The organism is Mycobacterium ulcerans subsp. shinshuense, from assembly GCF_002355775.1.
In the GTDB taxonomy this organism is placed as follows: domain Bacteria; phylum Actinomycetota; class Actinomycetes; order Mycobacteriales; family Mycobacteriaceae; genus Mycobacterium; species Mycobacterium marinum.
The window spans coordinates 5,073,198-5,130,868 of record NZ_AP017624.1; the positions used below are offsets into that span (position 1 = coordinate 5,073,198).

General features: G+C 64.7%; 40 protein-coding genes and 9 pseudogenes (1 of these 49 only partly in view). 22 read left to right on the forward strand and 27 right to left on the reverse strand.

Translation table 11 applies throughout. The features are described 5' to 3' along the window. Positions 1–133: 133 nt before the first annotated feature. Positions 134–465 (forward strand): annotated as a pseudogene (locus SHTP_RS22655) (PaaI family thioesterase); the annotation flags it as partial. On the opposite strand, the gene SHTP_RS22660 reads toward SHTP_RS22655, so the two are convergent. Then, positions 462–1,451 (reverse strand): alpha/beta hydrolase fold domain-containing protein, encoded by a 990-nt coding sequence (locus tag SHTP_RS22660; protein WP_276527057.1) that lies wholly within the window; start codon positions 1,449–1,451, stop codon positions 462–464. The pseudogene SHTP_RS22655 and the gene SHTP_RS22660 sit on opposite strands and share 4 nt — an antisense overlap. A gap of 713 nt (positions 1,452–2,164) precedes the next feature. Here SHTP_RS22660 and SHTP_RS22665 point away from each other — a divergent pair. Together SHTP_RS22665 and SHTP_RS22670 are read left to right on the forward strand one after the other, a co-directional pair. Beyond that, positions 2,165–3,367, forward strand: a complete 1,203-nt coding sequence (locus SHTP_RS22665; RefSeq protein ID WP_420873039.1) for an ISAs1-like element IS2404/ISMul1 family transposase — start codon at positions 2,165–2,167, stop codon at positions 3,365–3,367. 17 nt (positions 3,368–3,384) lie between these two features. After that, positions 3,385–4,902: pseudogene (locus SHTP_RS22670) on the forward strand (MMPL family transporter); the annotation flags it as partial. Between the two features lie 86 nt (positions 4,903–4,988). Here the strand turns inward: SHTP_RS22670 and SHTP_RS22675 are convergent. The 4 genes and pseudogenes from SHTP_RS22675 to SHTP_RS22690 form a co-directional block, all read right to left on the reverse strand. Continuing rightward, positions 4,989–5,642 carry a DUF2306 domain-containing protein gene (locus tag SHTP_RS22675; RefSeq protein WP_157759941.1) on the reverse strand — a complete coding sequence of 218 codons (654 nt, stop codon included), beginning with the start codon at positions 5,640–5,642 and terminating at the stop codon, positions 4,989–4,991. A 221-nt stretch (positions 5,643–5,863) separates the two neighbouring features. Further along, a complete protein-coding gene (locus tag SHTP_RS22680; protein WP_420873040.1) occupies positions 5,864–7,066 on the reverse strand; it encodes an ISAs1-like element IS2404/ISMul1 family transposase in 1,203 nt (400 codons plus the stop codon). 137 nt (positions 7,067–7,203) lie between these two features. Beyond that, positions 7,204–7,545 (reverse strand): annotated as a pseudogene (locus SHTP_RS22685) (PaaI family thioesterase); the annotation flags it as partial. Further along, on the reverse strand, positions 7,542–8,840 hold the full coding sequence (locus SHTP_RS22690; RefSeq protein WP_096371847.1) for an adenylosuccinate synthase: 1,299 nt from the start codon (positions 8,838–8,840) through the stop codon (positions 7,542–7,544). The pseudogene SHTP_RS22685 and the gene SHTP_RS22690, both read right to left, overlap by 4 nt. Before the next feature lie 90 nt (positions 8,841–8,930). On the opposite strand from SHTP_RS22690, the gene SHTP_RS22695 reads away from it, so the two are divergent. From SHTP_RS22695 to SHTP_RS22705, 3 genes and pseudogenes are all read left to right on the forward strand, one after another. Then, positions 8,931–9,608, forward strand: a complete 678-nt coding sequence (locus SHTP_RS22695; protein WP_096371848.1) for a peptidase M50 — start codon at positions 8,931–8,933, stop codon at positions 9,606–9,608. A 10-nt stretch (positions 9,609–9,618) separates the two neighbouring features. Beyond that, positions 9,619–10,398 (forward strand): annotated as a pseudogene (locus SHTP_RS22700) (site-2 protease family protein). Positions 10,399–10,442: 44 nt separating this feature from the next. Beyond that, a complete protein-coding gene (locus SHTP_RS22705) occupies positions 10,443–11,366 on the forward strand; it encodes a cation diffusion facilitator family transporter (protein WP_096371849.1) in 924 nt (307 codons plus the stop codon). A 29-nt stretch (positions 11,367–11,395) separates the two neighbouring features. On the opposite strand, the gene SHTP_RS22710 is transcribed toward SHTP_RS22705, so the two are convergent. The 3 genes from SHTP_RS22710 to SHTP_RS22720 form a co-directional block, all read right to left on the reverse strand. Beyond that, the gene (locus SHTP_RS22710) at positions 11,396–12,370 is read right to left on the reverse strand and encodes a sulfotransferase domain-containing protein (protein ID WP_096371850.1); all 975 of its coding nucleotides are present in this window, start codon (positions 12,368–12,370) and stop codon (positions 11,396–11,398) included. A 416-nt stretch (positions 12,371–12,786) separates the two neighbouring features. Next, positions 12,787–13,545, reverse strand: coding sequence for a methyltransferase domain-containing protein (locus SHTP_RS22715; RefSeq protein ID WP_012392630.1), 759 nt, complete (start codon positions 13,543–13,545; stop codon positions 12,787–12,789). 223 nt (positions 13,546–13,768) lie between these two features. Beyond that, on the reverse strand, positions 13,769–14,182 hold the full coding sequence (locus SHTP_RS22720; RefSeq protein ID WP_036427538.1) for a DUF3151 domain-containing protein: 414 nt from the start codon (positions 14,180–14,182) through the stop codon (positions 13,769–13,771). 150 nt (positions 14,183–14,332) lie between these two features. On the opposite strand from SHTP_RS22720, the gene SHTP_RS22725 reads away from it, so the two are divergent. The 3 genes from SHTP_RS22725 (at position 14,333) to mgtE (ending at position 18,668) form a co-directional block, all read left to right on the forward strand. Further along, positions 14,333–15,148 (forward strand): Rv0361 family membrane protein, encoded by an 816-nt coding sequence (locus SHTP_RS22725; protein WP_011740742.1) that lies wholly within the window; start codon positions 14,333–14,335, stop codon positions 15,146–15,148. Positions 15,149–16,062: 914 nt separating this feature from the next. Continuing rightward, on the forward strand, positions 16,063–17,265 hold the full coding sequence (locus SHTP_RS22730; RefSeq protein WP_420873005.1) for an ISAs1-like element IS2404/ISMul1 family transposase: 1,203 nt from the start codon (positions 16,063–16,065) through the stop codon (positions 17,263–17,265). A gap of 20 nt (positions 17,266–17,285) precedes the next feature. Then, positions 17,286–18,668, forward strand: coding sequence for a magnesium transporter (gene mgtE, locus SHTP_RS22735; RefSeq protein ID WP_096371852.1), 1,383 nt, complete (start codon positions 17,286–17,288; stop codon positions 18,666–18,668). A 69-nt stretch (positions 18,669–18,737) separates the two neighbouring features. On the opposite strand, the gene fbaA is transcribed toward mgtE, so the two are convergent. After that, complete coding sequence (gene fbaA / locus SHTP_RS22740) at positions 18,738–19,772, reverse strand: class II fructose-bisphosphate aldolase (RefSeq protein ID WP_096372621.1); 1,035 nt, start codon at positions 19,770–19,772, stop codon at positions 18,738–18,740. Between the two features lie 100 nt (positions 19,773–19,872). Between fbaA and SHTP_RS22745 the strand changes: the two genes are divergently transcribed. Beyond that, positions 19,873–20,565, forward strand: coding sequence for a DedA family protein (locus SHTP_RS22745; RefSeq protein ID WP_096371853.1), 693 nt, complete (start codon positions 19,873–19,875; stop codon positions 20,563–20,565). Here the strand turns inward: SHTP_RS22745 and SHTP_RS22750 are convergent. Both SHTP_RS22750 and SHTP_RS22755 read right to left on the reverse strand, forming a co-directional pair. After that, entirely contained in the window at positions 20,554–21,669 is a 1,116-nt protein-coding gene (locus SHTP_RS22750; RefSeq protein ID WP_096371854.1) for a glycoside hydrolase family 76 protein, read from the reverse strand. The genes SHTP_RS22745 and SHTP_RS22750 overlap by 12 nt on opposite strands. Before the next feature lie 98 nt (positions 21,670–21,767). Next, positions 21,768–23,003 carry an adenylate/guanylate cyclase domain-containing protein gene (locus SHTP_RS22755; protein ID WP_338101614.1) on the reverse strand — a complete coding sequence of 412 codons (1,236 nt, stop codon included), beginning with the start codon at positions 23,001–23,003 and terminating at the stop codon, positions 21,768–21,770. Positions 23,004–23,569: 566 nt separating this feature from the next. On the opposite strand from SHTP_RS22755, the gene eat reads away from it, so the two are divergent. Genes eat through eutC form a run of 3 tightly spaced genes read left to right on the forward strand, consistent with a single transcriptional unit; the run spans position 23,570 to position 27,197 of the window. Next, positions 23,570–25,021, forward strand: a complete 1,452-nt coding sequence (eat, locus tag SHTP_RS22760) for an ethanolamine permease (protein ID WP_096371855.1) — start codon at positions 23,570–23,572, stop codon at positions 25,019–25,021. Further along, positions 25,018–26,427 carry an ethanolamine ammonia-lyase subunit EutB gene (locus tag SHTP_RS22765; protein WP_096371856.1) on the forward strand — a complete coding sequence of 470 codons (1,410 nt, stop codon included), beginning with the start codon at positions 25,018–25,020 and terminating at the stop codon, positions 26,425–26,427. Before eat ends, SHTP_RS22765 begins: the two co-directional genes overlap by 4 nt. Next, a complete protein-coding gene (eutC, locus tag SHTP_RS22770; RefSeq protein WP_096371857.1) occupies positions 26,424–27,197 on the forward strand; it encodes an ethanolamine ammonia-lyase subunit EutC in 774 nt (257 codons plus the stop codon). Before SHTP_RS22765 ends, eutC begins: the two co-directional genes overlap by 4 nt. A gap of 2 nt (positions 27,198–27,199) precedes the next feature. Here eutC and SHTP_RS22775 read toward each other — a convergent pair whose 3' ends face one another. The 9 genes and pseudogenes from SHTP_RS22775 to SHTP_RS22815 all read right to left on the reverse strand — a co-directional run bounded on the left by SHTP_RS22775 (position 27,200) and on the right by SHTP_RS22815 (position 36,443). Continuing rightward, on the reverse strand, positions 27,200–28,405 hold the full coding sequence (locus tag SHTP_RS22775; protein WP_096371858.1) for a vWA domain-containing protein: 1,206 nt from the start codon (positions 28,403–28,405) through the stop codon (positions 27,200–27,202). A 6-nt stretch (positions 28,406–28,411) separates the two neighbouring features. Then, positions 28,412–29,086, reverse strand: a complete 675-nt coding sequence (locus tag SHTP_RS22780; RefSeq protein WP_096371859.1) for an SRPBCC family protein — start codon at positions 29,084–29,086, stop codon at positions 28,412–28,414. A 13-nt stretch (positions 29,087–29,099) separates the two neighbouring features. Next, positions 29,100–29,978 carry an AAA family ATPase gene (locus SHTP_RS22785; RefSeq protein ID WP_096371860.1) on the reverse strand — a complete coding sequence of 293 codons (879 nt, stop codon included), beginning with the start codon at positions 29,976–29,978 and terminating at the stop codon, positions 29,100–29,102. Next, entirely contained in the window at positions 29,979–30,569 is a 591-nt protein-coding gene (locus tag SHTP_RS22790; protein WP_096371861.1) for a nucleotidyltransferase family protein, read from the reverse strand. It abuts the gene before it with no gap. Then, entirely contained in the window at positions 30,566–31,450 is an 885-nt protein-coding gene (locus SHTP_RS22795; protein WP_096371862.1) for an XdhC family protein, read from the reverse strand. The genes SHTP_RS22790 and SHTP_RS22795 overlap by 4 nt, the downstream gene beginning before the upstream one ends. A gap of 9 nt (positions 31,451–31,459) precedes the next feature. After that, a pseudogene (locus SHTP_RS22800) lies at positions 31,460–33,850 on the reverse strand (aerobic carbon-monoxide dehydrogenase large subunit). Further along, a pseudogene (locus SHTP_RS22805) lies at positions 33,847–34,326 on the reverse strand ((2Fe-2S)-binding protein). The pseudogenes SHTP_RS22800 and SHTP_RS22805 overlap by 4 nt, the downstream one beginning before the upstream one ends. A 2-nt stretch (positions 34,327–34,328) precedes the next feature. Continuing rightward, positions 34,329–35,219: pseudogene (locus SHTP_RS22810) on the reverse strand (FAD binding domain-containing protein). Positions 35,220–35,279: 60 nt separating this feature from the next. Beyond that, entirely contained in the window at positions 35,280–36,443 is a 1,164-nt protein-coding gene (locus SHTP_RS22815) for an XdhC family protein (protein ID WP_172900589.1), read from the reverse strand. 24 nt (positions 36,444–36,467) lie between these two features. On the opposite strand from SHTP_RS22815, the gene SHTP_RS22820 reads away from it, so the two are divergent. Both SHTP_RS22820 and secE2 read left to right on the forward strand, forming a co-directional pair. After that, positions 36,468–37,433, forward strand: a complete 966-nt coding sequence (locus SHTP_RS22820) for a LysR family transcriptional regulator (RefSeq protein ID WP_096371863.1) — start codon at positions 36,468–36,470, stop codon at positions 37,431–37,433. A 17-nt stretch (positions 37,434–37,450) separates the two neighbouring features. Further along, a complete protein-coding gene (secE2, locus tag SHTP_RS22825; RefSeq protein WP_012392611.1) occupies positions 37,451–37,666 on the forward strand; it encodes a calcium dodecin in 216 nt (71 codons plus the stop codon). A 108-nt stretch (positions 37,667–37,774) separates the two neighbouring features. On the opposite strand, the gene SHTP_RS22830 is transcribed toward secE2, so the two are convergent. Genes SHTP_RS22830 through ttfA form a run of 5 tightly spaced genes read right to left on the reverse strand, consistent with a single transcriptional unit; the run spans position 37,775 to position 41,518 of the window. After that, positions 37,775–38,419, reverse strand: a complete 645-nt coding sequence (locus SHTP_RS22830; RefSeq protein WP_096371864.1) for a TrmH family RNA methyltransferase — start codon at positions 38,417–38,419, stop codon at positions 37,775–37,777. After that, entirely contained in the window at positions 38,416–39,309 is an 894-nt protein-coding gene (locus SHTP_RS22835; protein WP_096371865.1) for a hypothetical protein, read from the reverse strand. The genes SHTP_RS22830 and SHTP_RS22835 overlap by 4 nt, the downstream gene beginning before the upstream one ends. A gap of 10 nt (positions 39,310–39,319) precedes the next feature. Then, on the reverse strand, positions 39,320–39,859 hold the full coding sequence (gene pyrE / locus SHTP_RS22840; protein WP_015354348.1) for an orotate phosphoribosyltransferase: 540 nt from the start codon (positions 39,857–39,859) through the stop codon (positions 39,320–39,322). Beyond that, positions 39,846–40,619: an SDR family NAD(P)-dependent oxidoreductase gene (locus SHTP_RS22845; protein ID WP_096371866.1), complete on the reverse strand. Its 774-nt coding sequence runs from the start codon at positions 40,617–40,619 to the stop codon at positions 39,846–39,848. The genes pyrE and SHTP_RS22845 overlap by 14 nt, the downstream gene beginning before the upstream one ends. Positions 40,620–40,663: 44 nt before the next feature. Beyond that, positions 40,664–41,518, reverse strand: a complete 855-nt coding sequence (gene ttfA / locus SHTP_RS22850) for a trehalose monomycolate transport factor TtfA (RefSeq protein ID WP_096371867.1) — start codon at positions 41,516–41,518, stop codon at positions 40,664–40,666. A gap of 316 nt (positions 41,519–41,834) precedes the next feature. On the opposite strand from ttfA, the gene SHTP_RS22855 reads away from it, so the two are divergent. Continuing rightward, positions 41,835–42,707 carry an enoyl-CoA hydratase/isomerase family protein gene (locus SHTP_RS22855; RefSeq protein ID WP_231991667.1) on the forward strand — a complete coding sequence of 291 codons (873 nt, stop codon included), beginning with the start codon at positions 41,835–41,837 and terminating at the stop codon, positions 42,705–42,707. On the opposite strand, the gene clpB is transcribed toward SHTP_RS22855, so the two are convergent. Beyond that, positions 42,704–45,250, reverse strand: a complete 2,547-nt coding sequence (gene clpB / locus SHTP_RS22860) for an ATP-dependent chaperone ClpB (RefSeq protein WP_096371869.1) — start codon at positions 45,248–45,250, stop codon at positions 42,704–42,706. The two genes, SHTP_RS22855 and clpB, sit on opposite strands and share 4 nt — an antisense overlap. Positions 45,251–45,576: 326 nt before the next feature. On the opposite strand from clpB, the gene SHTP_RS22865 reads away from it, so the two are divergent. Then, complete coding sequence (locus SHTP_RS22865) at positions 45,577–46,758, forward strand: FAD-binding oxidoreductase (RefSeq protein WP_096371870.1); 1,182 nt, start codon at positions 45,577–45,579, stop codon at positions 46,756–46,758. A 74-nt stretch (positions 46,759–46,832) separates the two neighbouring features. Next, positions 46,833–47,721: pseudogene (locus SHTP_RS22870) on the forward strand (aldose 1-epimerase). An 87-nt stretch (positions 47,722–47,808) separates the two neighbouring features. On the opposite strand, the gene SHTP_RS22875 reads toward SHTP_RS22870, so the two are convergent. Next, positions 47,809–48,108: a hypothetical protein gene (locus SHTP_RS22875; protein WP_096371871.1), complete on the reverse strand. Its 300-nt coding sequence runs from the start codon at positions 48,106–48,108 to the stop codon at positions 47,809–47,811. 962 nt (positions 48,109–49,070) lie between these two features. On the opposite strand from SHTP_RS22875, the gene SHTP_RS22885 reads away from it, so the two are divergent. From SHTP_RS22885 to SHTP_RS30770, 4 genes and pseudogenes are all read left to right on the forward strand, one after another. Next, positions 49,071–50,273, forward strand: a complete 1,203-nt coding sequence (locus SHTP_RS22885; RefSeq protein ID WP_420873041.1) for an ISAs1-like element IS2404/ISMul1 family transposase — start codon at positions 49,071–49,073, stop codon at positions 50,271–50,273. A gap of 30 nt (positions 50,274–50,303) precedes the next feature. Continuing rightward, positions 50,304–54,584 carry a PPE domain-containing protein gene (locus tag SHTP_RS30760; protein ID WP_420866628.1) on the forward strand — a complete coding sequence of 1,427 codons (4,281 nt, stop codon included), beginning with the start codon at positions 50,304–50,306 and terminating at the stop codon, positions 54,582–54,584. A 131-nt stretch (positions 54,585–54,715) separates the two neighbouring features. Next, positions 54,716–55,429: pseudogene (locus SHTP_RS30765) on the forward strand (pentapeptide repeat-containing protein); the annotation flags it as partial. A gap of 556 nt (positions 55,430–55,985) precedes the next feature. Next, positions 55,986–57,671 carry the beginning of a beta strand repeat-containing protein gene (locus SHTP_RS30770; protein WP_477505894.1) on the forward strand. It continues 2,787 nt past the right edge of the window, so only the first 1,686 of its 4,473 coding nucleotides appear in the window; the start codon lies at positions 55,986–55,988; the stop codon falls past the right edge of the window.

Here is a 57,671-nt window from a genome sequence, read left to right on the forward strand (position 1 = left end):
GACCAACGACGAACAGTAACCAACTCGATCGTTCTCCAGATAGCCCGTGCCTACACTCCGGCCCCAATAGCGCGGCACCAAAGATCATCAACCCAGCCCACAAGCCTGCTAATCAACAACGCCGGAGCCCTGCTACGCCCCCGACGGTGTGGAAATGCGGGGATCGTTCAGCCGATTCCATGTCGGCGGCAACTCCGCGGTGCACGGTGGCGTGCTGCCGCTGTTGTTTGACCACATGTTCGGCATGATCTCGCACGCGGCGGCACGGCCCATTAGCCGAACCGCCTTCCTGCACGTCGACTACCGCAGGATCACCCCGATCGATACCCCGTTGCTGGTGCGTGGGCGGGTCACCCGCACCGAGGGCCGAAGGCGTTCGTGGCCGCGGAACTGGTCGACGCCGACGAGGTGTTGTTGGCCGAAGCCAACGGTCTGATGGTGCGACTGCTACCGGACCAGCCCTAGCCCGTCGCCTGGCGGATGTACTCGCCGATCTGGCGCAGGCTGTACGTCGCCTCGGGCAGCATCGGCGCGGCCACCTGGAAGTCGTGCAGTTGGCCGGGCCAGACGCGAACCTCGGCCCGAACCCCCGCTGCCGCCAACTTGCCCGCGGCCAGCCGTGCGTCGTGCAAGAGCGCTTCGGCCCCAGAGACATGGATGAGGGTAGGGGGCAGGCCGGGGGCGATGTGTTCGAGCGGCTCGTAGATTTCTTCACGCCGGCCGGCGGTTTCGTTGCGGGCGGCGGCGCCCGCCACGATGGCGACCAGCGCATCGAACGCCCTGGCCGGAAACATCGCGTCTGACTTGATGTTGGGATGGGCCTTCTTGGACCGCATTGCCAGCTGCAGCAGTGGTGAGATTGCCACCAGGGCGGCCGGTTCCTCGCCGCGTGCTCGCAGGCGCTGCGCCAAGGCAAACGCGAGGTAGCCGCCCGCAGAATCGCCGGCCAGCACGATCTGCTCCGGGGCATGTCCGCGCAGCCGCAGCCACAGGTACGCGTCATGACAATCCTCGAGCGCCATCCCGACCGTGTGCTTGGGCACCAGCCGATAGTTGACGACCAGAAGAGGTGAGTCCGCAAATTTTGACAGCGTGCCGGCGAGCCTGGCGTGCGAGTGAATTCCACCCTTCAGGAAGGCGCCGCCGTGCATGTAAAGGACTACCCGACGGCTGCCGTCCGGCGGTGGCACGCCCGACGCGCGGACCAGATGTCCCGAGGCATTTGGCAGCCTCACCCTTTCCCCGATGATGCCCGATGCCCAGGTGATGGGCAGCAGCGCGAAATCGACCAGGCTCCACGGCCACGGTAGGTGCGGGAAGTGGCTAGCGACCGCAATAACCGGGCGGACCGTCAGTCGGGATGCCAGCGAGACCACCCGGGCAGCGATACTGGGGCCGGACTCGACGACCTCGACGTGGGCACCGTGGCCGCTCGCAGCTCTGCGCCCCACACGTCGATTCCGACGCCGGCGAATCGCATTCGTACGGCGGGCCGAATAGCTTGTCAAATGTGGTCACTCGTGACACTTCACGCGTTGTTGTTCTTTCCGCAAGAATCGTTGCCTCAACAATTGATGTCGGCAGTCAATACTCCCTCTAGACCCATCGTTCGGATGTTTCTAGAGCGCTATGGATAACACAAATTCTCGATCGCGTTCTATTCGCATTTCTGGGCGCCGCGCGCGGCGGCGCAACGGCTGGTCAACGCGGTCGCGGTGGCGCGGCGGGGGGTGCCGGCTCGGGCGCCGCTCGCCAGCTAGGGTCGCCGGGATTGCCGCACGTCCCACGGCGGTGGCGTGCCATCCGAGTAGACGTGCTGTGCGGATTATGTAGCCAAAGGCCAACTTTAGGGCGGCTGGGCCCGGCGTCCGGTCCGGGCTCTGGCGATCCGCGGACACCCTCTGGTGGTGGTGTCTCCCGCGAGCTGTCCCGAGCGGATGGTTGAACAATTCGGGCCAAATTCGGCGGGCGGTGCTACGAGCGGGCGGCGAGTATTAGCGACATCAGGTTTGGCTCCGGCTCAGGGCTCCGGCGTTGTTGATTAGCAGGCTTGTGAGCTGGGTTGATGATCTTTGGTGCCGCGCTATTGGGGCCGGAGTGTAGGCACGGGCTATCTGGAGAACGATCGAGTTGGTTACTGTTCGTCGTTGGTCTGGAGTTGCTCGTGCCTACCGTTTCAGTATTGCCTGTGTCGTCGGTTCCAGAGGTGTTCGACCGCTGGAGTCCTGGTGGGCGCAGCGAGCTCATCGGATCGGAGTTTCTCGATGTGTTGGCCTCGGTGCCAGACCCGAGGGACCCACGCGGTCGGAGGTATTCGCTGATGGCTTTGTTGGCGATCGCGGTTCTGGCCACTGCCGCGGGGATGCGCGGCTATGCTGGTTTTGCCACATGGGCGGCCACCGCTCCCGATGATGTGTTGGCCCAATTAGGGGTCCGGTTCCGGCGGCCCAGTGAGAAGACCTTCCGCGCTGTTTTGTCTCGGCTAGACCCCGCCGACCTCAACGCCAGGATGGGCAGTTACTTCACTGCACACGTGGCCAGCAGCGACCCCAGTGGATTGGTGCCGATCGCGTTGGACGGCAAGATGCTGCGTGGTGCTTTACGCGCCAAAGCGACAGCCACGCATCTCGTGTCGGTGTTCGCCCACCGTGCCCGATTGGTGCTCGGTCAACTCGCTGTCGCCGAGAAAAGCAATGAAATTCCCTGCGTACGTGCCCTGCTCACGCTGCTGCCGGGTAGCTTGCGGTGGCTGGTCACCGTGGATGCGATGCATACCCAGGTCGTCACCGCGAAGTTGATCTGCGCCACCTTGAAGTCGCACTACCTGATGATCGTCAAGTCCAACCAAGCCAAAATACTTGCGCGTATCACCGCGCTGCCCTGGGCCGAGGTGCCCGCAGCCGCTACCGACGACTCCCGCGGCCACGGCCGTGTCGAGACCCGCACCCTGCAAATCATCACCGCTGCACGAGGAATCGGCTTCCCCTACGCAAAACAAATCATCCGGATCACTCGTGAACGCTTGATCACCGCCACCGACCAGCGCAGCGTGGAGGTGGTCTATGCCATCTGCAGCCTGCCGTTCGAGCACGCCCGCCCTACCGCGATCATGACCTGGATGCGTCAACACTGGGGAATCGAGAACAGCCTGCACTGGATACGCGACGTCACCTTCGACGAAGACCGTCAAAGGGCACATACCGGAAACGGCGCACAGGTCCTAGCAACGCTACGCAACACCGCGATCAATCTGCACCGCCTCAACGGCGCCGACAACATCGCCGAAGCCTGCCGGATCACCGCTTTGACCACCAACCGCCGCCTAGACCTCCTCAATCCACAATTCCCCAGCTCACAAGCCTGCTAATCAACAACGCCGGAGCCCTGGCGAAAGAGATCTTCCGTGTTCCGGGAATCTCCCGCGTGCAGGCCATCACCAGGCCCGAAGGAACCCCGATGGATCACACGTCGATCCCTTTTCAGATCAGCATGCAAAATGCCGGCCAGCTACAAAACATGAGATACCAGCGCCAGCGGATGGACGACTTGCTCAAGCAAGCCGACGCGATGACCAAGTCGATCACGGTGTTGAAACGCATGTACGACTTGATGATGCAGATGTCCGACACCATGCACCGGACGGTCACCGACACCGAACAGATGAAGGAAGTCACCGACGAGTTACGCGATCGCATCGCGGACTTTGATGATTTTTGGAGGCCGATTCGCAGCTACTTCTATTGGGACAAACACTGTTCGGGAGTTCCGATCTGCTGGTCGTTGCGATCGATATTCGATGCGCTGGACGGGGTTGACAAGATCAGCGAGGAACTGACCGACCTATTGAGTGACATACGAGCCATGGATCGGCTGATGCCTCTGACGGCCGCTCAGATCCCGCCCCAGATCGAGGCCCTCGAGACCGTGCGGACCCTGGTCTTGACCATGCACAGCACCATGATCGGGATCTTCGATCAGATGGACGAGATGGGCAAGAACGCCACCGCGATGGGAAAGGCCTTCGACACCGCCAAGAATGACGACTCGTTTTACCTTCCGCCGGAGGTCTTCGACAACGCCGATTTCAAGCGAGTAATGAACTTGTACCTATCGCCGGATGGGCGTGCGGCGCGGTTCATCATCTTGCATCGGGGTATTCCCGATAGGCCTGAGGGAATTGCCAGTGTCGGCGCCATACGCACGGCCGCCGAGGAGGCGCTCAAGGGAACGCCGTTGGAGGACGCCAAGATCTATCTGACCGGGACGGCGGCCGTGGCCAAGGACCTCGCCGAGGGCAGCAGATGGGATTTGCTGATCACCGGTATTTCTTCGCTCTGCCTCATTTTCATCATCATGCTGATCATCACGCGAGCCTTTGTCGCCGCCACGGTCATCGTCGGCACGGTGGCGGTTTCTCTGGGCGCCTCCTTCGGGCTATCCGTGCTGGTCTGGCAACACATCTTGGGCATCCAACTGCATTGGCTGGTCATCGTGACGTCCGTCATCGTCTTGTTGGCCGTGGGATCTGACTACAACCTGCTCTTGGTCTCGCGATTCAAACAAGAGATCGGTGCCGGGCTGAAGACCGGACTCATCCGAGCGATGGGTAGCACCGGCAAAGTGGTGACGAATGCGGGTCTGGTCTTCGCCTTCACCATGGCGTCGACGATCGTCAGCGACCTGAGGATCATCGGTCAGATTGGCACGACCATTGGGCTGGGGCTGCTTTTCGACACCTTGATTGTGCGCTCGTTCATGACGCCCTCCATTGCCGCGCTGCTGGGACGCTGGTTCTGGTGGCCGCTGCGGATGCCGACCAGACGGGCGGCGGACGCTCCGGGCAGGCCCGTCACACCCATCGAAAGCGATCCGATGGATCGGACCTTGGTCTACAGTCAGTAGTTGCGACCACCGTTGCCCCCGGTCCACGCTCGGTGTCGGCTGCGGTGTCGACTGCGATGCCCGAATGCGGGTACTGGGATCGCCGACTACCCGATCACCACCTTGTCCTTGACGAGGCCGGGCCACTCCGGGAATTTGAGCGGCTCGAGATGACTCAAGGCGATCATTACCGGCAGGAACAAGATGATCGAGAAAGACAGGGCGATCTTCAATCTGGCCGGCCGCCACATGCGGGTCCGCCAGACGTAACTGAGGAAGGCGGCCGGGATCGTAATGCCGGTCAGGGCCGCGCCTACGTCGATGAGGTAGAGGGTGCACAAGTAGGTGTGGCCCAGGAAGAACGCGAAGTGCGTGTGTCCCGTAGCGAGCACGCCGGCGACGTAGAGGCGAACGAGTCCCGCTCCCGACAGCACGATCGAGAAGAAGACGACGTCGTCAAGGTGCCGTGCGATGTCGCGTCGGCGAATGGATCTGTAGGCGCTAATCAAACCGTAACCGGTCAGAACACCGACCAGCGTGAAAGTGGTTGTGCCATAAGCGCTGTGTAGATCTTTGCCGAAGATTCCGGCGAGAAATTCGACGTAGCAGCCATGCAGTGCGAACGCGACGAAGATGACGACGATCGCTAGCCCCAGTCTGCGATGAACTGAGGCTCCCTTGGTATCCCGGTCTCGGTATGCCTTGAAGCCGAGCACCAACTGCGTTATCAGCAGCGCGGATACGCCCAACCCGGCGATCACGTGGCCGCCGAATGCCCCCGCGTGCCCAGGTTTGTGCATGAAGATCCCGGCGAGCCACTCGCCGGTCAGGAGGTACTTGACGTAGGAGAGCAGGAACGGCAGCAGGGCAACGCCGAGTGAGGTGGCGATGTAGTACTTGGCCAGGCACGCCCGCCGGGTGAGTGCGTCAGGCGGCGAGCCGGGGCGAACTCGGTTGTTCTTCAGGGCTCCGGCGTTGTTGATTAGCAGGCTTGTGAGCTGGGGAATTGTGGATTGAGGAGGTCTAGGCGGCGGTTGGCGGTCAAAGCGGTGATCCGGCAGGCTTCGGCGATGTTGTCGGCGCCGTTGAGGCGGTGCAGATTGATCGCAGTGTTGCGTAGCGTTGCTAGGACCTGTGCGCCGTTTCCGGTATGTGCCCTTTGACGGTCTTCGTCGAAGGTGACGTCGCGTATCCAGTGCAGGCTGTTCTCGATTCCCCAGTGTTGACGCATCCAGGTCATGATCGCGGTAGGGTGGGCGTGCTCGAACGGCAGGCTGCAGATGGCATAGACCACCTTCACGCTGCGCTGGTCGGTGGCGGTGATCAAGCGTTCACGAGTGATCCGGATGATTTGTTTTGCGTAGGGGAAGCCGATTCCTCGTGCAGCGGTGATGATTTGCAGGGTGCGGGTCTCGACACGGCCGTGGCCGCGGGAGTCGTCGGTAGCGGCTGCGGGCACCTCGGCCCAGGGCAGCGCGGTGATACGCGCAAGTATTTTGGCTTGGTTGGACTTGACGATCATCAGGTAGTGCGACTTCAAGGTGGCGCAGATCAACTTCGCGGTGACGACCTGGGTATGCATCGCATCCACGGTGACCAGCCACCGCAAGCTACCCGGCAGCAGCGTGAGCAGGGCACGTACGCAGGGAATTCCATTGCTTTTCTCGGCGGCAGCGAGTTGACCGAGCACCAATCGGGCACGGTGGGCGAACACCGACACGAGATGCGTGGCTGTCGCTTTGGCGCGTAAAGCACCACGCAGCATCTTGCCGTCCAACGCGATCGGCACCAATCCACTGGGGTCGCTGCTGGCCACGTGTGCAGTGAAGTAACTGCCCATCCTGGCGTTGAGGTCGGCGGGGTCTAGCCGAGACAAAACAGCGCGGAAGGTCTTCTCACTGGGCCGCCGGAACCGGACCCCTAATTGGGCCAACACATCATCGGGAGCGGTGGCCGCCCATGTGGCAAAACCAGCATAGCCGCGCATCCCCGCGGCAGTGGCCAGAACCGCGATCGCCAACAAAGCCATCAGCGAATACCTCCGACCGCGTGGGTCCCTCGGGTCTGGCACCGAGGCCAACACATCGAGAAACTCCGATCCGATGAGCTCGCTGCGCTCACCAGGACTCCAGCGGTCGAACACCTCTGGAACCGACGACACAGGCAATACTGAAACGATAGGCACGGGCAACTCCAGACCAACGACGAACAGTAACCAACTCGATCGTTCTCCAGATAGCCCGTGCCTACACTCCGGCCCCAATAGCGCGGCACCAAAGATCATCAACCCAGCTCACAAGCCTGCTAATCAACAACGCCGGAGCCCTGGGGGGCGTAGCGGGTCAATGTCCACGGTGGCAGCAGCAGGCTGCCCATGCCGGGCAGATCGGGTGTTCGCCCGGCGGGCCCTTGTCCCTCATCGGCCTGGAACGGACCGAGCAGGCTTGCCAGTGCGTCGGCCTGCTCGGCGCCTTGGTCCCACACGCCGTCACCGGGATCGGCAGACACGGCCAGATCCTGCAATCGGCGCATCGCTGCCACGAATCGGCCAAAGCCAGGACCGGGGCTGGCGGGTCCGTACTCCGGGAACCCGCCGTGATGCTCGTATTCGGGATCGACTTCTTCCCCGGATCCTTCCGATCCGAGCGAAGAATAATGGGTCACGCGCGTTCCTGCAGGATGTCCCGTCGAACGATGGTCTGGTCCCGTCCGGGACCGACACCGATGCACGAAACCGGCGCTCCGGCAATCTCTTCGAGCCGCAGCACATAGTCGCGGGCCTTGGCCGGCAGGTCGTCGAATTCGCGTGCCGCCGAGATGTCCTCCCACCAGCCCGGTAGCTCCTCGTAGACCGGTTTGGCACGGCACAGATCGCTTTGGGTCATCGGCATCTCACTGGTGCGTTTGCCGTCGATCTCATATCCGACGCACACCGGCACCGTTTCCAGGCGGGAGAGCACGTCGAGTTTGGTCAAGAAGTAGTCGGTGATGCCGTTGACCCGGGTGGCGTAGCGCGCGATGACGGCGTCGAACCAGCCACAGCGGCGGCGCCGGCCGGTGGTGACGCCGAATTCGCCACCGGTCTTGGACAGGTATTCGCCGCTCTCGTAGAACAGCTCGGTGGGGAACGGGCCGGAGCCCACCCGGGTGGTGTACGCCTTGAGAATCCCCAACACCGTGCGAATCCGGGTGGGTCCGATGCCGGAACCAACGGCAGCCCCGCCGGCCGTCGGATTGGAGGACGTCACGTACGGGTAGGTGCCGTGGTCGACGTCGAGCAGGGTGCCCTGGGAACCTTCCAGCAACACCGTCTCGCCGGCCTCCAGCGCGTTGTTGAGCAGCAAGCGAGCGTCGGCGATGCGATGGCGGAAACCCTCGGCCTGCTCCAATAGCGACTCGACCACCTGGTCCGGATCCAGCGCCTTGCGGTTGTAGATCTTGACCAGCACCTGGTTCTTGAATTCGAGGGCCGCCTCGACCTTGTGCGCGAGCTGGTCGGTGTCGAGCACATCGGCCACCCGAATGCCCATTCGGGCGACCTTGTCCTGGTAGCACGGGCCGATACCGCGACCGGTGGTCCCGATTTTCTTGCTACCCATGTAGCGCTCGGTCACCTTGTCGATGGCCACGTGGTACGGCATCAGCAGATGCGCGTCCGCGGAGATCAACAGCTTCGAGGTGTCGACCCCGCGATCTTCCAGCCCTTTCAGCTCGCTGAGCAGGACCCCTGGGTCTATCACGACTCCGTTGCCGATCACGTTGGTGACCCCCGGCGTCAGCACGCCGGACGGAATGAGGTGCAACGCGAAGTTCTCGCCGGAGGGCAAGACCACGGTGTGCCCGGCGTTGTTACCGCCCTGGTAGCGCACCACCCACTGCACCCGTCCACCGAGTAGATCGGTGGCTTTACCTTTGCCCTCGTCGCCCCACTGGGCTCCGATGAGGACGATTGCCGGCATGACGCGCTCCCTGGTCTCACGGGTTAAGCCCGCTTATTGTGTTCCAGCCGGTGACCTACCCTACCCAGGAGGTCAGGAGGAGCTTCAAGAATGGGCAGCAATATGGGGGTGAAATCGGCCGCGAACACGCCAAGCATGGCGGTACTGGTGTTCGATGGTCAAGCCGTGCCCGCCGCACTGACCGGCCTGCCGACCCATCAAGTCGGCGATTCCGCCTCCATCGACGCCGCGCTGGCCGCCTACCCACGGCTCGCTGTGATCGGCGATGATGCCGACCTGGCCGCGATGCTGACCCGGCTACTGCGGACCGACCGACTCGACATCGAGGTGGCCTATGTGCCGCGCCGGCGCACCACAGCGACCCGGGTGTACCGGTTGGCCGCGGGACGCCGCGGCGCATGGCGCGCCCGGCGCGGCAGCGCGGGGCGGGTGCCGCTGATTCGCGACGAAACCGCGACGGTGATCGTCGGCCGCGCCCGCTGGCTACCCGCCGATGACGAGCAGACGATCCACGGCGAGGCGGTCGTCGACGACAACACGCTGTTCGACGGCGACATTGCCGGTGTCTACATCCAGCCGACGCTGGAGCTTCCCGGCCTGCGGGCCGCCTTGCACGAGCGCAGACCATGGCGACGTTGGATTGGCGGACGCGCCGCCCAGCTGGGCACCAGCGGCGCCCGAGTGATCCGCGACGGTATCCCGGCACCCCGGGCCGTGCGGCGCTCCACGTTCTACCGCAACGTCGAAGGCTGGCTGCTGGTCCGGTAGCTTTCGACCGGTGAGCGAAATGGGCCTGCACGAGTCGGTGCGACCCAGCCCGATCTTTCTGGGCCTGGTCGGGCTGACGACAGTCGGAGCGGCGCTGGCCTGGCTGGCGGGATCCAGCGTCCGCCCCTTGGCGTATGCCGGGGTGTTCGTCTTCGTCATCGCCGGCTGGCTGGTCTCGCTATGCCTGCACGAGTTCGGGCATGCGTTCACCGCCTGACGATTCGGTGATCATGACGTCGCGGTGCGCGGTTACCTGACCCTGGACCCGCGGCGCTACAGCCACCCCGCGCTGTCGCTGCTGTTGCCGATGGTTTTCATCGCGTTGGGCGGAATCGGACTACCGGGTGCCGCGGTGTACGTGCGGACGTGGTTCATGACGCCGACCCGGCGCACCTTGGTCAGTCTGGCGGGGCCGGCCGCCAACGTGGTGCTGGCGGTGTTGCTGCTTACCGCAACCAGATTGTTCTATGACCAGGACCACTGGGTGTTGTGGGCCGGAGTGGCGTTCCTGGGTTTTCTGCAGATCATGGCGGTGGTGCTGAACCTGCTGCCGATCCCCGGTCTGGACGGCTACGACGCATTGGAGCCCCATCTGAGCCCACAGACTCAGCGCGAGCTGGCACCCGCCAAGCAATTTGGCATCTTCATCCTGCTGTTCTTGCTCTTGGCGCCGGTACTCAACCAATGGCTGTTCGAGTTTGTCGGTTGGGTCTTCGATTTTTCCGGGGTGCCCCATCTACTGGCGATGGTCGGCAACTCGCTGACCCGCTTCTGGAGTCAGTGGATCTGACCGCGGTTGCAATATATGCATAAGTACGCATATATTGCTCTGCCATGGGCGCTGGACACAATCACACCCCCGCTACGGTCTACGCCTCACGGATGATTCCCCGGATGGTCTGTGCGGCGACGATCCTGGCGATGTTTTTCGTGGTGGAACTGACCACCGCATGGCTGATCAATTCGATCGCGCTGCTCGCCGATGCGGGCCACATGCTCACCGACGTGGTCGCGGTGTTCATGGGACTGGCCGCCGTCATCCTGGGCAGGCGGGGCAGCTTGTCACCAAACCGCACCTACGGCTGGCATCGCGCCGAGGTGTTCACCGCGGTCGCCAACGCGGCGCTGCTCATCGGGGTCGCGCTGTTCATCGTCTATGAAGCGATCGATCGCCTGCGCGAGGCGCCCTCGGTGCCCGGCCTGCCGATGATCGTGGTGGCACTCGCCGGCCTGTCCGCCAACATCGTGGTTGCGCTGCTGCTGCGTTCGCACGCCGATAGCAGCCTGGCGGTCAAGGGCGCCTACATGGAAGTGGTCGCCGACACCGTCGGCAGCCTCGGTGTGCTGGCCGCGGGCGTGGTTACGGTCACGACCAGCTGGCCTTACGCGGACGTTGTGGTCGCCGTGCTGGTCGCGCTGTGGGTGGCACCGCGGGCGGTCTCGTTGGCCCGCGCCGCGCTACGAATCCTTTCCGAATCCTCGCCGAGACATATCGACGTCGACGAGCTTCGTTCGGCGCTGCGCGCCGTGGACGGCGTGACCGAGGTGCACGACCTGCATGTGTGGACGCTGGCCCCCGGCAAGGACATGGCTACCGCCCACCTGACCAGCAGCGCGTACTCCGCGCGGGTGCTGCACGACGCGCGGGCCGTGCTCTCGGACCGTGGGCTGCACCATGCCACGGTCCAGATCGAGCACACCGCGGGCATCCAGGAATGTCCCGATAGCTGTTCGGACGCGGTGCCCGCGATCGGCTGAGCCAAGCGGGCCCGCTTCGGCCAGCCTGCCTACCCGACAGCGGGGTCGCGGGCGTGCCGACCGCCGCGCGCCCAGGCGGCCAAATCCGGCGGAGCCAGTGCGGCGACACGCTCCTCGTATCGCTGTTGCTCAGCCCCACAAAGGATCTCCCGCCACTCACCCCGACCCCCCGCCCGAAAGAAGCGCTCGTTACTACGCCACACACCGTCTGTGGCGTTGGGAGCGAAGTCGAAAGCGCGCTCCCGCATGGCATCCAGCGTGGCGTAGGCGGCCAGCTTCCGGGCGCGAGCACACCCCAGCTCAATACCGAGCACCTCGGCCAGCCGGATCAGCTCACCCACCAAATCCGCTTGATAGTCGGCAAAGTGGAACATGGCGACGTTGGGCAGATGGCGCCGCTGCCAGAGCGAGCCGAAGTGATGCAGGATGGCGGCCAGGGATCCGATCTCGGTAGGCGGCCGAAACCGCATCTCCGACGACGGCACGGCCGCCGCGTCCATCCAGCTTCGGAACGCCTCAATCCGGTCAGGGGCGCAATCGAAGGTGAGCCGGAAGTCGGCGCCTGACTGAACAAATCGCTGGTGCGGCATCGCCGTCACTTCGGGGGTCCGCAATGCGCTGGCTTCCACGTTGGCCCACTGGAACAGCTCCGATACCGCGGCGTCACGCGGATCGCGGCCCACACCGATGTAGGTAACCCGATCGTCGAGCACCAGACCATCCAACGGCGTGTGAGTCTTGATGAACCGGCGATGCCGCTGCGCATCCAGGGCCCTCACCACATCCTCGATCGGGCGAATCGTCTGGTCGAGCCACGGTGACACCCTCGACATTGACGCCGGCAGCTGCGGGCCGTTGAAGACGAGCAGTGAGACCAACCGCTGGGTCCAAGTCACGCCGCATTTCCACGGCGCGGAAATGACGATGTCGCCCTCGCGCAGTTCAAGCGCGTACCAACGCAGGTTGTCGCTCATCAACGAGCGGTACAGGACAGGTCCGGCCATCTAGGACAACTTCTCTCGATCGTGGCCCCACTCGCCACCAAGCATTTGCGCTGACTTGTTGCCGATACCGACGGGATGTGAGCCCAACTTGCCCACATCCCGTCGGATCGGCGTCTCACTGTGCCGGTCAGAAGCCAACTCTCACTCGGTGAGTTCGTTGGCGCTGAACACGTAGCACGAGTGGGTGCTCTCTTTCTCGCAGAACAACACTTCGTGGGACATACCCTCACCTCCTGTCGGTGCTCGACGATGCACGTCGGCGCAGCCTATATACAAAACTGTATGGTTGTCCATACGAAATAGTTTGTACCAGGGCATTGGAGGCAGCACCCGACGGGCGACGATGCCGCAGGAGAGGCCGAGATGGGATTGCGCCCTTAGTGATTCAGTTGCCGTCGGCAACCCGCCGACCGGCCTTAGAGCGGCTTGCGAGCCTCAATGAGTGCCCGGGTTGAATGTGTGACAAACGAGCCTTCGGACTGGATATGGTCGTGCAGCGCCCGCAGCTGATCGTGGTAGCACTCGACGGTGAAGTCCGGCAGAAACCAGATCACCTTTCGCAGAAAATAGATGACGGCCCCGACGTCGAAGAACTCCACCCGAAGCCGCTCGATCCGCATATCGACGATCTCGAGGCCGGCGCCGGTGATTTCCGTGCGCACCCGGTCGGCGTACTGATCGGGCCCGCCGTGCTGTCGCGGCCCCAGGAAATGCTCGCGCAGGCTCCACAACGTGGCAGGCCCGACGTGCTGGGCAAAATACGTGCCACCCGCCTGCAGCACCCGGGCGACCTCTCCCCAGCACAGGTTGGACGGGTGACGGCTGGTCACCAAGTCGAACGCGGCGTCCGTGAACGGCAACGGCGGCTTGTCACCGGTGGCGACCACCACCACACCCAACGGATGCAGCAGCTTGGTGGCCAGAGCCGCGTTGGGCGGCCATGATTCGGTGGCGGCCATGGTGGTCGGGAAGTTGCCCGCACCGGCTAACACCTCGCCGGCGCCGGTTTCCAGGTCCAAGGCGGCCGTCGCGTTCGCCAGACGCTGACCTAGCAATCGTTGATAGCCCCATGACGGGCGTTCTTCGGTCGCGCGGCCATCCAACCAAGAGAAGTCCCAGCCCGCCACGGGCACTGACGTAGATTCGGCCACCAGATCGTCGAACGTTCTTGCCACGCCTCACGTTATCAAGGCTTCTCAGGGCTTCCGGGCTCCTTATTGGATGGCGAACCGCACGAAGGGTGCCGCGAAGTGGCTTCGGTGCATGACACACGGATGCCCGCGAAGCGGCTAGCGTAGCCAAGCTCGGAAGTGTCGGGATAACGCCTGGGCCCGGTTCGCAGCCTCGACGGCCGGCGCCAGTTGGCCAGCAAGCCGCCCAGCAAGCAGAGTTGCTCGCCTAGAACCCGAGCACCGAACGGGCCGTCGGGTCGCAATCGTCGAGTAGGTCCAAACACCGCCGGTACTCGTCGGTCTCGCCGATGGAGTCAGCGGCACGCGCCAGAGCGGCCACGCACCGCAGGAAGCCTTGGTTGGATTCGTGCGCGTAGGGCACCGGCCCGAAGCCTTTCCAGCCGTTGCGGCGCAACTTGTCCAGGCCACGGTGATAGCCGGTGCGCGCGTACGCGTAGGCGGTGATGACCTTGTCGTCGTCGAGCGCCTCCTCGGCAAGCGCCGCCCAGGCCACCGACGCCGACGGATGGGCGGCGGCGACGGTGGCGGGACTTTCGTCTGCCAGCAACTTCTGCTCAGCCTCACTGTCGGGGGGCAGCAGAATAGGATCGGGCCCCAGAAGATCACCCATCGACGTCATGGGCGTCATTTTGCCAACCGCTTTGGGCGTGGCCAAACCCGCCTCCCTGGCCGCCACTCAAACGGTTCCTAGCTCGGCAATCATCCCAAGCGGGGGTAGGGTCGCTAAGCTCCAACCTACCCACTCAATAGCGGGAGGAAAGCAGCACTCATGCCCAACGCACCCGAGCCCGACCGCGACGGGACCGAAACCAGGGACGCAGCGGCCGGGGAAGCAGGCACCGAGAGCTTTCCCCTGATCCCCGATGACACTGAAACCGAGACTGTGGTCATCTCCAAGGCTGATCCCGTTACCGATCCCGAACCGTCAGGCGCGGACGCGCAACCTGAGCGGCGCTTCACCGCGCCAGGCTTCGACGCCAAGGAGACCCAGGTCATTGCGACCGCACCCGAGCCGGCCACCGAGGTGTTCCAAACCCACCAAGCGCCGCCCGCTGGCCCACCGCCAATCGGCATGCCACCGAAAACTGCGGTGCCGCAATCGATCCCGCCGCGCGATAGCGGCAGACCGGCTGCCCTGAAACAGCGCAACTGGGGCTGGGTACTGGCAATTGTCGTGATCGTGTTGGCGTTGGCGGCGATCGCCATCCTGGGCACCGTCCTACTGACCCGCAACAAGCACCCGAACGTGTCCCAGGAAGACCGGGTGCGCCAAACCATCCAGCACTTCGACGCCGCGGTGCAGACCGGCGATCTAACCGCTCTGCGCAGCATCACCTGCGGTACCACCCGCGACGGCTATGTGGACTACGACGAACGCTCGTGGGACGAAACCTACCGCCGGGTCTCAGCGGCCAAGCAATATCCGGTCATCGCCAGCATCGACCAGGTCGTGGTCAACGGCCAGCACGCCGAGGCCAACATCACCACCTTCATGGCCTACGACCCGCAGGTTCGTTCGACGCGCAGCCTTGATCTGCAGTTCCGCGATGATCAGTGGAAAATCTGCCAGTCACCGAGCAGCTAGTAGCGCACGCCGCAGCTTCCACCGGGCAACAATTCTCCCGCTCGACCCGCCTGCGCTTCGCGCAAAATCTGTTGCACTGCAATACCTTTCAAATATGACCGCGGTTAGCACTGGCCCCGGGTGCGCCAGCGCGCATTTTCCAGGTCCAACCATTTGTGGCCAATTCCCGGACTCGATCAAGAACAGATTCGCCGCGGGGGCTTTCGGCGGCGACCGGTTGCACTGTTCGTCGAGGAACCACGACTCCCCCGAGGCATTCCCCATCCAGCCCCATCCAGCGGGACCCACGTCGCACCGGCCGCGCCGGGCAAGCTGCGTCCCGCCAGGATTGAGGCAGGCTTCACGACGGTAAAAGGCGCGCAGTGATCCGCTCGCAATGACCTCGACTATTCGTTTACCACCGCCGGGGGTCTACCCTGTGAGTCGCGGCGGCTACTGCATATTCGGATGTCTCCACAAACACCGAAGAATGCCGCGGTCACCGCCCCCCATCAGTGCAGACATGCCAGAACACGCGAACCACAGTTGCGGAACTAGCCGAACAATTGGCCCATTCGTTACCTGTAGTTTCGGGCTAGTTCCGGCCCGCACCACCCGTTCGTCAAATTGACGGAGTAGCTCGGTTTCCAGCGTGGGAGATCGACTGCTGCCGAAATGCGCCGACATGCATTCTGTGGCAGGGTGTAGGCGAATTGCCTGCTCCTGCGGGGATTTCGACCCGATTCGCTGTTCCAGGAGAGGCAGGTGAGTTTCACGTGAGCATCCACTACCCAGGGCTCCGGCGTTGTTGATTAGCAGGCTTGTGAGCTGGGTTGATGATCTTTGGTGCCGGGCTATTGGGGCCGGAGTGTAGGCACGGGCTATCTGGAGAACGATCGAGTTGGTTACTGTTCGTCGTTGGTCTGGAGTTGCCCGTGCCTACCGTTTCAGTATTGCCTGTGTCGTCGGTTCCAGAGGTGTTCGACCGCTGGAGTCCTGGTGGGCGCAGCGAGCTCATCGGATCGGAGTTTCTCGATGTGCTGGCCTCGGTGCCAGACCCGAGGGACCCACGCGGTCGGAGGTATTCGCTGATGGCTTTGTTGGCGATCGCGGTTCTGGCCACTGCCGCGGGGATGCGCGGCTATGCTGGTTTTGCCACATGGGCGGCCACCGCTCCCGATGATGTGTTGGCCCAATTAGGGGTCCGGTTCCGGCGGCCCAGTGAGAAGACCTTCCGCGCTGTTTTGTCTCGGCTAGACCCCGCCGACCTCAACGCCAGGATGGGCAGTTACTTCACTGCACACGTGGCCAGCAGCGACCCCAGTGGATTGGTGCCGATCGCGTTGGACGGCAAGATGCTGCGTGGTGCTTTACGCGCCAAAGCGACAGCCACGCATCTCGTGTCGGTGTTCGCCCACCGTGCCCGATTGGTGCTCGGTCAACTCGCTGTCGCCGAGAAAAGCAATGAAATTCCCTGCGTACGTGCCCTGCTCACGCTGCTGCCGGGTAGCTTGCGGTGGCTGGTCACCGTGGATGCGATGCATACCCAGGTCGTCACCGCGAAGTTGATCTGCGCCACCTTGAAGTCGCACTACCTGATGATCGTCAAGTCCAACCAAGCCAAAATACTTGCGCGTATCACCGCGCTGCCCTGGGCCGAGGTGCCCGCAGCCGCTACCGACGACTCCCGCGGCCACGGCCGTGTCGAGACCCGCACCCTGCAAATCATCACCGCTGCACGAGGAATCGGCTTCCCCTACGCAAAACAAATCATCCGGATCACTCGTGAACGCTTGATCACCGCCACCGACCAGCGCAGCGTGGAGGTGGTCTATGCCATCTGCAGCCTGCCGTTCGAGCACGCCCGCCCTACCGCGATCATGACCTGGATGCGTCAACACTGGGGAATCGAGAACAGCCTGCACTGGATACGCGACGTCACCTTCGACGAAGACCGTCAAAGGGCACATACCGGAAACGGCGCACAGGTCCTAGCAACGCTACGCAACACCGCGATCAATCTGCACCGCCTCAACGGCGCCGACAACATCGCCGAAGCCTGCCGGATCACCGCTTTGACCGCCAACCGCCGCCTAGACCTCCTCAATCCACAATTCCCCAGCTCACAAGCCTGCTAATCAACAACGCCGGAGCCCTGATCCACGACCCGACCGTCGAGCAATCGACTATTGATATCCGACAAGTTGTCGGCATCGGGACGCCCAAAGCCGTCGATTTGTGGCTCGATGTGGTCACCGACGCGCCGGATCGCGTCCGTGAACTTGCCTCCTTGTCCAAAGCCGAATTGGCCAAGCTCGGTGACCTGCTCGACACCACCAGCGGCGTTGAGTTGTTCGAATCGGTTGACGACATGCTGGCTGCCGAGGCGCTGCAAGCGATGGACTCGGCGGTGGCGGCCAGCCTGCTGGATGCGCTGAACTCCGATCACGCCGCCAACATTCTGCGCGAGTTCAAGACCGCCAAGCGCGATGCCCTGCTGGCCTCGCTGCCGCTGAAGCGCGCGGTTGTCCTGCGTGGCCTGCTGAGCTGGCCCGAGGACTCCGCCGCGGCGCACATGGTGCCCGAAACGCTGACCGTGGGCGCCAATATGACTGTGCTGGATGCCATCGCTACCGTGCGCGAGCACGCCGCAGGATTGCGCAGCGACTCCCGGACCACCGCCTACGTCTACGTGATCGACGCCGACTCGCATCTGTTGGGCGTCGTCGCCTTTCGGGCCCTGGTTCTGGCCGACCCCGAGCGCCTGGTATCCGAATTGATGACCGAGGATCTCATCGTCGTCTCACCGCTGACCGACAAGGAATTGGCGGCACAGACGCTGATGACTCACAACCTCATGGCGGTCCCCGTCGTCGATGGGGAAAACCGCCTGCTCGGCATCATCGCCGAGGACGAAGCCCTCGACATCACCCAGGAGGAAGCGACCGAAGACGCCGAGCGTCAGGGCGGGTCGGCCCCGCTGGAGGTGCCGTATCTGCGTGCGTCGCCATGGCTGCTGTGGCGCAAGCGCGTGGTGTGGCTACTCGTGCTCTTTGTCGCCGAGGCCTACACCGGCAGCGTGTTGCGGGCGTTCTCCGACGAGATGGAGGCGGTGATCGCGCTCGCCTTCTTCATCCCGTTGCTGATCGGCACCGGCGGCAACACCGGCACCCAGATCGCAACCACGCTGGTGCGCGCGATGGCCACCGGTCAGGTCAGGTTCCGCGATGTCCCCGCGGTACTGGTCAAGGAACTGTCCACGGGTGCACTGGTCGGCTTCACCATGGCGGTGGCCGCGGTGATCCGCGCTTGGACGCTGAACGTGGGTCCGCAGGTTACGGTGACGGTGGCCGTCACGGTGGCCGCCATCGTCGTGTGGTCATCGCTGGTGGCGGCGATCCTGCCGCCGCTGCTCAAGAAGTTGCGCATCGACCCCGCGATCGTTTCGGGGCCGCTGATCGCCACCATCGTCGACGGCACGGGGCTGATCATCTACTTCATGATCGCGCACCTGACCCTGACGCAGCTGCAGGGCCTCTGACCTGCTCCGCTAGACGGCTCCGCTCAGCCGGCTGGCCCGGCTCCGCTCAGCCGGCTGGCCCGGCTCCGCTCAGCCGGCTAGCGACTTCCCAGCGCAGTGCAAGTCGTTGCAGGCCTCGATCACCCGTTCGGTCATCCCGGCCTCGGCCTTCTTGAGGTAGCTGCGCGGGTCGTAGACCTTCTTGTTGCCGACCGCGCCGTCTACCTTGAGAACGCCGTCGTAGTTGGTGAACATGTGCCCGACAATCGGTCGGCTGAACGCGTACTGGGTGTCGGTGTCGACATTCATCTTCACCACGCCGTACCGAAGTGCCTCCTCGATCTCGGACTTCAGGGAGCCCGAGCCGCCGTGGAAGACGAAGTCGAACGGCTTGGCGCTGTCGGGCAGCCCGAGCTTGGCCGCGGCCACCTTTTGCCCCTGGTCGAGAATGTCGGGGCGCAGTTTGACATTGCCCGGCTTGTAGACGCCGTGCACGTTGCCGAAGGTCGCGGCCAGCAGGTAGGTGCCCTGCTCACCGGCGCCCAGCGCGTCAACCGCCTTCTCGAAGTCCTCGGGGGTGGTGTAGAGCTTCTCGTTGATCTCGGCCTCGACGCCGTCCTCTTCGCCTCCGACCACGCCGATTTCGGTCTCGAGAATGATCTTGGCGGCCACGGCCGCCTTGAGCAGCTCCTGCGCGATGACCAGGTTCTCATCGATCGGGACCGCCGAACCGTCCCACATGTGCGACTGGAACAACGGGTCTTTTCCGGCCGACACCCGTTCGGTGGAGATCGCCAGCAGCGGCCGTACGTAGGTGTCGAGCTTGTCCTTGGGGCAGTGGTCGGTGTGCAGCGCCACGTTGATCGGGTACTTGGCCGCGACGATGTGAGTGAATTCGGCCAGCGCGACGGCGCCGGTCACCATGTTCTTGATACCTAAGCCGGAACCGAACTCCGCACCACCGGTGGAGAACTGGATGATCCCGTCACTGCCGGCGTCGGCGAAGCCTTTGAGCGCGGCGTTGACTGTCTCCGAAGATGTGCAGTTGATGGCAGGGAAGGCGTACGAATTCTCTTTGGCACGTCCCAGCATCTCGGCATAGACCTCGGGCGTTGCGATGGGCATAAAAGACTCCTCCTGAAGGCTGGGTGTACCCAGTATTGCAAGACCGGGGAATGTGTCCACTCCGGTGGGCCACCTGTTCAAGTCGGTATGTTGAAACACCATGAACACCGCCGAGATGGCCTTGCCGGACATCCTCGACCCGATGTATTGGCTGGGCGCCGACGGAATTTTCGGGTCCGCCGTGCTTCCCGGCATATTGCTCATCGTCTTTATCGAGACCGGTTTGCTGTTTCCGCTGCTGCCGGGCGAATCGCTGCTGTTTACCGGGGGCCTACTGGCCGCCAGTGCGCATCCACCGGTCACGATCGGTGTGCTCGCCCCGGCCGTGGCTGTGGTGGCGGTCCTGGGCGACCAGACCGCATATTTCATCGGGCGCCGGATCGGACCCGCGCTGTTCAAGAAGGAAGATTCGCGGTTCTTCAAGAAGCACTATGTGACCGAATCGCACGCCTTCTTCGAGAAGTACGGGCCCTGGACCGTCATCCTGGCCCGCTTCGTGCCGTTCGCGCGAACCTTCGTGCCGGTGATCGCCGGCGTGTCCTACATGCGCTATCCGGTGTTTCTGGCATTCGACATCGTCGGCGGGATCAGCTGGGGCCCCGGAGTCACGCTGGCCGGCTACTTCCTGGGCAATGTGCCATTTGTGCACCACAACCTGGAAAAGATCATCTTGGGCATTCTGATCGTGTCCCTGATCCCGGCCATGACTGCGGCCTGGCGGGGCTACCGGTCGCGGCGGCGCTCCCCCAACAACGAGTCCGACTCCTCCGACCCGGTAGTGCTACCCGAGTGAGCTGACCGCCGCGACACTGTGGGCCGCCTCCATCAGCATCCAGCCCGACAGTTGCACCGACAGGTCTCGCTCGGCGATCTCCGAGCCCTGCACCGCGCCCTCGACAAACTGTGCCTGCTGCCCATCGGCGGTGGGCAACTCGGCGTCGCGGTCCCAGAACGCCCCGAACACCGGCAGCCCGTCCGCTGTTTGCCGGCAATCCCACGCTGATTTCGCCGACGCGAGGACTATCGCGCGGGCGGTGTCGCGCGCTTGCGCGTCGTCGGCGGAATCACCCGGCAGGGTGGTGGCCACCAGAGCCAGATACCGAGCGGTGATTCCCGCGAAGAGGCCGCCGTCTCCGCCGCCCGCCCCCTTCAACACGCCTGCGGAAGCCATGTGTTCGGCAACAGCGGCGACCAGTCGATGGACGCGAGGCGCATGCCGATCGTTTCCGGTCCGCGCCGCCAGCTCCGTCTCCAAACCGAGCACCACCCCCTGGCAATAGGTGTACTGAGCGCGGACCAGCGACCCGCCCTTGATGCCGTCGAAGACCAGGTGCGTCTCCGGGTCGATCAGCGTGCGGTCGATCCAGTCACCCATCTGCTCGGCGCGAGCAAGCCGGTCGTCATAGCGGGCCAGAAATATCCCCGCCGGACCATTGGCAGGAGCATTGAAGAACTGGTCCTGCTTGCGCCACGGGATGCCGCCACCGTCCTCGGGCACCCAGGCTTTGACGAACTGGTCGGCGAGCTTGGGCAGCGCCCGGCGCCGCTGCACACCTGCTATCCGCGCCGCCCGTTCCAGTGCCAGCGCCAGCCAGGCCATGTCGTCGTAATAGCTGTTGGTCCAGGAGAAATTGTTGCGCAACCGGTGTGAGCGGACCTGCCGATTGATCCTGCTGCGCCGCTCGGCCTGCGGGTCGCGCAACTCCGCGTCGATCAGGCAGTCCAGCAGATGCGCCTGCCACCAGTAATGCCAAGTGCCGAACATGCGGTCTTTGCGTTCCGACGGCCATGACACCACGCCCAACTGGGTTCCGGGTAGCCCCCACAGCCGCTTGAAGTGACGCCCGGTGATGGCGGCTTCAGAACTCGCGGCCCGGTTCGCCCATAGCTGGTCCATAGCCCCCGATCCTGCCTCAGACATTCCGGGCCCACGCCGCCAGTGCGGCACCAGCCGGCTTGGCATCCAAGAACCAGGGTCGCAGACGTGGACGCTCGTCAATCACCGGCGGCCACGACGGACCCACCCACCGGCGATGACTCGGAGGTGCGCTCGCCGACCAGAAACCAGGTGTGCAGCATCCCCTTGCCCTTCACCGCCACGGTGCCGCGCTCCTCGAAGACAAAACGCTCCCTGAGGCGCTCGTACACATCCTGCGGAACCTGAATGCGTCCCGGGAAACCCGTGGACTCCATGCGGGCAGCGACGTTGACGGGATCGCCCCAGACGTCATAGAAGAACCGGCTGGTGCCGACCACGCCGGCCACCACCGGACCGGCCGCCAGGCCGATCCGGATCGATACCGTCTCACCGGCGTGATCGGTAAGGTGACCCACCGAATCCGAGAGGCTGAGCGCAAACCGGGCCAGCGCCCCCAGGTGGTCCGACTTGGGCTGCGGCACACCGCTCACCACGATGTAGCAGTCTCCGGAGGTCTTGACCTTCTCGAGCCCGTGGCGCTCGACCAGGTCGTCGCATTCGCCATAGAAGCGGTTCAGAAACTTCACCAGCTCCTCCGCAGTGGCGCGACTGGCGCGTTCGGTGTAGCCGGCAATATCGGCGAACAGTATCGAGACGTCGTCGTAGTTGTCGGCAATGATCTTGGTCGCCGAGTCCTTGAGCCGGGCCGCCACACTCGCCGGCAAGATGTTGGTGAGCAACGACTCCGCACGTTCATACTCGAGCTCGATGGCCTCCTTGGCCCGCTCAATCTCATTGAGCGCGTACCAGATCGTCGCCATGATTACCACCGATGCCGAAATCGTGGTGACCGCAAAGGCCGCATCGGTGGCCCAGACCGGCATCTTTCTGGCATGGAACGGGGCCACGACTCGCGCCGCGATGTTGATCACGACCCCGAAGGTCACCACCGCCGCCGCCAACATGAGGTGATCGATGCCCAGCACGAGCGCCGCAACCAACACCGACATCAGGAAGTAGAACGCGATCCCGACGTGCGAGTCGATCATCCAACTGACCACGACCAGTGACACGTTGGCGGCAATCACCAAGGCCAGCGCCGGAACCAGCTCGCCGAGCCGGTATAGCAGCGGTATCACCGCAAACACCACGGCCATTACGGCGTTGAGCGAGACCACGTACCACTGACTGGTGGCCAGCACCTCGATCACCGCGAAACTCGCGCTGACCACCGAAGCGGTGCACGCAACGATGGCAACGACGCGACGACGCCTGGTCAGGCTATCGGCGTATTGGCGGTCGCGATCGACAATACGCCTACTTCAGCCACAGCAACGGCCCGCTAAACGACCAACCGGCCGGCTCCGCTGTCAGCTCCGTGGATTCGACATCGACGTGAGCCACACCGGAAGCCTATCAGAAAAGGCCCCGAATTAACCGGCTCACCTCGACAATTCGCAGTTCGGCCACTACCCGCGCACGATCGACGCCAATCGCCGATCCGATTTATCAAGCCCGACACGCACCCTCGCTGCGGCCGCCAAATACCGAGACCGCTGGTCCCAGAATGAATCCGGACCGCCCGCCGCGCACCGCCTCGATCCGCCACTCCCCGAAGGGTTCCCAGCGGCACCCACCGTCGTCTAAGGTGGCGCGCAGCCGATGGCGGACTGGGGCTCACGGCCCCGGTTTGCCCGTGCCCGGTCACCACCAACCGGGCGGGCTGCACCGTTGACCCAGCCGTCCCAGGCTTGCTCGTAGACCGACCGCCAACCCTTGTCGGCCCGGCGCAAAAAGTTAAGTCTGTATTGCACCGGTTGGCTTTCCCACGGGCCGGAACAGATGCTGAAGGCCCATCGATTGAACGGAGGTCGACGAGGTGGCAGGCGATCACGAGGTTGCACACCTCGCGGGGGGACACTTGGCTGGCACCGACAGCCACCTGGAGTCACCGACCTATCTGCAGAAACGACAGTTGCGGACCGGTAGTGCCGGCTGGCTGCTGCTGGCGGGGCTGGGCGTGAGCTACGTGATCTCGGGGGACTATTCGGGTTGGAACTTCGGGCTGGCGCGCGGCGGCTTCGGCGGATTGGCGATCGCGGCCGTGGTGATCGCCGCGATGTATCTGGCCTTGGTGCTCAGCATGGCCGAATTGTCCTCGGCACTGCCGGCCGCGGGCGGCGGATACACCTTCGCCCGGCGCGCGCTGGAGCCGTGGGGCGGATTCGCAACGGGCACCGCCGTCCTGATCGAGTATTCAATCGCACCGGCGGCGATCGCCACCTTCATCGGCGCATACGTACAATCGCTGGGCCTGTTCGGCATTCGTAATGGATGGTGGGTTTACCTGACCATTTATGCACTCTTTATCGGCATTCATCTGTCGGGTGTGGGTGAAGCACTGAAGGTAATGTTCATCATCACCGGTGTGGCACTGGTAGGCCTCGTCGTTTTCGCAATCGCCGCGGTTGGCCACTTTCAACTGGCAAATCTGGTGGATATCACCCCGTCCGACGCGGTCGGCGCATCCGCTTTTCTGCCGCACGGCTATCTGGGCGTGTGGTCGGCGCTGCCCTTTGCGATTTGGTTCTTTCTCGCCGTGGAGGGGGTGCCGCTGGCCGCCGAGGAGACGGCAGATCCGGCCCGCAACGTTCCGCGCGACATCACCGCCGCGTTCAGCGTCTTGGTGTTGACGTGTGCGGCCGTGCTGTTGTTGGCCACCGGCGCGGGCGGAGCCGCGGCCATGTCGTCTTCGGGCAATCCACTGGTTGCGGCGCTGGGGCCGACCGTCGCGGCCACCGTCGTCAACTACATCGGGCTGGCCGGTCTGGTCGCCAGCTTCTTTTCCATCATCTATGCCGACTCGCGGCAGCTGTTTGCGCTGTCGCGGACGGGTTACCTGCCGACCGCGCTGTCGATCACCAACTCCCGCAAGGCGCCGACGCTGGCCCTGATCGTTCCCGGTGTCATCGGTTTCGCGCTGTCGGTCACCGGTGAAGGTGATCTTCTGCTGAACATGGCGGTCTTCGGAGCCACTCTCAGCTACGTGTTGATGATGATCAGCCATATCGTATTGCGGCGGCGGGCAGCCGATATGGCCCGCCCTTACCGCACCCCGGGCGGTATTGCCACGTCCGGCTTCGCATTGCTGGTCGCCGCGACCGCGCTCATTGCCACATTCCTGGTGGACACCGTGGCCGCTTTGTGCTGCCTGGGCGTATTCTGTGCGTTCATACTGTATTTCGCCTTATATAGTCGGCATCAACTGGTCGCCAATTCTCCGGACGAAGAATTGGCGGGCTCGCAAGATTTCGAAAGCGAACTGCAATGAGCTACCGGCAGACTATTTCGGGTACCACGTATGCCTTCGGCGGGCTGGTCGACGTGTTGGCCAAGGCAACGCCGCTGCGCTCTGGTGACCAGCTCGCCGGCTGTGCCGCCGAACATGACGCCGAACGTGCCGCCGCCGCTTGGGTACTCGCCGACATGCCGCTGACAACGTTTCTCAGCGACGTGGTCGTGCCCTACGAAACCGACGAGGTCACCCGGCTCATCATCGACAGCCATGACCGCCAGGCATTCGCTCCGATCTCCCATCTGACGGTCGGCGGCCTTCGCGATTGGTTGTTGGACACCGCGGCTCGCGACGACAGTGCGGCACGCATCGCGGCGATCGCGCCGGGCCTGACCCCGGAGATGGTTGCCGCGGTCTGCAAGATCATGCGCAATCAGGATCTGATTCTGGTCGCCGCGGCCACGACCGCCACCGCCGCCTTCCGCACCACCATCGGGTTGCCGGGCCGGCTCGCCACCCGGCTGCAGCCCAACCATCCCACCGACGACCCGCGTGGAATTGCGGCCGGGATGCTCGACGGCTTGCTGATGGGCTGCGGCGACGCCGTGGTCGGCATCAATCCGGCGACCGACTCGCCTCAGGCAACCGCGGACCTGCTTCACCTTCTCGATGACATCCGGCAACGTTTCGAGACCCCCATGCAGTCGTGCGTGCTGTGCCACGTCACCACCACCACGGAATTGATCGACAAGGGTGTGCCCGTTGACCTGGTGTTCCAGTCCATCGCCGGCACCGAGGGCGCCAATTCCAATTTCGGTGTGAACATCCCAATGTTGTTGGAAGCCAACGAAGCCGCGCGGTCGCTGGGCCGCGGCACCGTTGGCGACAACGTCATGTACCTGGAGACGGGACAGGGTTCGGCCCTGTCTGCCGGTGCGCACCTGGGCACCGGTGGCAAGCCCGTCGATCAGCAGACATTGGAGGCGCGGGCCTATGCGGTGGCCCGGACGCTGCAGCCGCTGTTGATCAATACCGTGGTCGGATTCATCGGTCCGGAGTACCTCTACGACGGTAAACAGATCATCCGGGCCGGGCTCGAAGACCACTTCTGCGGGAAACTACTGGGCCTGCCGATGGGCGTCGACGTCTGCTACACCAACCACGCCGAAGCCGACCAGGACGATATGGATACGCTGCTCACCCTGCTGGGCGTGGCGGGCGCGGCCTTTGTGATCGCCGTCCCCGGCGCCGATGACATCATGCTGGGCTATCAAAGCCTGTCGTTTCACGATCCGTTGTACGTGCGACAGGTGCTGCGGCTGCGCCCCGCACCCGAATTCGAAGCCTGGCTAACCGGTCTGGGCATGGCCGACGCCAACGGACGGATTCTGCCCATCGATCTGGCGACCTCGCCGCTGCGGGCATTGGCAACCGGTGCATGAACGCACCGGACGCACGGGCCGCCGATGAGGTGTGGGCATTGCTGCGCGACGTCACCCAAGCGCGCATCGGACTCGGCCGCGCCGGCAACTCATTGCCCACCCGGCGGGTCCTGGAGTTCCAGGCCGCCCACGCCGCCGCGCGGGACGCCGTGCACGACCCGCTCGACGTCGCAGGGCTCACCGAACAGGTCCGCGACCTGGGCCTCGGCGCACCGCTGGTGGTGCGCAGTCAGGCCAGCTCACGTAGCGAGTACCTGCGCCGGCCTGATCTAGGCCGCGCTCCGGCGGACCTGTCCATCCTGCCCAACACCGGCGCCGACATCGGCATCGTGCTCGCCGACGGCCTATCGCCTCGCGCCCTCACCGATCACGGCGCCGGCCTGCTGGGTGCGCTGGTGCGCGAGTTCCATGACCGCTATCGCATTGCCCCGCCAGTGATCGCGACCCAGGCGCGCGTTGCCCTCGGCGACCACATCGGTCAGACGCTGGGAGTGCGCACGCTGCTGGTGATCATCGGCGAACGCCCCGGGCTATCGGTTGCGGACAGCTTGGGCATCTACCTGACGCACCTGCCGAGACCGGGTTTGACCGATGCGGATCGAAACTGCATCTCCAACATCCACCCGCCCGACGGCCTCGACTACCAGACCGCCGCCGGCATCGCCGCTGCCCTGGTCACCGGGGCCCGTAAACTCGGCCGCTCAGGGGTGGCCCTCAAAGACACCTCGCGCACCGAACTGACGGCCGACGACACGCTCGGCATCGGCTGACGTCACCGCAGATCGCCGCCCAGCGCCCGGAGCAACTGCTGTACCCCGGTCAACGAATGCGCCGGCAAGAACAGGTCACAGTAGGGCAGCGCCGCGGCCATCGAGCCGGTCAGCGGCTCGAAATCGCTCTGTGCTGCACGCGGATTGAGCCAGACCAGCAACTGGGCGCGCCTGCGCACGCGAGCCAGCGCGTGACACAGGACCTTAGGTGCTTCGCTGTCCCAACCGTCGGAGGCAATGATCACCACCGCGCCGCGTAACGCGTTGCCGTGCGGCGGTTCCAGCAGCGCACCGACACTACGACCGATAAAGGTGCCGCCATACCGGTCGGCTACCTTCGCATTCGCCCGGCCCAGGGCCACCTCCGCCGAACGATGAGCCAGCACCGGGGTGAGTCGGGTCAGCGAGGTCGAAAACGCGAAGACCTCCGGGCGAATGCCGGGTTGGCGCGCCACCAGCGCCCGCATGAGATGCAGATAGATCGCCGCATAGGGCTGCATCGAGCGGCTTACGTCGCAGAGCAACACCACCCTCCTGGGCCGTCGGCGCGGCCGGATCCGCGCCAGGCGCACCGCTTCCCAGCCGGTGGCGCGCGAAGCGTTCATCGTGGCTCGCAAGTCGATGCGCTTGCCGTGCGGGCTGGACTCGAAGCGCAGGCTGCGCCGGCGCGGCCAGCGCGCCACCGTCGACTCCAGCCAGCCACCAATACGCCGCAAGTCTTCGGCGTCGAATTGGTCGAACGGTTCCTCGGCGAGTGCGACGATCCGGCTGGGCAGCAAGTCGGGCAACTGGATGCTGGGTCGAACACTTCCGTCCTGATCCCCGACCCGGCTGGCCCAGGGCAGCGGTTGGCCGCCGGCGGCTCCGGAGGGCCCGCCGTTGCGATGCACGATGCCGGCCGCCGGTGTCTTGGGGCCCGGCAGCGGCCGGGCAGCATCGGCCGCCTCAGGCCCGGCCGCATCGAGCGCGCCGAACACGGCGGCAAAGGCGAGGTCAAAGGCAACCAGATCCTCCATCCGATTGACCAGGGTCAACCTCGCGGCCCAATACAGCGCGGACCGGGAGTCGGGCACCAACTGCCGCATTGCCTGCACAAAATTCGCCTGACCGCTGGCCGACACCAGCACCCCGACCCCGCGCAGCCGTGCCACCAGCGCGGCGGCGAACGCCGCCAGGTCGACGCCGCGCAGCAGCAACGGAGCGGTCATCGGCGTTCAGCGCCGTCTGCGCAGCACCCAGATCAGCACCAGCACGGGCAGCACAGCCAGCACGGCGGGGCCATACTTCTTGAGCTGGTCACCGCCGGCGAGCTCGAGCAGATCGATCGGCTCGGGCTCCGCAGACGTGGTGGGCTTGCGGGCCTCGACGGGCCGCGGCTGCGGGCTGACCGGGCTTTCCGGACTTCCGGGGCTTTCCGGGCTTTCGGGAGCCGCCGTCGCGGCATTGCGGGAGGCCAGTTCGGCTTCCAGCGAGTCCACGAATTGACCGAGCAACTTCTCCGACACCTGCTGCAGCATTCCGCTGCCGAACTGCGCCAGCTTGCCGACGATCTTCAGGTCGGTGTCGACGGTGACCTGGGTGCGCTCGCCCGCCTCCGCCAACTGAGCGGTCACCGTCGCGGCCGCGTTGCCGGTGCCGCGCGACTCCTTGCCCTTGGCGTCGATGACCGCGCGATGCTGATCGCGATCCCGCTCAACGAAATGCACCTTGCCGCTGAACTCACTGGTCACCGGCCCCACCTTGACCTTGACCTTGCCGAGGTAGTCGTCGTCCTGGTGACCGGTCAGCTGCGCGCCGGGCATCAGCGGGATCACCTGCTCCAAGTCGCACAGCACATCCCAGGCCTGCTCGATCGGCGCGCTGACGGTGAACTGGTTGGCGATCTTCATTCGATGAGTCCTCTCATGTTCGGCTGTATTCGGTCAACGCGTCGCGTATCAGGGTTCGGTCATCAGGAGTCTTGGCCAATGCCCCGAGACTGGCCAATGCCGATGCGTCGACGAGGTCCGCGACACCCAGCGAGACCAGTGCGGCGACCCAGTCGATAGTCTCGGCCACGCCCGGCGGCTTGTCCAGATCGAGATCTCGTGCGCTGCCGACGAATTGAGTGGCATGCTCGATCAGCGAGGCGCTGGCCCCGGGAACCGTCCGCCGCACGATCGCGGCCGCCCGAGCCGGCTCCGGGTAGTCGATCCAGTGGTACAGACAACGCCGGCGCAACGCGTCATGCAGATCGCGGCTGCGGTTGGAGGTCAACACCGCGATCGGCGGCAGCGGTGCAACGAAGGTGCCCAATTCGGGAACCGTCACCGCCGCCTCACCGAGGAACTCCAGTAGCAGCGCCTCGAATTCATCGTCGGCCCGGTCAATTTCGTCGATCAGCAGCACCGGCGGTGTCGAGCCGCGATGGCGCACGCACTGCAGGATGGGCCGATCCACCAGATACGCCTCGCTGTACAGATCGGCCTCGGAGATATCGGCGCCACGCGCCTCGGCGAGCCGGATGGACAACAGCTGGTGCTGGTAGTTCCAGTCGTAGAGCGCCTCGTTGGCGGTCAGCCCTTCATAGCACTGCAGCCGGATCAACGAGGTATCCAAAACCGCGGCAAGGGCTTTCGCGGCGGTCGTCTTACCCACACCGGGCTCACCCTCGAGCAGTAGCGGGCGCCCGAGGGTGACCGCGAGATAGATGGCCGATGCGGTCCCGGTGTCCAGCAGATAGTTCTGCGCGTCGAACCGGCGAACCACATCTTGGGGGTCTGCAAAGGTCGTCACGCTCATTCAAGGCACCGATTCCACGAGCCGCCGGTAGTCGTCCCAGGTATCCACGTCCAACGGTACCGAATCGTCCACCACCAGTTCCCGCACCGGGTGCCGGCCGGATTGGATGAGCTTCCACACTCCCTTATCGCCGTGCAGCTGTGGTAATTCACCGAATAGTCTGCGGCTAAACCAGAATGGATGCCCGATTCCATCGTTGTACCGGCACACCATGAGGTCGCAGCCCGGCCCCTGGCCGACCAGGCGGGCGACGGTGGCCGGGTCGACGCCCGGCTGATCCCCAAGCATCAGCACAATGCCGGCGGATTGCGGATCCACCCGTCCCAGCGCAACGCGCAACGAAGCCGAACACCCGGCACCAAAGTCCTCGACCGTCACCACCTCGGCCTCATCCAGCGGCACCAGCGCGCGGACCCGTTGGGCGGCCCCGCCCAGGGTCACGATCAGCTGATCGAATCCGGCGCCCCGCGCTACCCGCAGAGTCGCCCCGAGCAGCGTCGTATCGCGATAAGACAGCAGCTGTTTCGGCGTGCCCAGACGACGGGATCCGCCGGCCGCCAGCACCACACCGGTGATGCTAGGCGCCCTCACGCGCCGCCGTTTCTGTCGCTGAACGCCGTTCGGCATGCGGGGCAGCAGAACCAGTAGTCGGCACCCGCCAGCCGCAGGTGTTCGGTCGCCGGCCCGATCAGGACCGTCATCCCGCACACCGGGTCCACCGCCTCGGCGGCAGTCGCATCCACCGGCGCGGGCCGGCCCCCGCCGCCGGCGCGCACCGCCGCAATGATTTCGGCGGCGATGGCCACCGCGATCTCGGCGGGCGTCTTGGCACCGATAGCCAGTCCGACCGGGGTGCGGATGCGCGCCCGCTCGGTCGCCGAGAGGCCCAGCGAGTCCAGGACCGCGGCGCCACGGACCTTGCTGGCCACCAGACCGATGTAGCCAACGCCGTTATCCAATGCCGCGCGGATGGTTTCGGCTTCCGGGCCGCCATGGCTGGCGATCACGACGACAGTCGGCAAGGCGGCGGCGCCGACCGGGTCGCTGTCGCGGCGGGCGTCGTAGCCCAGCACGCCGCAGACCTCGATCAACGCCTCGGCGATCGGCGTGGCACCGTAGATTCGGACCAGCGGCGCCGGCAGCTGCGGGGTCAAGAAGATCTCCAGCGACCCGCCCGACAGGCACGGATTGACCACCACGCATGCGCCGGGGGCTTCGGGGAAGTGCACGTCCCCATCGGGAAGCACGCGCAGCAGCACACTTTCGCCCGCCTGAAGCACCCCCAACGCCGCCTTGCGAACGGAGTTCTGCGCGCACTGCCCGCCGACGAAGCCCTCGATAGTGCCATCGGGCAACAGGATCGCCTCGTCACCGGGGTAAGCCGAGGTCGGCGGCTGGGCTCGGACCACCGTGGCATGCACAAACGGTGTCCGCGCAGCCAGCAGCTGCGCCGCCCGCTCACTAATGGTCATCTGCAACCCTTAAATCGGAGGTGTGGCCCGGCCCTGCATGGCCTCCCAGACTCGGGACGGCGTCAGCGGCATGTCGGCATGGCGAACCCCGTATGGCGCCAACGCATCCACCACCGCGTTCACCACCGCCGGGGGCGAGCCCACGGTGGCCGATTCACCGATTCCCTTGGCCCCGATCGGGTGATGCGGCGAGGGCGTCACCGTGTGCCCGGTTTCCAGGTGCGGCACCTCGAGCGCGGTCGGGATCAGATAGTCCATCAGCGAGCCGCCCAGACAGTTACCGTCCTCATCGAAGGCGATCATCTCCATCAACGCCATGCCGATGCCGTCGACGATGCCGCCATGCACCTGGCCCTCGATGATCATCGGGTTAATGCGGGTGCCGGCGTCGTCGACGGCCAGGAAGCGCCGCACCTTGACCACCCCGATGCCCGGATCGACGTCGACCACACAGAAGTACGCGCCGTACGGGTAGGTCAGGTTCGACGGGTTGTAACACACCTCGGCGTCCAGGCCGCCCTCGATGCCCTCCGGCAGATCGCCGGCTCCATGGGCCCGCATCGCGATGTCGGCGATGGTGACCGATGCCGACGGATCTCCCTTGACGTGGAATGAGCCCTTCTCCCATTCCAAGTCGGCAACCGATACCTCGAGCATGCCCGAAGCGATGATCTTGGCCTTGTCGCGCACCTTGCGGGCCACCAACGCCGCTGCGGCGCCCGAGACCGGGGTCGAGCGGCTGCCGTAGGTACCCAGCCCGAACGGGGTCTGATCGGTGTCACCGTGCACCACGTCGATGTCGTCGGGTGGGATCCCCAGCTCCTCGGCGACGATCTGGGCGAACGTCGTCTCATGGCCCTGGCCCTGGGTCTGCACCGACAGTCGCACCACGGCTTTGCCCGTCGGGTGCACCCGGAGCTCGCATCCGTCGGCCATGCCCAGCCCGAGGATGTCCATGTCCTTGCGCGGGCCGGCGCCGACGGCCTCGGTGAAGAAGGAGATGCCGATGCCCATCAGCTCACCGCGATCGCGCTTTTCTTTTTGTTCGGCGCGCAGGGCGTCATAGCCGATCATGTCCATGGCCTGGCGCATGGTGGACTCGTAGTCGCCCGAGTCATAGACCCATCCCGTTTTGGTGGTGTACGGGAACTGCTCGGGCTTCAGCAGGTTGCGCAGCCGCACTTCGGCGGGGTCCATCTTGAGTTCGAAGGCCAAGCAATCCACTAGCCGCTCAACGAAATACACCGCCTCGGTGATGTGGAACGAACACGCGTAGGCCACCCCGCCGGGCGCCTTGTTGGTGTACACCGCGGTCATGTGGCAGTAGGCGGCTTCCAGGTCGTAGCTGCCGGTGAACACGCCGTAGAAACCGGCCGGGTATTTCGTCGGTGCCGCCTGGCCGTTGAAGGCACCATGATCGGCCAGCACGTGAGAGCGCAGCGCCAGAATCTTGCCCTCGTTGGTCGCAGCGATCTCACCGACCATGATGTAGTCGCGCGCGAAGCTGGTCGAGGTCAGGTTCTCGCTACGGTCCTACATCCATTTGACCGGTTTACCCAGCACCAACGAACCGACGATGGCACACACATAGCCGGGATAGATCGGCACCTTGTTGCCGAAGCCGCCGCCGATGTCGGGCGAGATGACCCGGATCTTGTGTTCGGGCAGCCCGGCGACCAACGCATACAGCGTGCGGTGGGCATGCGGCGCCTGCGAGGTGGTCCATAGCGTGAGCTTGCCGGTGACCGGGTCCAAATCGGCTACCGCTCCGCAGGTTTCCATCGGCGCCGGGTGCACACGCGGATAGACCATCTCCTGTTTGATCACCACGTCAGCCTTGGCGAACACGGCGTCGGTGGCCGCCGCGTCACCGGTCTCCCAGTCGAAGATGTGATTGTCCTGCTTGCCGTCGAGGTCGGTGCGGATCACCGGCACCGACGGGTGCAAGGCCTTGCGCACGTCGACAACCGGGTCCAGCGGGTCGTACTCGACGTCGATCAACTCGAGCGCGTCGCGGGCCGAATAACGGTCCTCGGCAACGACGAAAGCCACCTCCTGGCCCTGGAAGCGCACCTTGTCGGTGGCCAGCACGGCCTGCACGTCGTTGGACAGCGTGGGCATCCAGGCCAAGCCCTTCTCGGCCAAATCCGCGCCCGTCACCACCGCCTTGACCTTCGGATGGGCAAGGGCCGCAGTCACATCAATGCTGACGATGCGGGCGTGCGCATACGGTGAGCGCAAGATCGCCAGGTGCAACATGCCCGGCAACGCGACGTCATCAACATAGTTGCCGCGGCCGCGGATGAAGCGAGGATCCTCTTTGCGCAGCATCCGGCCGTGGCCGCAAGGCTTCTGGTCGTTGTCGGCCAGGTCTTCTGGCCGTGATTCGATGGTGGTCACGAGCTGGCCACCTCCTTGGCGTTCTTGGCGGCCCACTGGATGGACCGCACGATGGTGGTGTAGCCGGTACACCGGCAGATCTGCCCGGAGATCGCCTCGCGAATGGTCTCTTCATCGGGGTCCAGATTGCGGTCGAGCAGGGCGCGGGCGGTGATCATCATTCCCGGCGTGCAAAAACCACACTGCAGTCAGTGGCAACGCATGAACCCTTCCTGCACCGGGTCGAGTGAGCCATCGGCCGCCGCTAGCCCTTCCACGGTGCGAATGCTGCGCCCGGAGGCCATGGCGGCCAGCATGGTGCAGGACTTCACCGGCACACCGTCGACGTCAACCACGCAGGTCCCGCAATTGCTGGTGTCACAGCCCCAGTGGGTTCCGGTGAGCCGCAGCTGATCCCGCAGGAAGTGGACCAGAAGCATTCGGGGTTCGACTTCGGCGCTGACCGGTTCGCCGTTGACGGTCATGTTCACCTGCATCATTAGTTCCCTTCCGGTGCCGGCTGGTTGCGCACTCGCCCGACGGCGCTGCGCAGGGTTCGAATGGTCAGTTCCGCGGCCAGATGCCGCTTGTAGTCGGCGGTGCCACGGATGTCGGTGACCGGCTCGCATGCCTGCCCGGCACGGCGGCCCGCTTCGGCGAACGTGTCTTCATTGGCCGGCCGACCAACCAGCGCCGCCGCGAGTTCGGCCAGCGCGGCCGGGTCCGGATTGACCGCGGTCAATCCGGACCCGGGCGGCGGTAATGGTGTCGTTGTTCAGCGTGACGGCCGCCCCGGCCGCCGTCACCGCCCAATCACCGACCCGCCGCTCCACCTTCGCGTAGGCGCTGGACGTGTTGTGCCGGACCGGGATGCGAACCTCGACCAGCATCTCGCTCGGGGCCAGGGTGGTCTCGTAGGGCCCGGCCTGGAATTCGTCGATGGCGATCTCACGCTCCCCCGAGGACCCGCGGGCCAGGCACACCGCGTCCAGCACGGTGCAGACCGTCGACAGGTCCTCGGCCGGGTCGGCCTGACACAGCGAACCCCCCAGGGTGCCGCGATTGCGCACCACCGGGTCGGCGATCACCCGCTCGGCGTCGCGGAAGATCGGGCACACCGCCGCCAGCGCCTCGGACTCGAGGATCTCGCGATGACGGGCCATCGCCCCGATGCGCACTAGCGTCGGATCGGTGATCAGGTACCCCAGCTCTGGCGCCAGGTCATTGATATCGACCAGGTACTCGGGGTTTGCGATCCGCAGCTTCATCATCGGCAGCAGGCTGTGGCCGCCGGCGACGAGGCGCGCCCCCTCCCCCAACCGGTCCAATAGTCCGATGGCGTGATCGACGCTGGTCGCACGCTCGTATTCGAAGGCCCAGGTACTTGCATGTCGAAAGTGTCGACCCCGCCCGAAATGGCCGTCAATATCGAATTAAGTAATCGTTGAACTTAGCCCGCACTTGCTTCGAAATCGTCTGCGACCTGCAGATCTCGGTGGATGCGCCCCGATGTCTCGGCCAACGGGCGGCCACCGCCGCCCCAACGCCGGGCGATGATGTCGGCCGCGATCGAGACCGCGGTCTCCTCTGGGGTGCGGGCTCCCAGATCCAGGCCGATCGGGCTGGACAACTGGCTCAGCTCGGCGTCGGTCAGCCCCGCCGCGCGCAGCCGGCTCATCCGATCGTCATGGGTTTGGCGTGATCCCATCGCCCCGATGTAGCCGATCCGGGGCAGGCGCAGCGCTACCTCAAGCACCGGGACATCGAACTTCGGATCATGAGTGAGCACGCAGATCACCGCGCGTTCGTCGATGGCACCCGCCTGCACCTCGGCGGCGAGATACCGGCTGGGCCATTCGACGACAACCTCGTCGGCCGTCGGGAAGCGCGCCCGCGTCGCGAACACCGCGCGGGCGTCGCAGACGGTAACCCGATAGCCAAGAAACGAACCCTGCCGGGCCAGCGCCGCGGCGAAGTCGATGGCACCGAACACCAGCATCCGCGGGCGCGGCGCGAAGCTGGATACGAAGATCTCCGTCCCTTCGCCGCGCCGCTGCCCGTCGGGCCCGTGCTTGAGGATTTCGCTACGCCCCAGGGCGAGCAGACCCCGCGCATCATCGGTGACCGCAGCGTCGGCACGCACCGATCCCAGCGATCCCGCCGTCGGCCTGCTGGGGTCGGTCCGGACCACCAGCCGGCGGCCTACCCACTGCGGGTCCGGGTGCGCGATGACGGTGGCGACAGCGACCGGCACATGGGCCGCGATATCCTCGGCCACCGCGACCAGCTCGGGAAACGTCGCCGGCGAGACGGCTTCGATGAAGATGTCGATGATGCCGCCGCACGTCAGGCCCACCGCGAACGCGTCGTCGTCGCTGACACCGTAGCGCTCCAGCCTCGGTATGCCGGTGCGCGTCACCTCGCCGGCGCTCTCGTATACCGCGCCCTCCACACAGCCACCCGACACCGAGCCGCTCACCGAACCATCCGGCGCCACCACCATCGACGCGCCCGGAGGCCGGGGCGCCGAGCGCAATGTGCGAACCGCCGTGGCCAGGCCGGCCGTGTCACCCGCGCGCCAGATCGTTATCAGGTCGGTAAGCACATCCCGCACACATCCCAAAGTAAGCTCAAACTCGTGACCCCGGCTCAACTTCGGGCCTATTCGGCGGTGGTGCGCTTGGGCTCGGTGCGGGCTGCCGCCACCGAACTCGGCCTCTCGGATGCCGGCGTCTCGATGCACGTCGCGGCATTGCGCAAAGAACTCGACGACCCGCTGTTCACCAGGACCGGCGCGGGGCTGGCGTTCACTCCTGGCGGCCTGCGGCTGGCCAGTCGCGCGGTGGAGATCCTGGGGCTGCAGCAGCAAACGGCGATCGAGGTCACCGAGGCGGCTCATGGCCGCCGGTTGTTGCGCATCGCGGCGTCCAGCACTTTCGCCGAGCACACGGCGCCGGGGCTGATCGAGCTGTTCTCGTCGCGAGCCGACGACCTCTCCGTCGAGTTGAGCGTGCATCCCACCAGCCAATTCCGCGATCTGATCTGCTCGCGGGCGGTGGACATTGCGATCGGCCCGGCCAGCGAGAGTTCGATCGGTTCGGACACCTCGTTGTTCGTGCGGCCATTCCTGAAGTACCAGATCATCACCGTCGTGGCACCCAACAGCCCACTGGCCGTGGGGATTCCAACGCCCTCCCTGCTGCGCCAGCAACAGTGGATGTTTGGCCCACCGGCGGGAAGCGTGGCCGGTGAGATCGCAACCATGTTGCGCGACTTGGCGATTCCGGAGTCACAGCAGCGCATCTTCCAGAGCGACGCCGCCGCGCTGGAAGAGGTGATGCGCGTTGGTGGCGCGACGCTGACCATCGGATTTGCGGTCGCCAAGGACCTTGCCGCGGGGCGGCTGGTGCACGTGACGAGTCCGGGGCTGGACAAGGCGGGTGAGTGGTGCGTGGCGACCCTGCCGCCGGCCGCACGTCAACCCGCGGTGTCTGAGCTGGTCCGCTTCATCACCACGCCGAGGTGCATTCAAGCCATGATCCGGGGCAGCGGGGTCGGTGTGACGCGGTTCCGGCCGAAGGTGCACGTCACGCTGTGGAGTTAGCTATACGCTTTACCCCCATGAGCGTGTACAAGGTGATCGACATCATCGGGACCAGCCCCACGTCATGGGAGCAGGCCGCGGCCGAAGCGGTGCAGCGAGCGCGGGAAAGCGTCGATGACATCCGCGTAGCCCGGGTCATCGAGCAGGACATGGCGGTGGATTCCAGCGGGAAGATCACTTATCGCATCAAGCTCGAGATCTCGTTCAAGATGAGGCCTTCGCAACCGCGCTGATCCCGCCGAATGCGCGTCCTGGGCCTTGACAGTGCGCCGGGGGCGGTGGAATCACGAAATGCTCGCCGCCGGCGCACACTCGAAGCCGTCAGCGCAGCGTCGAGTCACTCACCAGGCGTGTGAGAGGTCTCCGTGCTGGCGGATCCAGGCGTGCATCGCGATCCCTGCCGCAACTCCGGCGTTAATGCTGCGTGTTGAGCCAAACTGGGCGATCGACACGGTGACCACGGCCCCGACCCGGGTGTCGTCGGTGATGCCGGGCCCTTCCTGGCCGAACACCAACAGGCAATCCCGCGGCAGCATGGTCTCTTCGAGTCGCGCCGCTCCGGGCACGTTGTCCACCGCCACCACGGTCAACCCGGCCCCCACGGCGAACTCCAGCAACTCCGCAATGCTGTCATGGTGGCGCAACCGCTGGTAGCGATCGGTCACCATGGCGCCGCGCCGGTTCCAGCGCCGACGCCCCACGATGTGCACGGTGTCCACCGCAAACGCGTTGGCGGTACGCACCACCGAGCCGATGTTGGCATCGTGGCCGAAGTTCTCGATCGCGATGTGTAGCGGGTGCCGCCGCTTGTCGATGTCGGCAACGATCGCCTCGCGCGTCCAATACCGGTAGGCATCGACGACATTGCGGGCATCGCCGTCGCGCAGCAGGTCCGGGTCGTATCTCGGGTCGTCCGGGTGTTCACCCGGCCACGGGCCGACACCGGCGGCCGACGCCCCCCATTCGGTGGGACCAGGTTCGCTCATCGCGACGTCCACACCGCGGCATGCGTACCCACCACCGCCACCGTGGCATACAGCAGCGCGTCGTTGATTTCGCCTTGCGTGCACAGCGACGCGTTGACCTGCACCGCGTCCATCGATGCGTCCGGCAGGATCAGCACCGAGGAACCGTAGACCGCACAAGACGGGCTGAGCCCCCGGCCGGGCAGCGTCGGCGAGGTGAGCAACATCATCGGACCGCCGCGGGCGGCGGAGTCGTCGCGATAGCGGGCCGCCAGGGCGTCCACCTGCAAGCCGAGCAGCATGAACCCGTTGCCGGTGAAGGCCGCCGGGTCGCCGAGCTGCGCCTTGGTCAGCGGCGTACCGTCCGCACGCCATGCCGACAGGCTGGTGGTCTTGACCGTAAGACCGGTGTCGTTTTGGTTGGTCGGCAGCATTCCCACCGGAAAGGCAGCCGGATAGGCGGCCGCGGTCTTGGCGATCCGGTCATGAGGTGAATACGCGTAGACACCGCGGACCGCGCTGCGATCGGTGAGCGGGCCCAGACACACCGTCCCATGGAGCCGATCCTGTGCCCCCGAGAGCGGCGAGCCAATGTCGCGCACCTTGGTCATCGCGTCGTCGCAGCTGCCCAGGCCGTTGGCCTCCATCGGGTGCGATAGCGCTCCGTAGAGGCCGTAGCGAACATCCTCGGGTTTGGCGTGGGGTGTGTCCTGCTGGGTCGGCGATGCGTCGACATTGACCAGTACGTAGTCCCCCGACCAGCGCAAATTCGACACCCGCATGTTCCAGCCCAGCACCGGCAGCGCCTGGCCGAACCGCGCGCGCTGGGCGCCGTAGACCAGATCGGGCTCCGATCGCGAGCAGGCCACCAAGCAGGACAAAGCGATGGCCAGCGCAATCAGGAAACGCACGGCAGGCGGCCTAGCCCAGCCCCAGATCGGCAAGGCCCAGCACACTGCGGTACGGCAGTCCTTCGGCTTGGATCGCCTCGGCCGCGCCGGTGGCCCGGTCCACCACGGTGGCCACGCCGATGACCTCGCCTCCGGCATCTTGAACGGCATGCACCGCCGTCAGCGCCGAATTGCCGGTGGTGCTGGTGTCTTCGACCACCAGCACTTGCTTGCCCGATACCTCGGACCCTTCGATAAGTCGTTGCATGCCATGCACTTTCGCGGCCTTACGGACCACGAAGGCGTCGATCGGGCGGCCCGGTGCGTGCATCATTGCGGTCGCCACCGGGTCGGCCCCCAGGGTCAGACCCCCGACGACCGCATAGTCCCAGTCCTGGGTCAGTTCGCGCATCAGGCTGCCGACCAGCGCCGCCGCCCGATGGTGCAGCGTCGCGCGGCGAAGGTCGACGTAGTAGTCGGCTTCCTTCCCCGACGACAGCGTGACACGGCCGTGCACGACCGCCAGCTGGCGCACCAGCTCGGCAAGCTCTTCACGCTCACGTACGGCCACGACCACCACCTACTCGTTTCATCACGGCCCGTAGCAGGCCTCGGGGAATCATTCGTCCGGCACCGACCAGCGCCTTGTACTGCACACCCGGAATGCTGATCACCTTGCCGTCGGCGATGTCGGCCAGGCTTTCCTGGATCACATCGTCAACGTCGAGCCACATGAACGACGGCAACTTGGTCATGTCGATACCGGCCCGGGCGTGAAATTCGGTATGGACATAGCCCGGGCAGACGGCGTGCACGCCCACGCCGGTGCCCTCCAGCCCGGTGGAGAGCCCTTCGCTGAACGAGATGACCCAGGCCTTGGACGCGGAATAGGTAGACCCCCGCCCGGAGAGCAGCCCGGCAACGCTGGCGATGTTGATCACCGTGCCCGCACCGGCGGCCAGCATGGGCGGCAGCGCCGCCCGGGTCAGCTGCATCACCGCGGTCACGTTGACATCGAGCTGTGCCTGTAAAGCGGCGGGCTCGGTTTCCCAGAACTCCCCGGAGGTGGCGAACCCGGCATTGTTCACCAACACCCGGACTCCACGGGAGAGCCGCTCGGCGACTTTGTCGCGACCGGCCGCGTCGGCGAGATCGGCAGGCAGTATCTCCACGTTGCCGGCATCGTCCTCGAGCTCGACCGCTAATTGCGTCAACCGGTCGACGTCGCGGGCAACCAGTATCAGGTCGTAACCGTCTTGGGCGTAGCGGCGCGCATAGCCGGCGCCTATCCCGGACGTCGGCCCGGTGATCAACGCAACGGGGCGTGGCATGAGCGTCAGTCTACTGACCGGGTGCTGGCGTCCCCGGCGCGCTATTAGCGCTGGTACTTCGTGGCCTGCTGGCCGTTACGGCCCCCCAGCGGTGGCCGCCGGGAGCCCTCGGAACGGCCCTCCTCGCGACGCATCGACTCGGGGGTGCGGCGCGACGCGTCGGGCAACAAGCCGGCCGCGGGATCGACCTGAGCACGCCGCGGCGGCAGCTCGGGGCGGCGGGACGGAGTCAAAGAGCGGTTCCCGCTTTGGGCCGGCTCGGACTCCTCGGCCTCTTGTGGGCTCTCCTGCGGCAGCGGCGGCAATACCCGCAACAGGTCGTTGAACTGGCGCACGGTGCGCAGCCCCTCGTCCCACTGCGCGCGCGAGCTGGCGATTGGCATGCTGACCAGCGTCCAGTTCTGCTCGTTCCACATGATTTCGGCACAGTCCGGAGCGGTGTGCGCGAAGGTCACCATGCGCCGGTCGCAGGCCCGCCGGGCGGCATCGAGATTGGTGGAATACACCATCCGCGGCCCGATCGCGCCGAGCAGCCAGATGTCGCTCTCGCGCGGCTCCTTCAGGCCCTTGAGCCGCAGGTCAACCACGACGTTGGTGCCCACCTTGCGGTGCAGCGCGATCACCGTGGCGACTTCCTCGAGATCGAAGATGTACACGGCCTCGCCCCGAATCTGACCAAGCACCACGTTCTTGGCCGGGACTTCGCCGACCGTGGACATCACGCCGCGCGTCCAGCGCTGCAGAATGTCGGTCGACTCGCGCTCGTAGTCAAATCCGTGCGACCGCGCCCAAGACTTACGACGTCTGCTGCGCCCGCGGCGTCGATCGATGTCGACGTATAACAGCACCACCGCACTGACGAAGCACAGTGCGGAGAGCGTGAACCAAAGCGGGATCATTCCGCACAGCCTATCTGCTCTGCAGACCCAGTAAATAATCCGAGCAGGTCACAACCCAATCACAGGACTTTATACCCCGGCCTGCCCCCCACCCGGTAACCCGCCTTTTCGGGTTTGATGTGCCGGGTTGGACACCCGTTGCGGTGCGCTGATGTGAGCCTTGGGTGAGCCGATGTGAGGTTTGTCGCCTTGCGATGAATCGCAAGGCGGCGTGCGCGGCGACGGGAGTTTGGCCTGGTGCGCGACGCCGGCAGGGGCTCCCCGGGTGACGCAATGGGCGAACTCTTTGCCGCAGTAATGGCCAGACAGCACGGCGATGGCAATATCGGCGGTACGTGAATTTCTCGGAGGCCTAGGGATGCACCAGGATTTCCGGCTCTTACGAGTCGTCAGCGCCGACGGGATTTGCCGGGCCACCATCGACCACCCGCCGGTCAACCTCTTAGACGTTGACCTGCTGACCGAAATCGAAATCCTCACCAACCAAGTCGCGGCCGACAACGAGGTGCGGGTGTTGATCGTCGACTCGGCCGATCCGGAATTCTTCATCGCGCACGCCGATGTCTCGCTAATCAGTGACTTGCCGGCCGACGACACCGCCCGCCATGACGAGCTGTCGCGATTCAATGCCGCCATGCAAGCGTTGCGCGGCCTGCCCAAGGCCACGATCGCCGTCATCGAGGGCGCGTGCCGCGGCGACGGCTGCGAGTTCGCGATGGCGTTCGACATGCGCTACGCCGCGCTGGGCACGACGGTGCTGGGCCACCCCGAGGTGTCGGTGGGCATCATCCCCGGGGGCGGCGGCACCCAACGGCTACCGCACCTGGTCGGCCGTGCACGGGCGCTCGAGGTGATCCTCGGATGCCGGGACATCGACGCTGCGACGGCCCAGGCCTGGGGGTATGTCAATCGGGCGCTGCCGGGCGAGGAGCTGTGGCGATTCGTCGACAAGCTCGCCGGGCGCATCGCGTCGTATCCCGAAGACGCCATCGCGGCGGCCAAGCGCGCCGTGGACGTCGCACTGGACCCGCGAACAGATCTGACTACCGGTCTGCGCATCGAGGATCAGCTCTTACGCGAAACGCTCGCGCTGCCGGACACCCGCCGGCGATTGCAGGCGGTCATCGAGGCCGGCGCCCAGACCCGAGAATTCGAGCTGGGCGCCGCCCCGAAACCTCCTGCGACTTAACCGAGGACCAGCGACTCGCCGTCGGCGCTGACATTGACCGGCACCGTGTCGCCGTCGTGCACCTGACCGGCCAGCAGCATCTTGGCCAACTGGTCGCCGATCGCCTGTTGCACCAACCGGCGCAACGGGCGGGCGCCGTACACGGGGTCGAATCCGCGCTGCGCCAGCCATTCCTTGGCCGGCAGCGACACCTCGAGTTGCAGACGACGCTGGGCCAGCCGTTTGTCCAGCTGTTGGAGCTGGATGTCGACGATCTGCACCAGTTCGTCGGGGTTGAGGGCGTCGAAGATCAGCACATCGTCGAGCCGGTTGATGAACTCCGGCTTGAAGGCCGCCCGCACCGCCGCCATCACCTGGTCCGGGGTGCCGCCCGACCCGAGGTTGGACGTCAAGATCAGGATGGTGTTGCGGAAGTCGACCGTACGGCCCTGCCCGTCGGTCAGCCGGCCCTCGTCGAGAACCTGCAGCAGCACGTCGAACACGTCCGGGTGGGCCTTCTCGATCTCGTCGAACAGGATCATCGTGTAGGGACGCCGCCGCACCGCCTCGGTCAGCTGACCGCCCTGGTCGTAACCGATGTAGCCGGGAGGGGCCCCGACGAGGCGGGCCACCGAGTGCTTCTCGCCGTACTCGCTCATGTCGATGCGCACCATCGCGCGCTCGTCGTCGAACAAGAACTCCGCCAGCGCCTTGGCCAGCTCGGTCTTGCCGACACCGGTGGGGCCGAGGAACATGAACGAGCCGGTCGGCCGGTTGGGGTCGGCGACCCCGGCCCGAGAGCGCCGCACGGCGTCAGAGACGGCCTGCACTGCCTTCTTCTGCCCGATGACGCGGTGGCCCAGCTCGTCTTCCATTCGCAGCAGCTTGGCCGTCTCGCCTTCGAGCATGCGTCCGGCGGGAATGCCGGTCCATGCCGACACCACCTCGGCGATGTCGTCGGGACCGACCTCTTCCTTGAGCATCATCTGCTCTCGGGCTTGCGCGTGCGGCACGGCAGCGTCGAGCTTCTTCTCCATCTCCGGTATGCGCCCGTAGCGCAGCTCGGCTGCCTTGGCCAGGTCACCATCGCGCTCAGCGCGCTCGGATTCCCCACGCAGGGCGTCCAACTGCTCTTTGAGCTCGCGGACGATCTCGATGGAGTTCTTCTCGTTCTGCCATCTGGTCGTGAGTTCTGCCAGCTCTTCTTTCTTGTCGGCCAGCTCGGCGCGCAGCTTTTCCAGCCGATCTTTGGAGGCGTCGTCCTCTTCCTTGGACAGCGCCATTTCTTCGATCTCCAGCCGGCGCACCAGCCGCTCGACCTCGTCGATCTCGACGGGGCGCGAATCGATTTCCATCCGCAGCCGGCTGGCAGCCTCGTCAACGAGGTCGATGGCCTTGTCCGGCAGGAACCGCGCGGTGATGTAGCGGTCGGACAGCGTCGCGGCGGCCACCAGCGCGGAGTCGGTGATCCGGACGCCATGGTGCACCTCGTAGCGGTCCTTGAGTCCGCGCAGAATGCCGATGGTGTCCTCCGCCGAGGGCTCACCGACGTACACCTGCTGGAAGCGGCGTTCCAGTGCGGCGTCCTTCTCGATGTGCTTGCGGTACTCGTCGAGCGTGGTGGCACCGACCAACCGGAGCTCGCCGCGGGCCAGCATGGGCTTGATCATGTTGCCGGCGTCCATCGCACCTTCACCGGTCGCGCCGGCACCGACGATGGTGTGCAGCTCGTCGATGAAGGTGATGATCTGCCCGGCCGAGTTCTTGATGTCGTCGAGGACGGCCTTGAGCCGCTCCTCGAATTCACCCCGGTACTTCGAGCCGGCCACCATCGAGCCGAGGTCCAGCGCGACGATCGTCTTGTCACGCAGACTCTCTGGGACGTCGCCGGCCACGATGCGCTGGGCCAGACCCTCCACGATCGCGGTCTTGCCGACGCCGGGTTCACCGATGAGCACCGGGTTGTTCTTGGTGCGCCGCGACAGGACCTGAACCACGCGGCGAATCTCGTTGTCTCGCCCGATCACCGGGTCGAGCTTTCCTTCACGGGCCCGCGCGGTCAGGTCGGTCGAGTATTTCTCCAGCGCCTGGTACGTCGCTTCCGGTTCGGGGCTGGTCACCCGGGCGCTACCGCGTACCTTGACGAACGCCTCGCGCAGAGCCTGCGGCGAGGCTCCGTGCCCGGTCAATAGCTTGGCGACCTCGGAGTCGCCGGTGGCCAGCCCGACCAGCACGTGCTCGGTGGAGACGTACTCGTCGTCCATCTCGGTAGCCAGTTGCTGGGCGGTGGTGATGGCGGCCAGTGACTCGCGGGATAACTGCGGCTGCGTGCTGGCCCCACTGGCCTGCGGCAACCGGTCAACTAGGCGCTGCGCCTCGGTGCGGATGGTGGCGGGGTCGACGCCAACGGCCTCGAGCAGCGGCGCGGCTATGCCATCGGCCTGCGTCAACAGGGCCATCAGCAGATGCGCCGGCCGAATTTCGGGATTGCCGGCAGCCGAAGCCGCCTGCAGAGCCGACGTCAGGGCCGCCTGCGTCTTGGTGGTCGGGTTGAAAGAATCCACGACAGCTCCGTTCGGGGTAAGTATCTGAAAAAATGGTTCTCGGGTTGTGCAACGCCGTCAAGGTTGAGTCTGTTCCGCTCAACTCTAGCTTTTTTGTCTGCCGGTAATCCAGGGCGGGTCCGACCTACCGGCCAGCGCCCGGCAAATAGCTCGGCAACCCCGGCGGGCATGGCGGCGCGGGGTCGGGTGGGCCCCGCATGACCATCTCTCATCGGCGACTAGCTGCGAGTTCCAGCGGCACCGCGGACCACCTTGGGCCGTGCACCGCGCGCCAGTAGCCCAATCGCGATCCCCGGTGCGTCCCGGCAAGCCTAGAATCGTGGTCCGTGGGCCTTGAGGACCGAGACGCGCTGCGGGTGCTGCGGGACGCCTTCGCACCGCAACCCGACTTAGACCACAAAACGCAATCCAGCGAACTCGTCCGCAGCTTCTACACCAACTGGTTCTCCCTGGACAGTTCGGTGCGCGACTTGTTCCCACCCGAAATGAGCGGCCAGCGCGCAGCTTTCACACGTGCGCTGCACTGGGTGTACAGCGAGCTCGTCGCACAGTGCGCCGAGGAGCCGATTGCCTTCCTGGCACAGCTCGGCCGGGATCACCGCAAATACGGTGTGCAGCCAACTCAATACGAGACGTTGCGGCGCGCCCTGCAGACCACGTTGCGCAGTCATCTCGGCAGTTCCTGGACCGATTCGGTCGCGCGCGCCGCTGAGCAATCTCTCAATCTGATCGTCGGGGTGATGAGCGGCGCGGCCGATTCCGAGGACGGACCCGCGTGGTCGGACGCAACGGTAATCGAGCACATCCCGGCGTCGCGCGATCTGGCGGTGATCAGGCTGCAACTGGACCACCCAATGCCCTACCACCCCGGCCAATACGTCAATGTCCAAGTCCCGCAGTGTCCGCGTCGCTGGCGTTACCTCAGCCCCGCCATTCCGGCCGACCTCGAAGGGCGGATCGAATTCCATGTCCGCGTGGTACCCGGCGGGCTGGTCAGCACCGCGATGGTCAACGAAACTCGGACCGGCGACCGGTGGCGCTTGGCGAGCCCGCACGGCGGCTTGCACGTCGACCGCACCGGCGGTGACGTGCTCATGGTCGCCGGCAGCACCGGTCTGGCCCCGTTGCGGGCGCTGATTTTGGATATGGGCCGCTTTGTCGAGAATCCACGAGTGCACCTGTTTTTCGGCGCGCGCTACTTCTGCGAACTCTATGACCTGCGCACGCTTTGGCAGGTTGCGGCGCACAACCCGTGGCTTTCGGTTTCTCCAGTCGCCGAATACAAACTCGACCCGTCCTGGGCCACCGACTATCCCGATGTATCACCGCCGCGCGGCCTGCACGTGCGCCAGACCGGCCGGCTGGCCGAAGTGGTCACCAACTACGGCAACTGGGGCGATCGGCAAATCCTGATCTGCGGCGGGCCGGCCATGGTTCGCACCACCAAGGCCGCACTGATCGCCAAAGGCGCTCCGCGCGAACGCATCCAGCATGATCCACTGCCCTAGCGGCAAGCCACGACTACCAGGAAAGGCCCCGCGCTCAGCCACCGCAGCGGGGCACGCACGCTAGTCTGGCCGGCGTGCATGCCGCAACTCTGCGCGACCCGTTGTCATCGGTGGAAGCACAGTTCGTGCCCGCGACTGGAATGATCGGCACCTCGCTGACCGACGCCGGAGTGCAACTGCTCGGCCAACGGCGCGGCCTGGACGGCTACCTTGCCGCGGGCAAGACAATGGGAATACCGATTCTGTACCCCTGGGCAAATCGACTGGGCGAGAACACATATGACGCCGAAGGCAAGGAGGTAACACTGAACCCCGGCGCAAACGGGGTTCGGGTGGACCCCGCCGGCTTGCCGATCCATGGGGTCCTGGCCGCCTATCCCGGCTGGCGGGTCACGGCTCAGTCGGGCAACGAGCTCACCGCAGAGCTGGACTTCGGGGCCGACCCGGTGCTGCTGGCCAGCTTTCCGTATCCGCACGCGCTGTCGTTGACGGCGCGGCTGGCCGAACGGGTGCTGACACTGCGCACCACGGTGACCCCAACCGGTGACACGGCCGTGCCGTTGTGCTTCGGCTTCCACCCGTATCTGCAGTTGCCGGGTGTGCCCCGCACCGAGTGGGTCATCGAGACACCCCCGCTGCAGCAGCTCTGCCTCGACCAGCGCGGACTGCCCACCGGCGAGTCGGACCACCGGCCGGCGAAGACAGCGCCCCTGGGCGAGGGCACCTTTGACGACGGCTATGACCAGGTGACCGAGGGAGCGGTGTTCGCCGCGTCCGGTGGCGGGCGCCGCCTGGAGGTCCACTTCGAACAGGGGTATCCCGCGGCGCAGATCTTCGCGCCGATCGCCGAGGACGTGATCTGCTTCGAACCGATGCCCCCCCCCCGACGCGCTCCGGCGCGGCGGCTACCGTTGTGCGCCGATTGGCGAGTCGGCGATCGCGGTGTTCTCAATCCACGTCTAGCCAGAACAAGTCGCCTAGTCTGGTTTCGCCCCGCGGCGGCGGATATCGAGAGCGCGGCCGAAATTGGGCGCTGGGTGCAACAACCGATCACCGCGGCTCGCATATTTCGCCGTCCATCAATATCCGCCAACACAGCTTGTTTTCACAAAAGCCGCAATACCGGGTTGATGTTTCCGTTTCCTGCCGCACAGCCCATTTAGTATCACTCCGGATATCTACGCGCATCACCGTTGGCCACTCGGATACGGCGCGGTTGCCGATATTGACCAAAGCCCACGGCGCCGAAATGAACAGGGCAGCCGCGCAGAACTCGGCCCCCTCGATTCGGGCTGGCCGCACCACACTCCCCAATCCGCCGCGCTCGGCGGGCGGCCCGATCTCCAACATTTCCGAGCCCTGACAATGCGCGTGACGGGACCGATGCAGGCGCCGTCGTCAGCGGCCAGATCACCTGGCCAGGCGATACCTGCGACCACCCGACACGAACCGTCACGCGGGGGTGCGCGGACCGCCCACGGTCGCGTGGCACAGCGCGCCCAACACCTACCGATTAGAGCATTGTTCTAGAACCAGCTTCGAGTACCGGCGCCCTGGAGCCATGGGGCACTGCACCATTCGGCGCCGATACTGACGAATATTTTGGCTGATCCAGTCGCTTGAATGACGCGGCTACCTCCACCCGCACGACCGACCGGGAGCATCCCCATCGCCGACGCAATGGCGGTCCGTTCGCCGGCCTGGGGCGACTCGGCGCACAACGCGCCCTCGTTCGAGCCCGCGCGGTGCCGCTGGTTGCTGGGGCATGAACCTCACGCGCAACGATGGCGGGCCCGCGCGCGCCAGGCCCGTAGCCAACACCGAAAGCCGTTCACACTTGCGGTGCTCGAATTTGCCTCGTTCGACGACATTTTTGACAGTTTCATTTATACCTGGATGAATTTCGCTCGGCGATAGGTGCGCACAACGCGCATGTCAACGTCGCGTGTTTGCCCCAAACCCTGGAGCATGCCGACGGCACTCCAGTCGAATCCGGCGGGATTAAGAAACCCAGATTTTTTTGAGCAAATCAGTGGCTTTTTCGCCGTGCGCAACTGAATAATCTTGCTGCTGTCGGCACCGGACTCAGGGAGGTCGTGCGGATGCCGTAGCGCCACTGCACGTACCGGTCAAACGGTTCGAGTTAAGGATCTGAGTTAGGGACGGGTGCAGGGCTCCGGCGTTGTTGATTAGCAGGCTTGTGAGCTGGGTTGATGATCTTTGGTGCCGCGCTATTGGGGCCGGAGTGTAGGCACGGGCTATCTGGAGAACGATCGAGTTGGTTACTGTTCGTCGTTGGTCTGGAGTTGCCCGTGCCTATCGTTTCAGTATTGCCTGTGTCGTCGGTTCCAGAGGTGTTCGACCGCTGGAGTCCTGGTGAGCGCAGCGGGCTCATCGGATCGGAGTTTTTCGATGTGTTGGCCTCGGTGCCAGACCCGAGGGGCCCACGCGGTCGGAGGTATTCGCTGATGGCTTTGTTGGCGATCGCGGTTCTGGCCACTGCCGCGGGGATGCGCGGCTATGCTGGTTTTGCCACATGGGCGGCCACCGCTCCCGATGATGTGTTGGCCCAATTAGGGGTCCGGTTCCGGCGGCCCAGTGAGAAGACCTTCCGCGCTGTTTTGTCTCGGCTAGACCCCGCCGACCTCAACGCCAGGATGGGCAGTTACTTCACTGCACACGTGGCCAGCAGCGACCCCAGTGGATTGGTGCCGATCGCGTTGGACGGCAAGATGCTGCGTGGTGCTTTACGCGCCAAAGCGACAGCCACGCATCTCGTGTCGGTGTTCGCCCACCGTGCCCGATTGGTGCTCGGTCAACTCGCTGTCGCCGAGAAAAGCAATGAAATTCCCTGCGTACGTGCCCTGCTCACGCTGCTGCCGGGTAGCTTGCGGTGGCTGGTCACCGTGGATGCGATGCATACCCAGGTCGTCACCGCGAAGTTGATCTGCGCCACCTTGAAGTCGCACTACCTGATGATCGTCAAGTCCAACCAAGCCAAAATACTTGCGCGTATCACCGCGCTGCCCTGGGCCGAGGTGCCCGCAGCCGCTACCGATGACTCCCGCGGCCACGGCCGTGTCGAGACCCGCACCCTGCAAATCATCACCGCTGCACGAGGAATCGGCTTCCCCTACGCAAAACAAATCATCCGGATCACTCGTGAACGCTTGATCACCGCCACCGACCAGCGCAGCGTGGAGGTGGTCTATGCCATCTGCAGCCTGCCGTTCGAGCACGCCCGCCCTACCGCGATCATGACCTGGATGCGTCAACACTGGGGAATCGAGAACAGCCTGCACTGGATACGCGACGTCACCTTCGACGAAGACCGTCAAAGGGCACATACCGGAAACGGCGCACAGGTCCTAGCAACGCTACGCAACACCGCGATCAATCTGCACCGCCTCAACGGCGCCGACAACATCGCCGAAGCCTGCCGGATCACTGCTTTGACCGCCAACCGCCGCCTAGACCTCCTCAATCCACAATTCCCCAGCTCACAAGCCTGCTAATCAACAACGCCGGAGCCCTGGGGACGGGTGATGAATTTCGCGGTGCTGCCGCCGGAGATCAACTCGGCGCGCTTGACCATCGGCGCCGGGCTGGGACCGATGCTGGAGGCGGCCAATGCCTGGCAGGGTCTGGCTGGTGAGCTGGGCTCGGCCGCCTCGGCGTTCTCGTCGGTAACCACCGATCTGGTGAGCGGCGGCTGGCAGGGTGCGGCGTCGGCAGCGATGGCGAGTGCGGCGGCGCCGTACCTGAAGTGGCTGACTACCGCGGCAGCTCAGGCCGGGCAAGCCGCGACGCAAGTCCGATTGGCTGCGGCCGCATTCGAGGCGGCGCTGGCCGCGACGGTGCACCCAGCCGCGATCTCCGCCAACCGCTCCCAATTCGTATCCCTGGTGGTCTCTAACCTATTGGGGCAGAATGCCCCCGCGATCGCCGCCGCTGAGGCCGCCTATGAGCAGATGTGGGCCCAAGACGTTGCCGCGATGTTTGGCTACCGTTCCGGAGCGGAATCGATCGCCGCGGCGTTGACACCATTCCCGCTGCAGGCCGCCGGGTCGGTCGTCACCGCCAACCTGGGCTTTGCAAACGTCGGCTTCCGCAACTTCGGTAATGGAAATGTCGGCGACTACAACCTCGGCTCGGGAAACCTCGGCTCGGAAAATGTCGGCAGCTCCAACATCGGCAGCGGCAACATTGGTTTCGGAAACTCGGGGCCCGCACTGACAGCGGCCCTCAACAACATCGGCTTCGGGAATACCGGTAGCAACAATATTGGCTTCGGCAACACCGGCAACAACAACATCGGCTTCGGCAACACCGGCGACAACAACCGCGGCATCGGACTCACCGGCACCGGCCAATTCGGGTTCGGCGGCCTGAACTCGGGCAGCGGCAACATCGGGTTGTTCAACTCGGGCACCGGCAATTTCGGTATTGGGAACTCGGGAACCGGCAACTGGGGAATCGGGAACTCCGGCAACAGCTACAACACCGGCATCGGCAACTCGGGTGACGCCAACACCGGCTTCTTCAATGCCGGCGTCGCCAACACCGGCATCGGCAACGTGGGCAGCTACAACACCGGTGGCTTCAACCCTGGCGATGCCAACACCGGCGGTTTCAACACGGGTAGCTACAACACGGGTTACCTGAATCGCGGCGACTACAACACCGGCGTTGCGAACTTCGGCAATGTCGACACCGGCGACTACAACAACGGCTTCCTCTGGCGCGGCGACAACCAGGGTCTGATCTTCGGAGAGCCCGGTTTTGGGAACTCGACCACCGTCCCCTCCTCGGGTTTCTTCAACAGTGGCGAAGGTAGCGCCTCAGGGTTCTTCAACTCCGGCGCCAACAACTCTGGCTTCTTCAACGATTCCTCGGGGCCCGTCGGCAACTCGGGTTTCGCCAACACCGGCGTGCTGCAGTCAGGTCTGGTGAACTCGGGCAACACCATATCCGGTTTGCTCAACTCGAGCCTGGTGCCCATAACGACGCCGGCCTACATCTCCTGTGTCTTGAACACCGGTAGCAGCCTAGCCGGATTCCTGCTTGGCCCAACACTGGTCAACATCGGCTTCGCCAACGACGGCGTCGGAAACATATTGGCCCATGCCAACGTTGGCAACTTCAACATCGGCGGAAACGGCAACGTCGGCGACTACAACATCTTCGGCAGCGGCAATGCCGGCAGTTACAACATCTTCGGCAGCGGCAACATCGGCAGCCTCAACTTGGGCAGCGGAAACTTCGGCGGAACGAATTTCGGCAGCGGCAACATCGGCAGCCTCAACCTCGGCTCGGCCAATATCGGCAGTTACAACATCGGTTCGGCAAGCCTCGGTAGCTACAACGTCGGATTCGGAAACCTCGGTGACTACAACACCGGCTTCGGCAACGCCGGCAGCTACAACCAAGGTCTGGCCAACACCGGCAGCAACAACACCGGGTTCGCCAACACCGGCAACGGGAACATCGGCATCGGACTGACCGGTGACGGCCAGATCGGAATCGGCGCACTGAACTCCGGCATCGGCAACGCGGGCTTGTTCAACTCGGGAACCGACAACGTCGGCCTGTTCAACTCGGGCAGCGGAAACATCGGGATCGGAAATTCGGGCAGCGGGAACACGGGCCTGCTCAATGCGGGCGTTGCGAACTGGGGCCTGGAGAATCCCGGCACCGCGAACACCGGTATCGGTAACGCCGGCCAGTACAACACGGGCCTGCACAACGTCGGAGCGGCCAACACCGGCCTCTACAACAACGGCAGCTACAACACCGGTGGCTTCAACGTGGGCAGCACCAACACCGGCAGCTTCGATGCGGGTAGTGCGAACACGGGCAACTTCAACGCCGGTGACACCAACACGGGCTCCTACAACCCCGGGAACGTCAACACCGGCTTCTTCGACACCGGGAACTACAACAACGGCTTCTTCGTGACCAGCGACAACCAAGGTCAGATCGCGATCAACCTATCGGTCACCACTCCGCACATTCCCATCGATGTGCAGTCGATCGTGCCGGTGAATCAGGTATACACGCTGGGCGGCAACACGATACAAGTCAGCGAGGCTGGATCGGTCTTCCCCAGGACCTACTATCTGGGCGGCCTGTTCTTCCTGGGACCGATCAACCTCGGCACCTCCACCCTGACGATTCCCACCGTGACAATCGCCCTCGGTGGACCGAGCACGAACATACCGATCAGTATCGTCGGCGCCGTCGAAAGCCGCACGATCACCTTCCTGGACATCCCGGCAGCGCCCGGCTTCGGAAACACCACCGCCGGCCCGTCGTCAGGCTTTTTCAACTCCGGCACCGGAGGCAACTCCGGCTTCGCCAACTTTGGCGCCGCCAGTTCGGGCCTGTGGAACAGCGGGGTGGCGGCGGCCGGAAACTCGGGCGTGCAAAACTTCGGCTCGCTGGCATCAGGCTGGGCGAACCTGGGCAACACACTGTCGGGCTTCTACAACACCAGTACGGCGAACCTCGCTGCACCAGCCAATCTTTCGGGTCTATTCAACGTCGGCACCGACCTGGCGGGTGTGCTTCGCGACGCCAACGGAACAATCTTGAATCTGGGCCTTGCCGACCTGGGCCACCTCAACGTGAGCAGCGGAAACGTCGGCGACTTCAATGTGGGCAGCGCAAACATCGGTAGCGCGAACTTCGGATTCGGCAACGTCGGCTCCGACAACCTCGGCAGCGGGAACATCGGCAGCGGCAACATCGGGTTCGCAAACGCCGGAGCGCGGCTGACGGACGCGTTCAACAACATCGGCTTCGGCAACACCGGCGACAACAACATCGGCTTCGGCAGCACCAGCAACGGCAACTTCGGCTTCGGCAACACCGGCAACGGCAACATCGGCATCGGCCTTACCGGTGCTGGCCAGCGGGGCGTGAATTTCGCCGGCGGGTTGAACTCGGGTAGCGGCAACATCGGGTTGTTCAACTCGGGCACCAACAACGTCGGTATCGGAAACTCCGGAACCGGAAACTCGGGTATCGGCAACAGCGGCAGCCTCAACACCGGATTCGGCAATGCCGGCAGCACCAATACGGGCCTGTTCAACACCGGGATGGTCAACACCGGTATCGCCAATGTGGGTGACTACAACACCGGCTGGCTCAACACGGGTGACGTCAACACCGGCGCCGCCAACCGGGGCGACTACAACACGGGCTGGTACAACACGGGCAACTACAGCACCGGCTTTGCCAACGCTAGCAACATCGATACCGGCCTGCTGATCAGTGGTGACATGGGCAACGGCTTCGCCTGGCGCGGCGACCAGCAGGGCCAGGTGAGCGCCAGCTATGTCATCCATGTTCCGGAGATTCCAGCGCATGTCGACGCCAGCGCCCCCATCAACATCCCGCTCACCGCCAACTTCACCAACACGCTGTACAGCGGAATAACGATGGAGGACATCAACTTCGGTTTTACCGTCGCGATTGGGCCGCTACCTGTCTTGACCGGAACGATCGACTCCGTCACCCTTGCCCCGATCACGGCCACCGGTCCGGCGATTTCGTTCAACATCGGCGACCCCAAGGGGACGACGGTGGTGTCGATCCCCGCCACCGCCAGTCTCGGCCCCGTCGACTGGACCATCTTCGACATCCCGGCGGTCACCGGCTTGTTCAACTCCACCAGCAGCCCGTCATGGGTTTCTTCAACGGCGGCACCGGAACGGTATCGGGGATCGCGAATTTCGGCGGCGACATCTCCGGCTTCCAGAACTTCGGGACCTCGGCAGTATCGGGCTTCAAGAACGTCGGCTCGCTGCAATCGGGTCTGCTGAACATCGGCGACACCGTCTCCGGCCTGTTCAATACCGGCATCGGGACACCCGCCAATGTCTCGGGCGTGTCGAACATCGGCACTACCCTCGCGGGCATCTTCGTCGACCAGGCGTCTGGAATGTCAACCTTCAGTTTGGGACTGGCCGACATCGGCCAGGCCAACGTGGGCTTCGGCAACACCGGCGACTTCAATCTCGGCTTCGCCAACCTTGGCGACGAGAACCTGGGCCTTGGCAACAGCGGATTCAACAATCTCGGCTTGGCCAACCTCGGCAACTTCAACGTCGGCTCGGCGAACCTGGGTGGCTACAACATCGGCTCGTCCAACCTCGGCGACTACAACGTCGAATTCGGCAACGCGGGCGGCTTCAATCAGGGCCTTGCCAACAGCGGCAACAACAACATCGGTATCGGGCTCACCGGCGACAACCAGCAGGGCTTCAATTTTGGTGGCGGCCTGAACTCCGGCACCGGCAACACCGGACTGTTCAACTCCGGCACCAACAACACCGGAATCTTCAACTCCGGCACCAACAACACCGGAATCTTCAACTCCGGCAACGCAAACTGGGGCATCGGCAACACCGGCGTCACCAATACGGGCGTCTTCAACTCGGGTCAGATCAACACCGGATTGTGGAATGCGGGCAACGTCAACACCGGAATCGGCAACCCGGGCAACTACAACACTGGTTTTGCCAACTCCGGCGACGTCAACACCGGCGCATTCATCTCGGGCAACTACAGCAACGGCTTGTTGTGGCGGGGCGACTATCAGGGCCTGTGGGGCATCGATTACGCGATCACCATTCCCGACACCGCGATCCCACTGAACCTGGATGTGCCGGTCTACCTCGACATCCCCATCACCGGCACACTCGGGGTCTTCACCGTCGACGGATTCACCATCCCGGCGTCCACCGTCGAATTGGACATCGTCGGCATCGGGTTCAAGGCCGTCCATGTCAGCGCGATCAAGTTCCCCAACCTCGAGCTGGGCCTACCCGCAATTGACATCAACATCGGTACCGGACCGGAACCGTTGATCCACATCGTCGGCACCGGCGGCCTGCTGCCGATCAAGATCCCGATCATCGACATTGCGGCCGCCCCCGGTTTCGGTAACTCCACGACAACTGCGTCCTCGGGCTTCTTCAACACCGGCAGCGGCACCGCCTCCGGGTTCGGTAACACAGGCGGCAACAATTCCGGGTTCTTCAACCTCGCTTCGGGCAGCTCCGGAATATCGGGCTACCAGAACCTCGGCGATCTGGTGTCGGGCATGTCCAACCTGGGCAACAGCGTCTCGGGCTTTTTCAACACGAGCTCCCTGGGCGTATCGATACCGGCCGACATCTCCGGCGCCGCCAACATCGGCACCAACATCGCAGGGTTCTTCAATGACAACCCAATCGGCAACCTGGGCATCGCCAACCTCGGCAACGGAAACATCGGCGACGGAAACATCGGCAGTTTTCGGCAATGTCGGTGCCAACAACTTCGGCAGCGGCAATATCGGGAGCTTCAACTTCCTCTCCGGTAACCACGGGACATACAACTTCGGGCTGGGAAACCTGGGCGACTACAACGTCGGCTTCGGGAACGCGGGCAGTCTCAACCAGGGCTTTGCCAACACCGGCGACCACAACATCGGCATCGGCAACACTGGCAACAACAACATCGGCATCGGGCTCACCGGCGACAACCAGGTAGGTATCAACCTCGCCGGCGGGCTGAACTCCGGCACCGGAAATGCCGGCCTGTTCAACTCGGGCACCAACAACACCGGAATCTTCAACTCGGGCACCGGCAACACCGGCATCTTCAACTCCGGCACCGCAAACTGGGGCATCGGCAACTCCGGGACCGCCAATTCCGGCATCGCCAACTCGGGCAGCACGAACTGGGGCCTGTGGAACCCGGGCACCGGCAACACCGGCATCGCAAACGCAGGCGACTACAACACGGGTCTGTACAACGCCGGCCACACCAACACCGGCCTGGCCAACCCCACCGACTACAACACCGGCTTTTTCAACACCGGCGACTACAACACCGGCCTGGCGAACGCAGGCAACTACAACACCGGTTTCTTCAACACCGGCGACTACAACACCGGCCTGGCGAACACGGGCGACGTCAACACCGGCGCATTCATCTCCGGCAACTACAGCAACGGCATGTTCTGGCGCGGGGACTACCAAGGGCTAGTGGGCGCCCACTACGAGATCTTCATTCCCGAATTCCCGGTGCTCAACTTCGATTTGAACATCCCGGTCGACATCCCGATCTACCTCGATCTCGGCAGCCTGGCCCTCAACGGCTTCACGATTCCCACCATCACGATCGACGCCCTGTCGATCACCGATTTCAAAATCGGGCCGATCACCATCCCGACCATCAAGGGCATTCTGCCGGTCATCGATATCAACATCGGCAACCCCGACGGTTCCAGCTCGATCCCCATCGCGATTCGCAGCGGCTTGGGACCCATCAGCATCGTCTTGCTCGACATCCCCGCGGCGCCCGGGTTCGGAAACTCGACCTCGGCCCCGTCGTCGGGCTTCTTCAACTCCGGCACCGGAACCGCCTCGGGCTTCGGAAACGTCGGCGCAAACAATTCGGGCTTCTGGAACACCGGCTTCGGCGACATCGGCAGTTCCGGCTTGCAGAACTACGGCCAACAACTCTCCGGCTGGGCGAACCTGGGCAACACCGTCTCGGGCTGGTACAACAGCAGCACGGCGGATCTTCCGACCGCGGCCAACCTCTCGGGCCTCTTCAACATCGGCACGGAGCTATCGGGGGTGCTGCGCGACTCGGCCGGCACGATCTTCAACGCGGGCCTGGGCGATTTGGGCCAGCTGAACCTGGGCAGCGGAAACGTCGGCGACTTCAACGTGGGCAGCGCAAACATCGGCAGCTTCAATGTCGGATTCGGAAACGTCGGCGCCGACAACCTCGGCAGCGGGAACATCGGCAGCGGCAATATCGGGTTCGGAAACGCCGGAGCGGGCTTGACGGAGGCGTTCAACGACATCGGCTTCGGCAACGTCGGCGACACCAACATCGGGTTCGGCAACACC

Excerpts from the sequence above, each read along its gene's own strand:
- SHTP_RS22690 (WP_096371847.1), bottom strand. The coding sequence starts at position 8,840 with ATGCCGGCAATCGTCCTCATCGGAGCCCAGTGGGGCGACGAGGGCAAA.
- SHTP_RS22695 (WP_096371848.1), top strand. The coding sequence starts at position 8,931 with ATGGGCAGCAATATGGGGGTGAAATCGGCCGCGAACACGCCAAGCATG.
- SHTP_RS22705 (WP_096371849.1), top strand. The coding sequence starts at position 10,443 with ATGGGCGCTGGACACAATCACACCCCCGCTACGGTCTACGCCTCACGG.
- SHTP_RS22710 (WP_096371850.1), bottom strand. The coding sequence starts at position 12,370 with ATGGCCGGACCTGTCCTGTACCGCTCGTTGATGAGCGACAACCTGCGT.
- SHTP_RS22720 (WP_036427538.1), bottom strand. The coding sequence starts at position 14,182 with ATGACGTCGATGGGTGATCTTCTGGGGCCCGATCCTATTCTGCTGCCC.
- SHTP_RS22725 (WP_011740742.1), top strand. The coding sequence starts at position 14,333 with ATGCCCAACGCACCCGAGCCCGACCGCGACGGGACCGAAACCAGGGAC.
- fbaA (WP_096372621.1), bottom strand. The coding sequence starts at position 19,772 with ATGCCCATCGCAACGCCCGAGGTCTATGCCGAGATGCTGGGACGTGCC.
- SHTP_RS22745 (WP_096371853.1), top strand. The coding sequence starts at position 19,873 with ATGAACACCGCCGAGATGGCCTTGCCGGACATCCTCGACCCGATGTAT.
- SHTP_RS22750 (WP_096371854.1), bottom strand. The coding sequence starts at position 21,669 with ATGGACCAGCTATGGGCGAACCGGGCCGCGAGTTCTGAAGCCGCCATC.
- SHTP_RS22765 (WP_096371856.1), top strand. The coding sequence starts at position 25,018 with ATGAGCTACCGGCAGACTATTTCGGGTACCACGTATGCCTTCGGCGGG.
- eutC (WP_096371857.1), top strand. The coding sequence starts at position 26,424 with ATGAACGCACCGGACGCACGGGCCGCCGATGAGGTGTGGGCATTGCTG.
- SHTP_RS22775 (WP_096371858.1), bottom strand. The coding sequence starts at position 28,405 with ATGACCGCTCCGTTGCTGCTGCGCGGCGTCGACCTGGCGGCGTTCGCC.
- SHTP_RS22780 (WP_096371859.1), bottom strand. The coding sequence starts at position 29,086 with ATGAAGATCGCCAACCAGTTCACCGTCAGCGCGCCGATCGAGCAGGCC.
- SHTP_RS22785 (WP_096371860.1), bottom strand. The coding sequence starts at position 29,978 with ATGAGCGTGACGACCTTTGCAGACCCCCAAGATGTGGTTCGCCGGTTC.
- SHTP_RS22795 (WP_096371862.1), bottom strand. The coding sequence starts at position 31,450 with ATGACCATTAGTGAGCGGGCGGCGCAGCTGCTGGCTGCGCGGACACCG.
- secE2 (WP_012392611.1), top strand. The coding sequence starts at position 37,451 with ATGAGCGTGTACAAGGTGATCGACATCATCGGGACCAGCCCCACGTCA.
- SHTP_RS22830 (WP_096371864.1), bottom strand. The coding sequence starts at position 38,419 with ATGAGCGAACCTGGTCCCACCGAATGGGGGGCGTCGGCCGCCGGTGTC.
- SHTP_RS22845 (WP_096371866.1), bottom strand. The coding sequence starts at position 40,619 with ATGCCACGCCCCGTTGCGTTGATCACCGGGCCGACGTCCGGGATAGGC.
- ttfA (WP_096371867.1), bottom strand. The coding sequence starts at position 41,518 with ATGATCCCGCTTTGGTTCACGCTCTCCGCACTGTGCTTCGTCAGTGCG.
- SHTP_RS22855 (WP_231991667.1), top strand. The coding sequence starts at position 41,835 with ATGGCAATATCGGCGGTACGTGAATTTCTCGGAGGCCTAGGGATGCAC.
- SHTP_RS22875 (WP_096371871.1), bottom strand. The coding sequence starts at position 48,108 with ATGTTGGAGATCGGGCCGCCCGCCGAGCGCGGCGGATTGGGGAGTGTG.
- SHTP_RS30760 (WP_420866628.1), top strand. The coding sequence starts at position 50,304 with ATGAATTTCGCGGTGCTGCCGCCGGAGATCAACTCGGCGCGCTTGACC.